55 protein-coding genes, 1 pseudogene, 1 riboswitch and 2 other annotated features (2 of these 59 cut by a window edge) are annotated in these 57671 nt (G+C 29.3%); of the genes and pseudogenes, 41 read left to right on the top strand and 15 right to left on the bottom strand.

Translation table 11 applies throughout. The features are described 5' to 3' along the window. The 6 genes and pseudogenes from B3J31_RS04140 to B3J31_RS04115 form a co-directional block, all read left to right on the top strand. On the top strand, positions 1–3 hold the final stretch of the coding sequence (locus B3J31_RS04140) for a DNA polymerase III subunit delta' (RefSeq protein WP_150846182.1). It extends 933 nt beyond the left edge of the window; 3 of the gene's 936 nt are visible here — the last part of the coding sequence; the start codon falls outside the window, past its left edge; it ends in the stop codon at positions 1–3. Positions 4–91: 88 nt separating this feature from the next. After that, a pseudogene (locus B3J31_RS04135) lies at positions 92–244 on the top strand (MerR family transcriptional regulator); the annotation flags it as partial. A 63-nt stretch (positions 245–307) separates the two neighbouring features. Further along, on the top strand, positions 308–1447 hold the full coding sequence (locus B3J31_RS04130) for an RNA-guided endonuclease InsQ/TnpB family protein (protein WP_035130785.1): 1140 nt from the start codon (positions 308–310) through the stop codon (positions 1445–1447). 163 nt (positions 1448–1610) lie between these two features. Further along, the gene (locus B3J31_RS04125) at positions 1611–2519 is read left to right on the top strand and encodes a regulatory iron-sulfur-containing complex subunit RicT (RefSeq protein WP_150846183.1); all 909 of its coding nucleotides are present in this window, start codon (positions 1611–1613) and stop codon (positions 2517–2519) included. A 10-nt stretch (positions 2520–2529) separates the two neighbouring features. Beyond that, the gene (locus B3J31_RS04120; protein WP_150846184.1) at positions 2530–2733 is read left to right on the top strand and encodes a heavy-metal-associated domain-containing protein; all 204 of its coding nucleotides are present in this window, start codon (positions 2530–2532) and stop codon (positions 2731–2733) included. 138 nt (positions 2734–2871) lie between these two features. Continuing rightward, on the top strand, positions 2872–3534 hold the full coding sequence (locus B3J31_RS04115) for a LysM peptidoglycan-binding domain-containing protein (protein WP_346873675.1): 663 nt from the start codon (positions 2872–2874) through the stop codon (positions 3532–3534). Between the two features lie 67 nt (positions 3535–3601). On the opposite strand, the gene B3J31_RS04110 is transcribed toward B3J31_RS04115, so the two are convergent. Next, the gene (locus B3J31_RS04110; protein WP_035130799.1) at positions 3602–4261 is read right to left on the bottom strand and encodes a type II toxin-antitoxin system VapC family toxin; all 660 of its coding nucleotides are present in this window, start codon (positions 4259–4261) and stop codon (positions 3602–3604) included. A gap of 573 nt (positions 4262–4834) precedes the next feature. Here B3J31_RS04110 and B3J31_RS04105 point away from each other — a divergent pair. The 3 genes from B3J31_RS04105 (at position 4835) to B3J31_RS04095 (ending at position 7763) form a co-directional block, all read left to right on the top strand. Continuing rightward, the gene (locus B3J31_RS04105) at positions 4835–5581 is read left to right on the top strand and encodes a tRNA1(Val) (adenine(37)-N6)-methyltransferase (RefSeq protein ID WP_346873674.1); all 747 of its coding nucleotides are present in this window, start codon (positions 4835–4837) and stop codon (positions 5579–5581) included. Between the two features lie 30 nt (positions 5582–5611). Further along, positions 5612–6454 carry a 16S rRNA (cytidine(1402)-2'-O)-methyltransferase gene (gene rsmI / locus B3J31_RS04100; protein WP_150846187.1) on the top strand — a complete coding sequence of 281 codons (843 nt, stop codon included), beginning with the start codon at positions 5612–5614 and terminating at the stop codon, positions 6452–6454. A 184-nt stretch (positions 6455–6638) separates the two neighbouring features. Then, on the top strand, positions 6639–7763 hold the full coding sequence (locus B3J31_RS04095; RefSeq protein WP_346873673.1) for an NlpC/P60 family protein: 1125 nt from the start codon (positions 6639–6641) through the stop codon (positions 7761–7763). A gap of 126 nt (positions 7764–7889) precedes the next feature. On the opposite strand, the gene B3J31_RS04090 is transcribed toward B3J31_RS04095, so the two are convergent. Continuing rightward, complete coding sequence (locus B3J31_RS04090; protein WP_035130802.1) at positions 7890–8135, bottom strand: AbrB/MazE/SpoVT family DNA-binding domain-containing protein; 246 nt, start codon at positions 8133–8135, stop codon at positions 7890–7892. Between the two features lie 788 nt (positions 8136–8923). Here B3J31_RS04090 and B3J31_RS04085 point away from each other — a divergent pair. From B3J31_RS04085 to B3J31_RS04030, 12 genes are all read left to right on the top strand, one after another. Continuing rightward, positions 8924–9487: a DUF1836 domain-containing protein gene (locus B3J31_RS04085; protein WP_414632058.1), complete on the top strand. Its 564-nt coding sequence runs from the start codon at positions 8924–8926 to the stop codon at positions 9485–9487. Positions 9488–9566: 79 nt separating this feature from the next. Next, a complete protein-coding gene (locus B3J31_RS04080; RefSeq protein WP_346873672.1) occupies positions 9567–10463 on the top strand; it encodes an HD domain-containing protein in 897 nt (298 codons plus the stop codon). 118 nt (positions 10464–10581) lie between these two features. Beyond that, positions 10582–12072 carry a methyl-accepting chemotaxis protein gene (locus tag B3J31_RS04075; RefSeq protein WP_346873671.1) on the top strand — a complete coding sequence of 497 codons (1491 nt, stop codon included), beginning with the start codon at positions 10582–10584 and terminating at the stop codon, positions 12070–12072. 879 nt (positions 12073–12951) lie between these two features. Then, on the top strand, positions 12952–13875 hold the full coding sequence (gene pyrB, locus B3J31_RS04070) for an aspartate carbamoyltransferase (protein ID WP_346873670.1): 924 nt from the start codon (positions 12952–12954) through the stop codon (positions 13873–13875). Between the two features lie 21 nt (positions 13876–13896). Further along, on the top strand, positions 13897–14331 hold the full coding sequence (locus B3J31_RS04065; RefSeq protein ID WP_346871228.1) for an aspartate carbamoyltransferase regulatory subunit: 435 nt from the start codon (positions 13897–13899) through the stop codon (positions 14329–14331). 22 nt (positions 14332–14353) lie between these two features. Beyond that, positions 14354–15541 carry a dihydroorotase gene (locus B3J31_RS04060; protein WP_346873669.1) on the top strand — a complete coding sequence of 396 codons (1188 nt, stop codon included), beginning with the start codon at positions 14354–14356 and terminating at the stop codon, positions 15539–15541. A 19-nt stretch (positions 15542–15560) separates the two neighbouring features. After that, a complete protein-coding gene (gene pyrF / locus B3J31_RS04055; RefSeq protein WP_346873668.1) occupies positions 15561–16436 on the top strand; it encodes an orotidine-5'-phosphate decarboxylase in 876 nt (291 codons plus the stop codon). A 73-nt stretch (positions 16437–16509) separates the two neighbouring features. Beyond that, the gene (locus tag B3J31_RS04050) at positions 16510–17253 is read left to right on the top strand and encodes a dihydroorotate dehydrogenase electron transfer subunit (protein ID WP_346873667.1); all 744 of its coding nucleotides are present in this window, start codon (positions 16510–16512) and stop codon (positions 17251–17253) included. 10 nt (positions 17254–17263) lie between these two features. Continuing rightward, positions 17264–18160: a dihydroorotate dehydrogenase gene (locus B3J31_RS04045; protein WP_346873666.1), complete on the top strand. Its 897-nt coding sequence runs from the start codon at positions 17264–17266 to the stop codon at positions 18158–18160. Between the two features lie 12 nt (positions 18161–18172). Then, entirely contained in the window at positions 18173–18745 is a 573-nt protein-coding gene (gene pyrE, locus B3J31_RS04040; RefSeq protein WP_346873665.1) for an orotate phosphoribosyltransferase, read from the top strand. 186 nt (positions 18746–18931) lie between these two features. Further along, positions 18932–19153, top strand: coding sequence for a hypothetical protein (locus B3J31_RS04035; RefSeq protein ID WP_035130819.1), 222 nt, complete (start codon positions 18932–18934; stop codon positions 19151–19153). 128 nt (positions 19154–19281) lie between these two features. Then, positions 19282–19770: a YhcN/YlaJ family sporulation lipoprotein gene (locus B3J31_RS04030; protein ID WP_346873664.1), complete on the top strand. Its 489-nt coding sequence runs from the start codon at positions 19282–19284 to the stop codon at positions 19768–19770. A 62-nt stretch (positions 19771–19832) separates the two neighbouring features. Here the strand turns inward: B3J31_RS04030 and ispF are convergent, their stop codons facing one another. Then, positions 19833–20306 (bottom strand): 2-C-methyl-D-erythritol 2,4-cyclodiphosphate synthase, encoded by a 474-nt coding sequence (gene ispF / locus B3J31_RS04025; protein ID WP_346873663.1) that lies wholly within the window; start codon positions 20304–20306, stop codon positions 19833–19835. A 577-nt stretch (positions 20307–20883) separates the two neighbouring features. Here ispF and B3J31_RS04020 point away from each other — a divergent pair. Further along, entirely contained in the window at positions 20884–21429 is a 546-nt protein-coding gene (locus tag B3J31_RS04020; protein ID WP_346873662.1) for a hypothetical protein, read from the top strand. A 74-nt stretch (positions 21430–21503) separates the two neighbouring features. On the opposite strand, the gene rluF is transcribed toward B3J31_RS04020, so the two are convergent. Then, a complete protein-coding gene (gene rluF / locus B3J31_RS04015) occupies positions 21504–22229 on the bottom strand; it encodes a 23S rRNA pseudouridine(2604) synthase RluF (RefSeq protein WP_346873661.1) in 726 nt (241 codons plus the stop codon). Between the two features lie 169 nt (positions 22230–22398). On the opposite strand from rluF, the gene B3J31_RS04010 reads away from it, so the two are divergent. After that, positions 22399–23574: an N-acetylglucosaminidase gene (locus tag B3J31_RS04010; protein WP_346873660.1), complete on the top strand. Its 1176-nt coding sequence runs from the start codon at positions 22399–22401 to the stop codon at positions 23572–23574. A gap of 62 nt (positions 23575–23636) precedes the next feature. Here the strand turns inward: B3J31_RS04010 and B3J31_RS04005 are convergent, their stop codons facing one another. Then, positions 23637–24209 (bottom strand): hypothetical protein, encoded by a 573-nt coding sequence (locus B3J31_RS04005; RefSeq protein ID WP_346873659.1) that lies wholly within the window; start codon positions 24207–24209, stop codon positions 23637–23639. Between the two features lie 230 nt (positions 24210–24439). On the opposite strand from B3J31_RS04005, the gene B3J31_RS04000 reads away from it, so the two are divergent. Both B3J31_RS04000 and B3J31_RS03995 read left to right on the top strand, forming a co-directional pair. Further along, on the top strand, positions 24440–25999 hold the full coding sequence (locus tag B3J31_RS04000) for a hypothetical protein (protein WP_346873658.1): 1560 nt from the start codon (positions 24440–24442) through the stop codon (positions 25997–25999). Between the two features lie 156 nt (positions 26000–26155). After that, positions 26156–27682, top strand: a complete 1527-nt coding sequence (locus B3J31_RS03995) for a hypothetical protein (protein ID WP_346873657.1) — start codon at positions 26156–26158, stop codon at positions 27680–27682. A gap of 121 nt (positions 27683–27803) precedes the next feature. Here the strand turns inward: B3J31_RS03995 and cls are convergent, their stop codons facing one another. After that, complete coding sequence (cls, locus tag B3J31_RS03990) at positions 27804–29258, bottom strand: cardiolipin synthase (protein ID WP_346873656.1); 1455 nt, start codon at positions 29256–29258, stop codon at positions 27804–27806. A gap of 200 nt (positions 29259–29458) precedes the next feature. Here cls and B3J31_RS03985 point away from each other — a divergent pair, with 200 nt between their 5' ends. Both B3J31_RS03985 and B3J31_RS03980 read left to right on the top strand, forming a co-directional pair. Then, positions 29459–30334, top strand: a complete 876-nt coding sequence (locus B3J31_RS03985; protein WP_346873655.1) for a YitT family protein — start codon at positions 29459–29461, stop codon at positions 30332–30334. A gap of 86 nt (positions 30335–30420) precedes the next feature. Then, entirely contained in the window at positions 30421–31914 is a 1494-nt protein-coding gene (locus tag B3J31_RS03980) for a leucyl aminopeptidase (protein ID WP_346873654.1), read from the top strand. 236 nt (positions 31915–32150) lie between these two features. On the opposite strand, the gene B3J31_RS03975 is transcribed toward B3J31_RS03980, so the two are convergent. Both B3J31_RS03975 and B3J31_RS03970 read right to left on the bottom strand, forming a co-directional pair. Beyond that, entirely contained in the window at positions 32151–32336 is a 186-nt protein-coding gene (locus B3J31_RS03975; protein WP_346873653.1) for a hypothetical protein, read from the bottom strand. A 78-nt stretch (positions 32337–32414) separates the two neighbouring features. Next, positions 32415–32618, bottom strand: coding sequence for a hypothetical protein (locus B3J31_RS03970; RefSeq protein ID WP_346873652.1), 204 nt, complete (start codon positions 32616–32618; stop codon positions 32415–32417). A 176-nt stretch (positions 32619–32794) separates the two neighbouring features. Here B3J31_RS03970 and B3J31_RS03965 point away from each other — a divergent pair, with 176 nt between their 5' ends. Both B3J31_RS03965 and B3J31_RS03960 read left to right on the top strand, forming a co-directional pair. Next, positions 32795–33370 (top strand): nucleoside recognition domain-containing protein, encoded by a 576-nt coding sequence (locus tag B3J31_RS03965; RefSeq protein WP_346873651.1) that lies wholly within the window; start codon positions 32795–32797, stop codon positions 33368–33370. Between the two features lie 14 nt (positions 33371–33384). Further along, complete coding sequence (locus B3J31_RS03960; protein ID WP_346873650.1) at positions 33385–33918, top strand: spore maturation protein; 534 nt, start codon at positions 33385–33387, stop codon at positions 33916–33918. 69 nt (positions 33919–33987) lie between these two features. On the opposite strand, the gene B3J31_RS03955 is transcribed toward B3J31_RS03960, so the two are convergent. Further along, on the bottom strand, positions 33988–35373 hold the full coding sequence (locus B3J31_RS03955; protein WP_346873649.1) for an MATE family efflux transporter: 1386 nt from the start codon (positions 35371–35373) through the stop codon (positions 33988–33990). 432 nt (positions 35374–35805) lie between these two features. Then, positions 35806–36054: a binding site (T-box leader), on the top strand. A gap of 186 nt (positions 36055–36240) precedes the next feature. On the opposite strand from B3J31_RS03955, the gene metG reads away from it, so the two are divergent. Next, positions 36241–38175: a methionine--tRNA ligase gene (gene metG, locus B3J31_RS03950; RefSeq protein ID WP_346873648.1), complete on the top strand. Its 1935-nt coding sequence runs from the start codon at positions 36241–36243 to the stop codon at positions 38173–38175. Between the two features lie 23 nt (positions 38176–38198). On the opposite strand, the gene B3J31_RS03945 is transcribed toward metG, so the two are convergent. Further along, positions 38199–38966: a histidinol phosphate phosphatase gene (locus B3J31_RS03945; protein WP_346873647.1), complete on the bottom strand. Its 768-nt coding sequence runs from the start codon at positions 38964–38966 to the stop codon at positions 38199–38201. 256 nt (positions 38967–39222) lie between these two features. Here B3J31_RS03945 and B3J31_RS03940 point away from each other — a divergent pair, with 256 nt between their 5' ends. From B3J31_RS03940 to B3J31_RS03910, 7 genes are all read left to right on the top strand, one after another. Further along, positions 39223–39987, top strand: a complete 765-nt coding sequence (locus tag B3J31_RS03940) for a TatD family hydrolase (protein ID WP_346873646.1) — start codon at positions 39223–39225, stop codon at positions 39985–39987. A gap of 320 nt (positions 39988–40307) precedes the next feature. Next, positions 40308–41333, top strand: coding sequence for a 3D domain-containing protein (locus B3J31_RS03935; protein WP_346867032.1), 1026 nt, complete (start codon positions 40308–40310; stop codon positions 41331–41333). 153 nt (positions 41334–41486) lie between these two features. Then, positions 41487–42029, top strand: coding sequence for a ribonuclease M5 (rnmV, locus tag B3J31_RS03930; protein ID WP_346873645.1), 543 nt, complete (start codon positions 41487–41489; stop codon positions 42027–42029). 1 nt (position 42030) lies between these two features. Next, a complete protein-coding gene (rsmA, locus tag B3J31_RS03925; protein ID WP_150846218.1) occupies positions 42031–42873 on the top strand; it encodes a 16S rRNA (adenine(1518)-N(6)/adenine(1519)-N(6))-dimethyltransferase RsmA in 843 nt (280 codons plus the stop codon). Positions 42874–42989: 116 nt separating this feature from the next. After that, positions 42990–44567, top strand: coding sequence for a hypothetical protein (locus B3J31_RS03920; protein ID WP_346873644.1), 1578 nt, complete (start codon positions 42990–42992; stop codon positions 44565–44567). Between the two features lie 94 nt (positions 44568–44661). Next, positions 44662–45246 (top strand): hypothetical protein, encoded by a 585-nt coding sequence (locus tag B3J31_RS03915; RefSeq protein WP_346873643.1) that lies wholly within the window; start codon positions 44662–44664, stop codon positions 45244–45246. Positions 45247–45339: 93 nt separating this feature from the next. Continuing rightward, positions 45340–46146: a hypothetical protein gene (locus B3J31_RS03910; RefSeq protein WP_346873642.1), complete on the top strand. Its 807-nt coding sequence runs from the start codon at positions 45340–45342 to the stop codon at positions 46144–46146. Positions 46147–46225: 79 nt separating this feature from the next. On the opposite strand, the gene thiT is transcribed toward B3J31_RS03910, so the two are convergent. From thiT to B3J31_RS03890, 4 genes are all read right to left on the bottom strand, one after another. Continuing rightward, a complete protein-coding gene (gene thiT / locus B3J31_RS03905; protein WP_346873641.1) occupies positions 46226–46867 on the bottom strand; it encodes an energy-coupled thiamine transporter ThiT in 642 nt (213 codons plus the stop codon). A 111-nt stretch (positions 46868–46978) separates the two neighbouring features. Further along, positions 46979–47074, bottom strand: a riboswitch (TPP riboswitch). A 139-nt stretch (positions 47075–47213) separates the two neighbouring features. Then, positions 47214–47414 carry a cold-shock protein gene (locus tag B3J31_RS03900; RefSeq protein ID WP_035130858.1) on the bottom strand — a complete coding sequence of 67 codons (201 nt, stop codon included), beginning with the start codon at positions 47412–47414 and terminating at the stop codon, positions 47214–47216. Between the two features lie 200 nt (positions 47415–47614). Beyond that, positions 47615–49105 carry an SH3 domain-containing protein gene (locus tag B3J31_RS03895; RefSeq protein ID WP_150846223.1) on the bottom strand — a complete coding sequence of 497 codons (1491 nt, stop codon included), beginning with the start codon at positions 49103–49105 and terminating at the stop codon, positions 47615–47617. A 152-nt stretch (positions 49106–49257) separates the two neighbouring features. Beyond that, the gene (locus B3J31_RS03890; RefSeq protein WP_150846224.1) at positions 49258–49890 is read right to left on the bottom strand and encodes an MBL fold metallo-hydrolase; all 633 of its coding nucleotides are present in this window, start codon (positions 49888–49890) and stop codon (positions 49258–49260) included. A gap of 247 nt (positions 49891–50137) precedes the next feature. After that, positions 50138–50352, top strand: a binding site (T-box leader). Between the two features lie 177 nt (positions 50353–50529). On the opposite strand from B3J31_RS03890, the gene ileS reads away from it, so the two are divergent. Both ileS and B3J31_RS03880 read left to right on the top strand, forming a co-directional pair. After that, positions 50530–53631 carry an isoleucine--tRNA ligase gene (gene ileS / locus B3J31_RS03885; protein ID WP_346873640.1) on the top strand — a complete coding sequence of 1034 codons (3102 nt, stop codon included), beginning with the start codon at positions 50530–50532 and terminating at the stop codon, positions 53629–53631. 156 nt (positions 53632–53787) lie between these two features. Continuing rightward, positions 53788–54783 (top strand): LacI family DNA-binding transcriptional regulator, encoded by a 996-nt coding sequence (locus B3J31_RS03880; protein ID WP_035130868.1) that lies wholly within the window; start codon positions 53788–53790, stop codon positions 54781–54783. A gap of 68 nt (positions 54784–54851) precedes the next feature. Here B3J31_RS03880 and B3J31_RS03875 read toward each other — a convergent pair whose 3' ends face one another. Further along, positions 54852–56342, bottom strand: coding sequence for a 4Fe-4S dicluster domain-containing protein (locus tag B3J31_RS03875; RefSeq protein WP_346873639.1), 1491 nt, complete (start codon positions 56340–56342; stop codon positions 54852–54854). A gap of 378 nt (positions 56343–56720) precedes the next feature. Between B3J31_RS03875 and B3J31_RS03870 the strand changes: the two genes are divergently transcribed. Then, positions 56721–57047: a hypothetical protein gene (locus B3J31_RS03870; protein WP_346873638.1), complete on the top strand. Its 327-nt coding sequence runs from the start codon at positions 56721–56723 to the stop codon at positions 57045–57047. Between the two features lie 294 nt (positions 57048–57341). After that, positions 57342–57671: the start of an MBOAT family O-acyltransferase gene (locus B3J31_RS03865; protein ID WP_346873637.1), read on the top strand. The gene runs 1098 nt beyond the window's last position; the window shows 330 of its 1428 coding nt (coding positions 1–330); it begins with the start codon at positions 57342–57344; its stop codon lies off the right edge, out of view.

Raw genomic sequence — 57671 nt, 5'->3', positions numbered from 1 at the left:
TAGCAACAGTCAATAAAACTCTATAGAAGTTTATATAATATTTTTGATTTTATATAATGATTATGTTGTAATAAATTCAAGAGGTGATTATATGAAATACTATTCTATTGGGGAGTTTTCAAAACTAATAAGTAAAAACTCTCAAACATTAAGAGGGTGAGATAAAAAAGACATATTAAAACCACATCATGTTGCTCCAACAGTGTATAGATACTATTCACAAGAGCAACTTAATCAGTTTTTAGTTGTAGACTTCAAGGCAAGAGAGCCAATAAAGCTAAAAAAATGATTAAGGAGTTGTTAGAGAGTGATACTGGGGAAGAAAGTTAGATTGTATCCAACTAAAGAGCATGAACAGAAATTATGGCAATCAGTTGGTACTGCAAGATTTATTTATAATTGGACTTTAGCAAGACAAGAAGAAAACTATACCCTAAAGGGCACGCGTAAAAATGGTGGTAAATTCATATCTGATAATGATTTAAGAAAAGAATTAACTATCTTAAAGAAAACAGAACTTAATTGGCTTAATGAAGTATCTAACAATGTGGCTAAACAAGCTGTTAAAGATGGTTGTGAAGCTTATAAAAAGTTTTTCAAAGGGTTAGCTGATAAACCACGATTCAAGAGTCGAAGAAAATCTAAACCGTCTTTCTATAACGATACATCAAAGCTCAAAGTTAAAGAAAGTTCAGTATTAATTGAAAAAGTAGGTTGGGTTACTATAAAGAAAAACTCAATACCTATAAATTGTAAATATACTAATCCAAGAATAAGTTTTGACGGAAAGTATTGGTTTATAGCAGTTGGTATAGAAAAAGAAAACCCAATAGTAGCATTAACTACTGAAAGCATAGGAATTGATTTGGGCATAAAAGATTTAGCTATATGCTCCAATGGAATGACTTTTAAAAATATTAATAAAACAAGAGTTGTAAAGCAACTTGAAAAAAGGCTACGTAGATTACAACGTAGAGTATCTCGTAAATACCTAAAAAATAAAGAAGGGAGTAAGTTTGTTAAAACAAGTAATATTATAAAAATCGAAAAGCAGATTAGATTACTTCATAGAAAATTAGCCAATATAAGAAGTAATTATAATCACCAAGCAACGAATAAGATAGTGAAAACCAAGCCATCAAGAGTTGTTATGGAAACACTTAATATTAAAGGCATGATGAAGAATAAGCATTTATCAAAAGCAATTTCAAAACAATGTTTATATGAGTTTAAAAAACAAATGCAATACAAATGTGAGTTCAATGGAATTGAGTTTATTGAAGCTGATAAATGGTATCCATCATCAAAGACTTGTAGTAAGTGTGGTCATGTAAAACCAAAGCTTTCATTATCTGAAAGGACATATATCTGTGAAGAATGTGGCTTAGTTATAGATAGGGATTATAACGCAAGTATCAATCTATCAAGATATGAATTAGTAGGCTAATCACTTAAAAGATACTACTAATATGTACCATGCGTTGTATGGGAATTTAAGCCCTGGGAGTGTTATAGCAAACGAAAGTAGCTTTATAGCAAAATCGGACACATTGAACAGGGAATTAAACAAGCTTTATAGATTTCTATAATGTTTTGGCAACGGTTTAAATATGATAACAGTAATAGGAGTAAGATTTAAAAAGGCAGGTAAAATATATTATTTTAATCCTGGTGATTTGGATATAAAAAAAGGTGACTTTGTAGTTGTTGAAACCGCAAGAGGAATTGAGTTTGGTGAGTGTGTAGTTGGCATGAAAGAACTCAGAGAAGGTGAAATTGTAGCTCCTTTAAAGAATGTAATAAGAAAAGCTTTAGAGGACGATATAAATGCAAATAAAATTAATAAAGAAAAGGAAGAAGAAGCTTTTAAGATATGTCTTGAGAAAATAAAGGCTCATGATTTGACTATGAAGCTTATAGATGTAGAATATACTTTTGACAATAATAAAGTAATATTCTATTTTACAGCAGATGGTAGAGTAGATTTCAGGGAATTAGTTAAGGATCTGGCATCAATTTTTAGAACTAGAATAGAATTAAGACAAATTGGTGTTAGGGATGAAGCTAAGATGACTGGAGGTCTTGGACCTTGTGGAAGAAGTTTATGTTGCTCTACATTTTTAGGTGAATTTGCCCCAGTATCAATAAAAATGGCAAAGGAACAAAACCTATCTTTAAACCCTACTAAAATATCAGGAATATGTGGAAGACTTATGTGTTGTTTAAATTATGAGCAAGAAACATATGAAGGGATAAGAAAAAGATTACCTAAGGTAGGTTCTATAGTAGATACATGCTATGGAAAAGGAGAAGTAGTTTCTAATAGTGTAGTTAAAGAGGCGGTAAAAGTAAAAGTAAACATAAAAGATGGTGAAGATGATATTAAAGTAGTTAGTATAAATGATTTAACATTAATATCTGGTAGCTATGAAGATATAATTAATGAAATTGATTTAAAGGAATTAGAAAATCAAGCTGAAGACCCTACACTAATTAAAGAGCTATTTAAAGAAAATTAGGAGGAAGGATATGAAGACCACACTTAAAGTTTGTGATATGGTTACAAGTAAAGATGTTACAAGAGTTAAGAATGCCATATCCGCCAATGAAGGGGTTATAGCCTGTGGAATACACAAAGCTAAAAAAGAAGTAGAAATTGTTTATGACAATTATTTTATAAACATAGATGATATAATTGAATCCATAGAGAATAGTGGTTACACAGTTATATAATTATTCAGAATCCTTGTAGATATAAAGCTACAAGGATTTTTTTGCATAAAAATAAACAAAATTAATTAAACATGTATATTTTATATAAATTTGTTAATTATTTAAATAGTAGTATTAAAATATAGAGAGGTGTTAATTATGAAATTTAAAAAACAAATAATAATAGCTATAAGCTGTGCAATTGTTTTGGGTGGAATATTTTTTTCTGTAAGCTATATAGGGAATAAAGATCAAAATAAAGAAACTAGTAACAAACCAGCTACAACCACTGACTCAAAGACTAATGAAGCTATAAATGAAAATAAAGAGAATACTGATAGCACAAAGGTCAATGATAAAACTACACTAGAACAAGAAGATAAAAAAGATACAGGTATGGAAGAAGTAAAAGAAGGATACTATACAGTAAAAGCTAATGATACACTTTATAGTATAGCTAGAACTTACATGCCAAGCTCTGACCCAAATGAAGTAGTAGCAGAAATATTAACAAGGAATAATATGAATAAAGATGATATTATTTCATCAGGACAAAAACTTATTATATCTTATGAAACTTCATTGGTAACAGGAGAAAAAAAATCAGACCCAAAATCAGAAGAGGTAGCTTCAGCTAATGCATCAGAACATACTGATCACATTAAGTATGTTGTTAAATCAGGCGATACATTATTTAGTATATCTAAGGAGTATTTATCCAATATGGATATAATGGATGGAATTGAATTAATTAAAGCACATAATAACCTAAATGAGGATACAATAAAAGTTGAAGATACTTTATGTATACCTAATAAGTAATATATGAAAAAATTAACTTTAGATCAAGGAGATATCTGAAATATAGCCATGTAGAAATACTACATGGCTATATTTTTAATATTTTAACAGAATCGCAATTGGCATAAACAAAGTCACTATCTAGAGTTAATAAATAATGTATATTATGACATATACAAGTAGCTATATGTGTAGCATCATTTATAGACAATAGGTTTTTAATCATTATTTCTTTAGTCTTACTCATACAGAGCTTATTTATTTCAACATATTCGTATTTAACGGTATTTTCGAGTTGATTGTGCATGGTTACAGCAGTTTTATAATAAATACTTAGTAGATCTCTTTTAGAACTGTTTTTAGATAGGTTATCAAAATACTTTTTATAGGGAATTTCTCTTAGCTTATCTATTCTTTTATCCTTTATAATTTTTCTGTCATATTTACTAAAAGATGATATAATTTGTTTTATATTTGTTTGAGAATTAAAGGCGCTTTCTTTATCAATTTTGTGACGTATATCTATCATAAATATTTTATACATAATTTGATTTAAAACTTCAGCAGAAATTATATTTGTAACTAAAAGTTTGCACTGGTTATTGAGTAATATTCTGAATACTTCTATACATTCAGTATGTTTTATATCATCATCATAAACTAAACTTAACAAAAATGATGCATCTAACAATATAGAAGTACTTGATTGAAAATCTATTGATGAAAAGGGGTAAAATAATATTTCCATAATGAATGCAAACCTTTCTTAATTGATTATACTGAATGATTATTGTATTATATTAAATTAAACCATTAGTTATTACTGCTACTTAAGTAATAAGTTAAATATAATTGTATATTCCTATTGATATTGGTAATAATATTAACAGAGTTCTTAGCTTCTTTGAAGCTCTAGAAATCGTTATCCAGGGGCGTAGCAGCTCTTTACTCTCACNNTAGCAGCTCTTTACTCCCACTTTGAAAAAGATGGGCGTATTAGAGCTGGTAGTCATCGGATAAATGACAAATTAAATCATAAATATAAACCCTAAATGCAATATGTTTTATTTAGTATATATTATTTATAAAATACTAGAAAAAACATATTGCATCCCCCTATATTATAGTATGTAAAAATAAAAAGGTTTCCCCTTGAGTAGTTAAATATTTATAACTACTCAAGGGGATTTTGTAATTTTAAGAATAAATTTTTGGATAATTAGTAGTTATTTTATAGATATTATGGATAAGATGAAAAACATAGCAACTTATTATATAATAAGATATGTGTAATCTGGGTATTAGAAAGGAATTTTATATTATGAGTTTAATAAACATAGATGAAACGTTAGATGACTTACAATTAAAGGGTATTCATATCATACAAAAAAAAGAGGGATTTAGATTTGGAGTTGATGCAGTACTTTTAGCCAATTTTTCTAAGGTAAAAAAAAATGCAACTGTTATTGACTTATGTAGTGGAACAGGAATAATTCCATTTATAATTAAAGGTAAGAGTCAATGTGGAGTAATAAAGGGTATAGAGATACAAGGAGAGTTTGCTGAAATGGCAAATAGAACTGCTATGTATAATAATTTTAGTGATGAGATTAAGTTCATAGAAGGGGATTTAAAGGATAAGGAACTTTTAAAATCATTAGGTAGAGTAGATATAGTTACTGTAAATCCACCGTATAAGGTATATAGCTCTGGAATACTCAATGACAGTGATAAGAATGCCATTGCTAGACATGAGGTATGCTGCACATTAGAAGATGTTATAGTGGCAGCTAGGACGTTACTAAAGGATAATGGTAAGTTTTTTATGGTACATAGACCAGATAGAATAGTAGACATATTTACTCTTATGAGAAAGTATAAAATAGAACCAAAGAGAATAAGATTTATTCATCCTAAACCAGGAAAGGCACCTAATATATTATTAGTAGAAGGACAAAGGGATGGGGGGACATTCTTAAAAATAGAAGATCCATTATATGTACATATGGAGGATGATTCTTATTCAGAGGAAATTAAAGCAGTGTATAATTCACAATGGTTAGATTAATAAGACAAAAAATAGAAGAGGTGAGTAAAAGTGAGTGGTAAATTATATTTAATACCAACTCCAATAGGAAATCTAAAAGATATAACTCTTAGGGCCCTTGAAACTTTAAAAAGTGTAGATATAATTGCATGTGAAGATACAAGACAGAGTTTAAAGCTTTTAAATCATTTTAACATAAGAAAAACATTGATAAGTTATCATAAACATAATGAGAATGGGAAAAGTGAGGATATAATAAATAGATTAATAGAAGGCAAAAATATAGCTATAATAAGTGATGCAGGCACTCCAGGAATTTCAGATCCAGGTGCTATTATAGTGAAAAGATGTATTGAAGAAAATATAGAATTTGAAGTGTATCCTGGAGCAACAGCAATTACTACTGCGCTAGTTTATTCTGGACTAAATACAGATAAATTTTTATTTATAGGATTCTTATCTAGAGAGAATAAGGATAGAAAAGAGATTATAGAGGGGTTAGCAGATAGGCAAGAAACTTTAATATTCTATGAGGCTCCACATAGATTAGAATCTACTTTAAATTTCTTAAAAGATAACTTAGGTAATAGAAATATTGCAATATGTAAGGAGCTTACAAAGCTTCATGAAACTATATTAAGGGGAACATTAGAAGAGTGTATAGACCATTATAAAGAAAATAAGCCTAAGGGTGAATATGTACTAGTGTTAGAAGGAAAAAGTAAGACTGAGATTATGGAAGAAATGAAGTCTAAGTGGGTAGATATGAGTATTGAGGAGCATATAAAAGATTATATAAATCAAGGATTAAATAAAAAAGAAGCAATAAAAAAAGTTGCAAAGGAAAGAAACCTACACAAATCAGAGGTATATAAGTTTGGAATTGATATATAAACAAAAGCAGTTTGAAAAATTTTTCAAATTAGAAGGAATATGATAATTTATATTGAATATATTTACTGTATATCTATTAAAAAATAGATGGTTATCTCATTTTTTTCCTAAATTACTTGAGATAACAATCATTATAGTGTTATAATGGTAAATGAGATTTATAAATGAGGGGGAGGGAATTTTTTTGAATAAGAAGAGTATATCATTAGTACTTGCTTTAGCATTGTCTATTTCTTGTGTTGGAACTAGTGCGTTTGCAGATCCAAACAGTGATAGATCAACATATGAGCAAAAGTTGGAAGAAAACAAAAACAACTATAAAAGTGCTCAAGAGCAAGTCGATGAGATAGAAGCTTCAATACAGTCAGTAAATTCTCAGATGGAAGATATATCTATAGATATAGAAGAGTTGAATGCTGAAATTCTTGAAGCAGAAGGCAAAATTGAAGAGAGCAACAAGAAGGTACAAGCTACTGAAAGTGATATAAAAGAGCAAAATGAAAAATTTAGTGAGAGAATGAAAGCGATGTACATTAATGGTATGGGTAGTTATGTTGAGGCGCTTTTAAACTCAAATAGTATATCAGATTTTATGTCTAGATTAAATAACATAAATATAATGATAAACTCTGATAAAGAAATTGTTAGTAGTTTAAATGAAAAAATAGAAACTATTGAAAAACAGAAAAAAGTAGTTCAAGATGAAAAAGTAAAGCTAGATGCATTACAAGAAGAAAATAATAAAAAATTAGCTCAATTGGAAGAAAAAAGAGCAGAACATAAAAAGGCTTTAGCTAAAGCGGAGGCTAATAGAGACTTATTTGATGCAGCTGTGAAAGAGAGTGAAGCTCAAATAAGAGAGACAGAGAGACAAATAATGCAGTATGTTAGTAATGGTAATACTAGTACTAATAGACCTAGTAGGGGAGGCAGTGGTGGCTCAAATGTGATAGCACCTCCAAATGCTTCAGGAAGCTCTATAGTTGGTTATGCGTATAAATTTTTAGGAGTTCCATACCAATGGGGTGGAAACGGGCCTAATACTTTTGATTGCTCAGGCTTAACTAGATATGTATATGCTGCCAATGGAATAAGTCTTCCTAGAGTAGCGCAGGATCAAATGAACGCAGGAACACCAGTTTCTAATCCTCAACCTGGGGATTTGGTATTCTTTGGTTCAGGCGGATATGCATACCATGTTGGTATATATGTAGGTAATAATTCTTACCTTCATGCTCCTCAAGATAATGAGGTTGTAAAGATATCGCCTATGAGTAGATACGATTATATAGGGGCAAGAAGATATTAATTTCTTAAGATAAGATCAGTAATTTAATTACTGGTCTTTTATTTTAGGTTGGGTAAATAGATTTATATAGTATATACGATATAAATAATAAAAACGTTACTTAAAAATAAGTAACGTTTTTATTATTTATTGTTGATTCTTTAATTCATTTAGACATTTTTGACAGATGTTTTTAGATTTATAGTTAACCACATCACGAGCATCTCCACAGAAGATACATGCAGGTTCATATTTTTTTAATATAACTTGCTCACCATCTACGTAAATTTCAAGAGCATCCTTAACGTCAATATCTAAAGTCCTTCTCAATTCTACCGGGATAACTATTCTCCCTAACTCGTCTACTTTTCTTACAACACCAGTTGATTTCATAATAAATTCCTCCTATATTTTTGATTATGTAATCAAATAAAATTTAGTTAGCAGATATTATATTTAATACCATATAATAACTATAATACAAGAAAAATCATAAGTCAATAAAAAATGATAAAAAAAATATATTTATTACATTATGTGCCATTAATATATAATCTATTATAGTACTATTAATCACATAATAAGGAAAATATGAATAATTTAACTTACAATTTAATATTTTAACATAAAAATACTTATTTTCAATACTATTTTACTTAGTTTCTGAATTGATTCTACAAAAAATATCAAAATTTGAAGGAGCTAAAGCCATATTATTCAGTAGTCTAGACAGAAAATAAAAAATATTATGCACAAGCTATCTGTGGATAATGTGGATAATTTATAAAGATACCTAAAGTTAGTAGAATTATAGGAATTAACATGTATATATTAATCAACAGCTGATGTTGATATTATTTATAATAATATGTTAGTAAAATGTGATTATTGTTAATAATATTGATATGTGCTTATATTTGAATGAATAATTTATATTAATTTCATAATCCATGAATAAATAATTCGACTTTTATTTTATAAGATATTTGTAAATATACACATTATCTTTTATAATTAATATGAAGTAGTGTACAAAAATTTACATTATGATATATTTAACTAGTATTAAGACGAGAATATGTTAAATTTTAAAAAGGTTATTAAAGTGAGGGATGAAAATGAATGATAGAGAAAGAGATAGTGGGACTATTTTTCAAGAGGTGGTATCTAAATTTTCGGAGATGATAGGTGAGAATACTGAAAAAAGTATAATACAGTATGATGAATTACCACAGTATGACTTATTTTTATCACAAGTTAAAGATTATCTTAACGATAAGTTTAAGCACGATAAATTTACTAATAGCATACTCCAAAATTATATAAAGAGTGAAGTTATTTCTAAACCAGAAGATGGGAAAAAAAGAGGATATACTAAGCTTCATTTAGTTCAATTAGTTTTACTAGGATATATGAGGCCAATTTTGACCACAGATGAAATAAAAAGTGTATTTAGATTAGCTTTTAATGATATAAATAATAGGGAGGATGATATTCTTTCATGGGAAGATACCTTTAAATTATTTAGTGATTTACAGCAAAAAAATATAGAATTATTTTTTAGTGGAGAAGAGAAGGATTTAGAAGAAATTATTAGAAGACACTTGGAAAAGTATGAATTTAATAATGAAGATAAAGAAAGAATATTAATGTTCTTATTAGTTATGATTTTAGTAGCTCATGCAAGTAATATAAAGAAACTAGTTACTACATTAGTTGAAGAATTTGGAGATAAATATAAGTAAAATATTATATGGATCAAAGAATAAAAATGTCTTCTTATGAAAAGATACATAATAGATGACTTTATAAGGAGATGAGGTTATGAAATCAATCTATTTGATTCAAGTAGCTAATAGTACTAATAAGGATTTAGTAGAATTATTACTTATGATTAAAGATAAAAAAGTATATAAAGATGAGATAATATATACTCTAGGAGATGTTACAGGCGAATTAAGGCTTAAAGCTAAAAATAATTGCAATAATGTATTAAATATAGGTGATGTAGTAAATGTTAGTATAAAAGATAATAGTATAGTGAAGCTAGATTTATCAAAATCTAGTTATAATTTAAATGATTTTATGAACTTTGTAAAAAGAGATGTAAAATTTATATTAGATGAATTAGAAGAAATGACAACTCAACAATTTAAATGTGAAGAGGTTATGTCTTTAGATAAATATTTTTTTGGTAATAAGGATTTTATGAATATTTTTTCTCAAGGAATTGGAGGGTTAGAACACCATACATATATAGGTGGGCTTGCAGAACACACTCTTAATGTAACCTATTGGGCAAAAAAACTTGCATATAGGTATAATTGTAGATATAAGGAAATTGCTATATTAGCAGCAAAACTTCATGATATTGGAAAGGTATATGAATATTCGTCAATTGGAAGGTTTAAACCAACCATTAGAGGTGAAATGGAAGGTCATATAGTTATAGGTATAACTATGATAGAAGAAGCATTTAAAAATAATCCTGGATTTTATAGTGAGGACTTTAAAAGTCGAATTAAAGGATGTATTGTTCAACATCATGGAAAACCGGAGTATGGATCTCCTAAAGGGCCAAATACAGAAGAGGCTTTTATAGTACATTATGCAGATTATATTGATGCTACTATGAATAAGGTATCAAAGGTAAAAGATAAAACAATACATGATACATGGTCGGATTATGAAAAAAAGATAGAAACTAAATTATTTATATAAAACCATAAAGCGAATTACTTAGGTGGTTTGTTTTATGGTTTTATTTTGAAAATATATATTAAGATGTATATACAATGGTACGATAATTCAATGGAGTAAAAATATGGGGGGAATTATTATGGGGAAAAATGAACATAAAGAGAACTATAACAATTATATTACTAAAGTAAATAAATTAATGTTAATTGTATTCCTAAGTATTATGTTTGTTACAGTAGCAGGTTCAGTTCTACAAGTTTATAAGGGAGATAGAAGGATTGGATTTGCAATATATAATATATTAGTAGCAGCTATAGCCTATGTTATAGCCATATTCTTATATATGAAAAACTCATCAAATAACATAATGAGATGGGTTTTGGCTACAGGATTTTTATTAGTAGATACATATATATTACTCACATCATCCTGTGCATCTGCTTTTGCAGCTGGATTTCCATTTATACTAAGTTTAGTTTTATACTTGGATTTAAAATTAATAACTACTGTTGGTGGAATAAATTTAATATCTATACTAATATATGCATATATGCAGGTGAAGTTAGGAAATAGCGCTGAGTTAAGTGGGATTTTAGGTACTACTATAATGTTTTTGCCAACACTTGTAATAGTTACACAATTTATTTCTAAAATGAATAAAGATATAAATAAAAATGTAGAAGAATTAAATGAAAATAGTAAGATACAACAAAAGATGTTAATAGATTTATCCAATGTATATACTGTAGTTAAAGAAAAATCTAATGAGCTTAGAGGAATTGTTTCTTTAATAGGTCAAAGTACAGAAATTGTAAATTCATCTATAGATGAAATAGCAATAGGGGCAACTAATACTAGCAAAGAAATTGAGAGTCAGACTAATTTAGTAAATAATATAAAGCATGAAATAACAGAGACTGAAGAAGTAACTACTATTGTTAAACAATCCTCTGAGGAAGCTGATGAGGTAATAGACAATGGAATAAAAATTGTTCATGAATTATCTAAGAAAAGTGAATATATTATGAGCAAAAATAAAAAGGTTAGTGACATTATGAAGGAACTAGCTGAAAAATCATCTAATATTGCGGAAATAACTAATGTTATATCATCTATTTCAGAGCAAACTAATCTTCTAGCATTAAATGCTGCAATTGAAGCAGCTAGGGTTGGTGAAAGTGGAAAAGGATTTGCTGTGGTAGCAGATGAAATAAAGAAATTAGCAGCTGAGAGTAAAAATAACTCACTAGAGATAGGAAATATACTGAAGTCTCTAGAAGAAGATACTAATGTATCAGTTTTAGAGGTAGAAGAATTAGTTCATGCTAATGATGAACAACAACAATTGGTTAAAGATACAAATAAAGCATTTTCAACTATTCAGAAAAATGTATCTACAGTAAAAGAGGAAATGATAGGTGTGGTTACTAAGGTATCTGCAATTTTAGATAGCAGTGAAAAAATTCATGATAACATTACAAATCTATCAGGTATAGCCCAAGAAACCATGGCAAGTTCGGAAGAAACTTCAACCATATCTTATGAAAATCTAAATAATTCTAAGGAATTAGAAAATATAGCAGCAGTGTTAAATAGTTCAATAGAGGAAATAAGTAAGTACTTCAAATAAATAGAGTTTTTAGTCATTGGGATTAACATATTAAAAAAATAATGCACTCTTTATTTTAAAGAGTGCATTATTTTTTAGTATTTTAGCTACAAGAGCTTTCACCTATAGCTTTAGATATTACTCTAAAAGTTTTTCCAAAGAAAGTTTTTTTGTAAGAAACAATACAATCTTCAAAAATATATTCTTCATCTTTATCAACTGCAAAAGTTATTCCATTAACAGTTTCTACAGTATCATTTGATTTTTGTTCATCCAGAACAACGCTTAGGTTAGGGCCGCCTCAACCAAAACCTGCAATAGCTAGTCTAACAACAGATTTGCCTTGTTTGCTTAAATTTTCTAAAAGTGCATCTTTAGTTTCGTTATCAAAAGTTATTTTCATTTTAATATCCTCCTTATAATTTGCTTTTATTTAGTATACCATGTGGTTTTACATTTATGCTGATAAATATTTGATAGCCTTGGTATTTACTTCTTAAGATAAACTAGTATATAATTTATACTGTTTATATAATTTATAATACAATATTTATATAGAAAGATATGTGATTTAATCACATAAATAAGCCAAATTAAAAAATTTAGTATTATAATAAACTGTATTGACATTACAGTTTATTTAAAGTAAAATGAAAATAGTAAAAATTTAATAAAGAATCCTTTTAAAAACGGTACAGAGATGCCGGCAAGGGAAGATAATATTTTGGTATGAATACATTTGTAATATGATAAAATTTACAATAATATATTCATATACAAAGTTGTATTTACAGATATTTATAGCTTTCCTTGTTGAGGAAAGCTTTTTTTTATTGAATTTTATAAGTAAATCTTAATACCTTTAAATTATCCCAGAGAGGCTAAAAAGGAGTGTTTTATATGTTAAAAGGAAGAAATTTAATCGAACCAATGGACCTTACTTTAGAAGAATTAGACGAAATATTTGACCTAGCAGATGAAATAATAAAAGATCCAAGAAAATTTATACATGCTTGTGATGGGTACTTGCTTACTACATTATTTTATGAGCCAAGTACTAGAACCAGATTTAGTTTTGAAGCTGCTATGAATAGATTAGGCGGAAGCGTAATCGGATTTTCAGAACCAAATGCTAGTTCAGTAGCTAAGGGAGAAAGTATTGCAGATACCATAAGAACTGTTGCATGCTATGCAGACATTGCTGTAATGAGACATCCTAAAGAAGGAGCACCACAGGTTGCAGCACAATATAGTGATATTCCCGTAGTAAATGCAGGGGATGGTGGTCACCAACATCCAACTCAAACCTTAACTGATTTACTAACCATAAGAACCCTAAAGGGAAGACTAAATAATTTAACAATAGGTTGTTGTGGAGATTTAAAGTTTGGAAGAACAGTACATTCGTTAATAAAAGCTTTAAGTAGATATGAAAACAACAAGTTCGTACTAATTTCACCTGAAGAATTAGAAATACCAGAGTATATAAAGAAAGAAGTCCTTAAAAAGAGAAACATAGAGTTCAAGCAAGTTAGAACTATGGAAGAAGCTATGAAGGAAATAGACATTTTATATATGACAAGGGTACAAAGAGAAAGATTTTTTAATGAAGAAGACTATATAAAACTTAAAGATACTTATATATTAGATAATGAGAAAATGAATCTTGCGAAAGAAGACATGATAGTACTTCATCCATTACCAAGAGTAAATGAGATAGCATATGAAGTAGATAGTGATAATAGAGCTGTGTACTTTAAGCAAGCTAAGTATGGAATGTATGTGAGAATGGCATTAATACTAAAACTATTAGGAATTTACTAAGGTATATAAGGAGGAAGTAATATGTTAACTATAAATAGTATAAAAAACGGATTAGTAATAGATCATATAAAAGCTGGAGAAGGAATAAAAATATTTAACTTCTTAAACTTAGATAAAGCTGATTTCACTGTAGCCCTTATAATGAATGCTAATAGTGATAAGTGTGGGAAAAAAGATATAATAAAAATAGAAACTAGAATAGATATTGATTTTGAAATATTAGGAGTAATAGATCCAAATATAACTATAGATATAATAGAAAATGAAGAAATTAAGGAAAAAATTAAGCTTACACTTCCTAAAAAGGTTGAAAATGTTATTAAATGTAAGAATCCTAGATGTGTTACATCTATAGAACCTAACATTAAGCATATACATTACTTAGTAGATGAAGAAACGAAGGAATATAGATGTCATTACTGTGATGATTTACAAAAGGTAACTTCATTATATTAATAGATAGGATTGGAGAATACTTATGGAAATTTGCATAAAGAATGGTACAGTCGTTGACTGGAGTGGAACCTTTGTTGGAGATGTCTATATAAAGGACGGAGTAATTTGTGAGATAGGAAGAAATCTCATAAAGGATTGTAAAACTATAGATGTGGCAGGAAAGATAGTAATGCCTGGTTTTGTAGATTTACATGTGCATTTTAGGGATCCGGGACTTACACATAAGGAAGATATACAATCAGGTTCTCATGCTGCAGTTAAAGGTGGATATGTAATGGTAAACCTTATGGCAAATACAAATCCAGTATGTAGCACTATGGAGACAGTTAATTATGTTATAAATAGGGGTAAGGAAGTAGGACTTATAGATATTAATCAAGTTATATCTATAACTAATGAGTTTAGTGGAGATGACATAAGCCATTTAGATAAGCTAAAAAAAGGTGATATTAAAGTAATATCAGAAGATGGAAAAGATGTTATGCACAGCGAAGTTATGTTAAATGCTATGATTAAGGCTAAAGAGAAGGATATAACTGTTATGTGCCATTGTGAGAATCATAATCTATCTGATATAGATATGAGACTGGCAGAAAATACTATGACTTGGAGAAATATAACTTTAGCAAAACATGCAGGGTGTAAAGTTCACTTTTCCCATGTAAGTACCAAAGAATCTATGGAATATATCATTAAAGCAAAGGAAAAAGGTCATAAAGTTACTTGTGAAGTATCTCCTCATCATATAGCTTTAACAAATGATGTAGAGTATAGAGTAAACCCACCTCTTAGAGAAAAGGAAGATATGGAATACTTAATCCATGCTATAAAAGATGGATATGTGGATAGCATTGCTACAGATCATGCACCTCATACTGAAGAAGATAAGAAAAATGGAGCTCCAGGAATATCAGGAATAGAAACAGCCTTTGGAGTTTCTTATACAAAACTTGTAAAGCCAGGTCATATAGACTTAAGTAAGCTAAGTGAAATCATGAGTAAGAGACCTAGTGAAATACTAGGAGTTAATAAGGGCCAAATAGATATAGGTTATGATGGAGATTTAGTAATATTAGATTTAGAAAAAGAATATGAGATACGTAAGGAAGAATTTTTATCAAAAGGTAAAAATACTCCATTTAATGGTATGAAAGTATATGGAGAAGTTATAACTACCATAAAAGGTGGTAAAGTTGTTTATAAAAAATAGAAAAGTGAGGGAGTATCATATGATTATAGATAGACTATTCGATATAATTGCAGAAAAAGGACATGTATGTGTGGGACTAGATACAGATATATCATATATACCAGAAAGTTTTATGAAGAAATTTGAAAACATAGGGGATGCAATTTTCGAATTTAATAAAGCTATAATAGATGAAACTATAGACCATGTAGCTTGCTATAAACCACAAATAGCATATTATGAAGCATATGGATTGGAAGGATTAAGAGCTTATTCCAATACATTAAAGTATATAAAGGAAAAGGGAGCAATATCTATAGGGGATATAAAAAGAGGCGATATAGCTAAAACGGCTGAAATGTATGCTAAAGCGCATTTTGCAGGAGAGTTTGAAGCTGATTTTATAACTCTAAGTCCATATATGGGATTAGATAGTATAGAGCCATACTTACCTTATATTGAAAATAGTGAAAAAGGAGTTTTTGTACTGATAAGAACTTCAAACAAGGGCAGCAAGGATATTCAATATATAGAAACTAAGGGTGGTAGAAAAGTATTTAATGTAGTAGGGGAAACTATAAATAATTTAGGTAAAAATTATATAGGTAAGTGTGGGTATAGTTCTATAGGTGGGGTTATAGGATGTACCCATGTAGATGAAGGTATAGAAATAAGAAATTCCTTAGGCAGTACATTCTTTTTAATACCAGGATATGGTGCTCAAGGTGGGAAAGCAGAAGATGTAGCCCTTTATCTTAAGGATGGAAATGGAGGAGTTGTTAACTCTTCAAGGGGTATAATGCTTGCATATAAAGGAAAACTAGATGGTGAAGAAAACTTTGCTAAGTATGCAAAAGAAGAGGCAATTAGAATGAAAAATGAAATTCTAACAGCTATAGGAAATCTAAAAAAATAAATTATAACTACAGTTCATGCCATACAACTTTATTGTATGGCATTATATTAGAATAAATTATTAGGAGATTAGAATGAAAAAAGATAATTATGAATACAAAGTTTGTAAAGTAATAGAGAACAAAGAAGTTGCTAAAGGAATATTTAAATTATCTATAGAGGGTAAGTTTCAAGGAGAACCGGGACAGTTTTATATGCTAAGATCCTGGGAAAAGGAACCTATATTATGGAGACCTATTAGTATTCATAATATAACATCAAATTCTATAGAATTCCTATATCAGCTAGTTGGAGAAGGAACAAAATTATTAAGTTATCTTATACAAGGACAAGAGGTTAAGGTTATGGGTCCATTAGGAAATGGCTTTGACTTAGAAGAGATAAAAGGCAAGGTTGCGGTAGTATCAGGAGGAATTGGGGTTGCTCCAATGAGATACCTGGTAGATAATATAAAGGATTCAGAAGTTCATATATTTGCTGGCTTTAGAGATGAAGTTTATGGATTAGAAGAAATAAGTGAGTTAGATTTATCAGTAAAGGTGTCTACAGAAGATGGTAGTGTTGGACATAAAGGATATGTAACGGAACTATTTAATCCTAAAGACTATGATTTAGTTTTATGCTGTGGACCAGAGGTTATGATGTATAGAGTAATTGATATGTGCAAGGAAGTGGGTACAAAGATATATGTATCAGAAGAAAAGAAGATGGCTTGTGGAGTAGGAGCTTGTCTTGGTTGTACATGTAAAACAGTTAGTGGAAATAAAAGAACATGTAAAGATGGTCCTGTATTTAATGGATTAGATTTAGAGTTTTAAAGGAGAAATTATGCTTAAGGTAAATATTTGTAATAAGGAATTCAAGAATCCAATAATGACAGCATCAGGTACTTTTGGCTTTGGTGAAGAGTATAGTAAGTTTTATGATATAGCAAAACTTGGAGGAATTTGTAGTAAGGGCTTAACCTTAAATCCAAGACAAGGTAATGATGGAGTAAGAATCAAAGAAACAACAGGTGGAATGCTTAATAGTGTAGGACTTCAAAACCCAGGAGTAGAAAACTTTATAAAAGATGAACTTCCAAAGATGAAAGAATATAACACTAATATAATAGCTAATGTTGGTGGAGCTACAGTAGAAGAATATATAAGTATAATCGAGAAGTTAAACCAGGTTGATGTAGACATCATAGAACTTAACATTTCATGCCCTAATGTAAAACATGGTGGTATGGCTCTAGGAATAAAATCAAAGGTTGCCTATGAGGCAGTAAAAGAAGTGAAGAAGGTATGTAAAAAGCCATTGATGGTGAAGTTATCTCCTAATGCAGAAAATATAGTAGAGATGGCGCTTAGTTGTGAAGAAGCGGGAGCTGATGCACTATCATTAATAAATACTTTTCAAGGAATGTCTATAGACTACAAAAAACGAAAGGCTGTATTTGATAATATCTATGCAGGATTCTCGGGACCAGCAGTAAAGCCTATGGCTTTAAGAATGGTTCATCAAGTGTGTAAGGCATGTAAGGTTCCAGTAGTTGGTCTTGGCGGTATTACAAATTGGGAAGATGCTATAGAGTTTATAATGGCAGGAGCTACAGGGATCCAAATAGGTACAGCTAATTTTATAAATCCTTTTGTACCATTAGAAATTATAAAAGGAATAGAAGACTTTTTAATAAAAGAAAATATTAAAGATATTAGTGAAATTAGAGGAATAGTATAGGAGGAAAATATTATGGAAAATAAAATTGTAGATATATTAGTTCAATGTGAGGCATTATTAGAAGGGCATTTCTTGCTATCATCAGGTAAACATAGTAATAGATACTGTCAATGTGCAAAATTACTACAGCATCCAGATAAGGCAGCGCAAGTATTGGAAGTAGTTGCAAACAAAGTTAAAGATTTAGATGTTGATATGTTAGTAGGTCCTGCTATGGGAGGAATAATAGTTGCTTATGAGCTAGCAAGACAACTAGGAAAGCCAGGGATATTTACTGAAAGAAAAGACGGTGTAATGACATTAACAAGAGGCTTTGAAATTAAGCAAGGACAAAGAGTTTTAATTACAGAAGACGTAGTTACAACAGGAAAATCTACTATGGAAGTTGTAGAAGTACTAAGAGGTTTAGGTGCAGAAGTTGTAGGTGTATGTTGTATAGTCGATAGGAGAGTTGAAAATTGTGCTTTAACTCTTCCGGTTTATAGTGCATGTAAACTGGAAATAGAAAGCTTTGATAAGGAAGAATGCCCACTATGTAAAAAGGATATACCTTATATAAAACCAGGTAGCAGAAACATTAAATAATTGAATAATTAACCAAGTTGTAATAAAGTTCACCTTACTTATAGATTTTATATAGGGAGGTGAATTTTTTTATAAGAGATGGTGCAAATAAATTTTATATTATAACTAATGATTATAGTCATAAATTATATAATAGGATAATATTATATATCATTAATTAACAACTGGTGTAAGGAGAATGTAAATATGATTAATGATGTTCCTAGTATTATATATGATAAAAATAAAAATCCTCTGAGAGTTATAAAATCATCAAGAGTATTCTTTAAGAAACATGGAAGAGTTGGATATGTATTTCATGTTGAGAGGGAGGAAAGAATAACAAGTATAAGTGAGTTTGACTTAGTTGAAGACAATGGGAATTTTGTTGTTACGAAAGATATATTTGAGAATTCAGATACGATGTAAAAGGTGGAGATATAATTTAGAATAGGAATATACTTATGCTTATAAGCCAAACTATATATAGTTATTTATTATTAATTCTATAGATTATAGAAACTAAATTAATATAATTATATATAGGAGGATATAAAATGAAAGGAAAAATAAATGATATATTATTATTTATTGTAGTTTTATTAATTATTGTAACGGTGGTATTAATGGGATGTAATAGTAATAGTAAAAAAAGTGATACTGTGGGAGCCGGTCCTACTGTTGAAGATATGAGTGATGAACCTATAGATAAAGAAGTAGAAATTAGAAATGCAATATCTACCTGTGAGAGAATTATGGCAGACATTGAAGAAATTCCAGAAATACAATCTTCGGTAACCTATATAAACCATGAATCTATATTAGTTGCATTAAAGTTAAAGGATAACTACAATAATATATCTCCGGAACTACGAATGGAAGTTGAAAAAAAAGTTAAGGACATCTATTCTAATGCTAAAACCATAGCTATAAGTGATGACGAATATGTATATGAGTCAATAGCCAAATTGTTGAAGTCTTTTAAGGAAAATAAGCCATTTGAAGAATTTAAGAAAGACTTAGAAGAGATAATAGAGAATATGTAATAAACACTTTAAAAAGTCCAAGGTTGAATTTTAATGACCTTGGACTTGTATTTTTATATATCTCATATTTTACTTATTAAACATATAGATTGAGAGGAAATTCCTTCTTCAATACCAGTAAAGCCAAGACCTTCTTCAGTAGTAGCCTTTACATTAATTTGATCTATAGAAATCCTTAATGCTTCACTAATATTTTCTCTCATGGATGTAATATAAGGAGACATTTTAGGACGCTGGGCAATTATTGTTGCATCTATGTTTTCTATTTTATAATTATTTTTACTTAATAACTCTCTAACTTCATTAAGAAGTTTAATACTAGAAATACCTTTAAATTCAGCATCTGTATCAGGAAAGTGCTTTCCTATATCACCAAGTGCTGCAGCACCTAGTAAACTATCCATAATTGCATGAATAAGAACATCAGCATCTGAATGACCTAAAAGCCCAAGTGTATGTGGTATTTTAACTCCACCAATAATTAAAGCTCTATTAGGAACTAACTTATGTACATCATATCCTAAACCAATTCGCATATATAAACCTCCAATAAATAATAAATAATGTGTCAACTTAAGTTTAACACAGTTTAATCATTAGTATCTATTAGAAAGATAAAAAAAGTTTAAGTGTGTAATAGCTAATTTCTCTAGTAAAGATGTATAAATAAAAAGTTATCAACATGTTATTCACATTAGTGTGGATAATGTTGATAAAATTTCACGTGTTTATAAGGTGTATATGGAGTCTAGAAGAGAAATTATAGAATTATAAGATGAAAATCTATGTATTAACATTGAATTCACTAAGTTATAAACAGGATACCTGTGGATAATGTTAATAATATGGACAAGTTGATAATTTAACAGTATATAAAATTATATTATGAAGCATCGACAAAATTTTATTAACAATGTATGTTAATAAAATAATATGTAGAAATTTAGTATTGAAAATATTACAAAATATGATATAATTTTATATGGATTTACAAAGAGTAGAAATACTCTTAATATTTTGTATCAGCTATGTAAATGTATACAAAAGGTTATATACTATTTGGTATTTCATTTACTAAGTATTAAATTTATTTGGAAATATGGAGGATTTAAAATGAAAAGAATAATTGCATTAGTATTAACAGCAACAATAGGTTTAGCATTAGTAGGATGTGGAACAAAAACTAATACTTCAGAGGATTCATCAGCTAAAACTACTGAGCAAGCTTCTACTGAAGAGAGTAAAGAAAAAGAAAGCACAGAGGTACCAGAGGTTACTTATGAAAGCTTTGAATCACTATTAAATAGTTTTGCTAACAAAGAATATTATTATAATGAAGCAAACACTTTAAAATTACTTACTGATGAAGATGAAGCTGCATATGTAAAAAAGGCAGAAACTGCTCTTGATAAAGTATTAACTGATGAAAAAATAGACAAATCAAAGGCAAAAATATATCAATATTACAGAAATGTAAACGGCAAAAAAGATCAAGTTGCATATGTAATTACTTATGGAGACAATAATACTGCAGAGAAAGTATATGAAGTTTATTCAGATGTATCTGATGATTTTGAAATAACTTTTAAAGAAGTAAAAGAAAATAGTGACATAATTGCGCATAAACAGTTTGCAGAATTATTTAAAGGTGAATTTTAATTAAAGTAAAAAATAAAAAAGAAGGAGATAGAATTAAATATCTTCTTCTTTTTTACTTATATTTGAGTTTCACTTTAAATAGTACCTATTGAATCTTTAGTAAGATTAATGATTGTGGACATTTCTTCAGAGCTTAGATAACGCCATTTTCCCGTAGGAAGATTACTTAAGGACACATTCATAATTCTAATACGTTTAAGGCTAGTTACTTTGAATCCTAAGTATTCGCACATTCTTCTAATTTGTCTATTTAGACCTTGGGTTAAAATTATATTAAAAGTACATTTGCCAATTTTTCTAACTTTGCATTGCTTTGTCACAGTACCAAGTATAGGAATTCCATTTTCCATTGAATTAATAAATTCTTTTGTAATAGGTTTATCAACGGAAACTACATATTCTTTTTCATGATTATTTCCTGCACGTAATATTTTATTTACCATATCTCCATCATTAGTTAAAAATATTAATCCCTCAGAGGGTTTATCGAGACGTCCTATAGGGAATATTCTCTCGTGATAGTTAACAAAGTCAATTATATTTCCCTTAACATGAGTTTCTGTTGTGCAAGTAATCCCTACAGGTTTATTTAGGGCTATATATACTTTATTTGACTTAGGTTTAATAGTTTTTCCATCAACTACTACAGTATCAGTAGGACTAACTCTTGTTCCAAGGGTAGCTAAGATACCATTTACATATACTTTACCAGATTCAATAAACTTATCTGCTTCTCTTCTGGAACAAATTCCACTTTCGCTTATGTACTTATTAAGTCTAAGTAAGTTTTTATTATCCATATAGTTATATCACCACCTAGCATAAGACTTAATGAATGTTAGTTATTATATAATTACTTACATTCACTTTAAATTTATTGTATAATTATAGCATAATATCAATGTTATTAGTATTATACAATATAACAGATATTATATAAATAAAATTTTAGAGGATATGGGGGCAACTATGAATAATAAAGTAGTAAAGAAGATTTCTAGTATTTTAATAGTAATTATAATGTGTATGACACCATTAGCATTAACTGGTAGTGCCTTTGCAGCAGTAAATATACAGGATTTAAACCATCAAATAAATATACCTACAAATAAAACTTGGACAATAAAGCTTAGTAATAAACTACATCCAAACTTAATAAATAATCTTAGTACTTATGTAAAAGTTTTTTCACCTAATGGTGGTGAATTAAAGGTAGGTTTAAGTTACAATGAAGCTAACAAGGCTATAAAAATAGCACCGCCTTCTGGAGGATATAGTACAAGCACTACCTATAGTATAATTGTAAAATCTGGCTTATATGATAGTGAAGGAAAGTATATTGAATTACCTGCAGTAAAGGAATTTTCTACAGTGCCATCAAAACATAATGTATCCACATTAGGTACAATGTCTACTTATTCAGTAGGGACTACAGTGGATAATTTTGCAAATATCCAACATAATAAGAAACCACCAATATTTAGGGCTTTATATTCTGGAGATGCAAGAAAAACAGATATAGCGCAGTATTTAGATCCAAGCAGATATAAAAATGATAAATATGGTATATATATGTTTATGAAACTAAACTTCATACAGGATATAAGTGTAAGTACGTTAAATAGTGTATTAGTGGGGAAAGGTACATTATCTAATATGGGACAAGCGTTTTATGACGGTTGTAAAACCAATAATGTAAATCAGGCCTATGCAGTGGCACATGCAATATTAGAGACTGGAAATGGTACATCTACTTTGGCAAAAGGAGTAGACTATAAGAAAGAAGATGGAACTACAGTTAAGGTTTATAATTTTTTTGGAATTTGTGCCTTTGATAATTCACCAGTAAGCTCTGGAGCAGAAGCGGCCTATAAAAATGGGTGGACTTCACCAGAAGCAGCTATTAAAGGCGGTATTAAATGGATTGCTGAAAATTATATCCATTCAGATAAAAATGCAAAGAACCCTAGACCAGCTCAAGATACTATATATGAAATGAGATGGAATGTTCATAATTACAATAGTCCATGGCATCAATACGCTACAGATATTGTATGGGCATATAAACAAGTAACTAATATTAAATTAATAATGGACAAGCATCCTAATGTTAAACCACAATTTGAAATACCGGTGTATAAATAATAAGTATAGTATAAAACCCTAGTCATAAATTGGCTAGGGTTTTCAAATTACAAATTAATATACTAATCAATATTAAGCTCATTATCATTTCTATTAATTATAACTTTATAATTATATTTTTCAGCATATTTTTTAAAATTATCAAAATTAAGAGGCTCTCTTTTGTTATCCTTAGTTATATATATATATATACTGCCAGGTGAATATTCATCACACTTCGGGATTAATTCCTCTTTTAATGCTGAGTCAAATAAAAGATTTAAGCCTAAATTTAATTCGTTTCCTTTTAGTGAACTTAAACTTTCCAATCCTAAAGTAGACCCACTAGGATCTGTAATTCTAACTATCTTGTTTCTATTTATACCTATTTTGATATTGGAATCTAAAGAAAGTATTATATTAGCTCTAGGTGAAAAGAAGATAAAATAAATACAACTTAATACTAATATACAAATAGATATTAGTATTATAAATACTTTTATAAGATTTGACCTATCTACATATACAGTACCATCATAGATATTACCTTTAATAGGAGCTTTATCATTTCGTTCTAATGTAACAAATTCTTTATTATTTGTTACTATATAAACTTTATCATCATCAAAATTAATTACTTTACCAGATTTTCGCATATAAATACCTTTCACTAATTAAATTTATTTACAACATAAGTATATTTTACAATACAATTTTAAAATATAAAAGTAAAAGTAATCATCATCATAAAAAAATATTTTATTACAAAAAAATATTATATTAGCTAATATTTGCAAAAAGTGTTTGAATATTCAGTATACCGAGAGTATAATTTATAATAATAGATAAAAAAGGGGAATTATTAAGACCTTGGGGGAGAGTTAATATGAATAAAAAAAGGATATTATTATTAAGTATAATAATGGGATTTTTAATAATTGTAATTGGTAATTATTTAAACAACTACAATTTATTGAAACAGCCACCGTCAGAAAAATGGAGTAAAGAAGTAAAAATAGGAAGTGGGTTAGGAAAGAATACACCGGTAATTATAAAAGAAGAAAATCGTTTGTTAGTAGCATATGAGGACACTAAAAAGATTAAAGTATGTGAAACAGATTTAAATGGAAAAGAAATTAAAACTAAAGAGTATGCTATAGAAGAAGAATTACTTAAGAATTTAATATTTACCAAAACTGATAAAGGATATACTTTGATTTATAATTCTAATAAATTAAGCATAGATTATATAGAAAAGTTAGTTTTAGATGAAGAGTTAAATTTGGTAAAAAGAGAAATAGAAGAAGGAATTACATTTACTGAACAAATTGATAGTAAAAATATAGTTTTAGCCTATAAAGATAAAATTAAGATAGTAAACACAGTATCAAATGAAAATATAGAAGTGCCAGTAGAAAACTTAAGTATGCTTACTGCCAATAAAAGTAAAGATGGACTTTTGGTATGTTACTTAGAAAAAGAGAAATTATTTAAAGGATTTACAGTTAAAGATGGAAAGGCATCAAAGCCATTTCTTATCAAAGAGATGATTAAAACTGACAAAATTACTTATGGTGCAATGTCATTGTCTTCAGATGCAGAAAATGGATATTTGCTTGTTGAGAAATATGATAGAAATGAATACTTTGCTACAGAAGTAATGGAGTTTCCTATAAGTGGAGGAGAGGGCCAGGTTAGTAAGCTTGCGGTTGATAAATCCAGTTACGTTATAAATACTAAAGGAGGCTATTCAGAAAATGGTGCAAGATTTTATGCCACCATGGGAGTGCCTTTTGGTAAAAAGGAATTTCAAAAAGCTATAGTTTCTTTTCAAATAAAAAATGGTGAAGTTTCAAGTTCAGAGAAGATAACTAGACTAAGAGAATTATGTATTCATCCATATAATGATGAAGAATATATAGCATTTCTTAGTTTTGAGAAGGATGGATTATATAGTGTTAATATAGCATCTAGTAATGAGAGGTTTAAGGATGCGAATAATGGACCTCGTAGAGCTGAAAGATTGAGATCTCTTGGGTATTTAGTAGAAGGTTTTATGTATAGTGTATCTTATATTATAATAATAGGATTTAGATGGATAGTTCCTGGTTTAGTTATAGCAGGAGCAGTATCTTTTATGGATTACAAATTTGATGATAAAAAGAAAAGGTATATGTATATCATACTAGCTGCTATTGTTGTAATAATGAAAATATGTACTATAAATAAAGCTTTTTATGTGCAATATTCACATATGTTACCTACTATTTTAGCTCCATCATTTGTAGGAATATTGATAAACTCCTTAATTGGACTAGTTGTATATGGATATGGATATATGGTCTATACAGATGATTTTGAGAGCATATTTTTAGGTAAGTTTAGTATATTCATGTTAATTGATGCATTGTTTACATTAATGATATTTGTACCTCTTATAATATAATAATAAAGTTTAATTAGAATTTAAAAAGAGATTATTTCTTATAATTAATTGAAATAATCTCTTAAAGTTATATAAAACATATGCATAATAATAATAAATAGTTTAAGGAGATATATAAATGAAAAAAAAAAAATACTTTTAATTTTTCTTATTATTGTGACGTATATATTAATACTTATTGGAAACTATAAGAATAACTATAATTTAGAAATACAACCACCATCTAAAACATGGAGTAAGGAAGTAAGTATAGCAACTGCAACAACAAAAAATGCTCCAGTAATCTTGAAAGAAGAGAATAGAATACTTGTAGCATATGATAATAATAAAAATCTTAATATTGTTGAAACCAATGCTGTAGGAGAAGTTCTGAATAATAAACAATATGAAGTTAATGAAGAATTAATAAACAATGTATTACTCACTAAAAGTGTAGATGGGTATATACTAATGCTTAACTCTATAGAAGATAGTGAGGGATACTTATTAAAAGTATATATAGATAAAGATTTAAATGAGGTTAGTAGAGAGAATATTAAAGGAATAAATAGTATTTATCAATTAGATAATAAAAATATAGTAGTTGCTTACGAAGATAAACTTGAAATAATAAATACAGTAGAAGATAAAATGGTATCTATTCCAGCAAAAAATACAGACATGCTTTCAGCCACTAAGAATAAAGATGGTTTTCTAATATGTTATATGGAAGACAACTCATATATTAAAGCAATTACATTTAATGAAGCTATGGTTTCAGAACCTATATTAGTGGAAGAAATAGCTAATAATAATAGAGTTACTTATAAGAATATGTCATGTTCTTCAGACGGAGAAAATGGATATACAATGTTCGAGCAATATGTAAAAGGTGAACTTCACTCTTGTAGGTTATTTGAGTTTCCTATAGCTGGAGGTGAGGTTAAGGAAAGTAAACCAAGAATTAATGAATCAAATGAACTAATAAATGCTATAGGAACTTACTCTGATGAAGAAGGTGGGAAATTTTATTCTACAATAGATAACTCTTATGGGAAGAAAGAGGAAAGAAGAGGAATAGCATCCTTTGTTGTAAAGGATGGTAAGATAAATAAAGTTGAGCCAGTTACAAGAACAAGAGGAGTATGCATTAATCCTTATGTAAACGAGGATTATATTAGTTACTTAAGTTTTAGAGATGAAGATTTATATGATGTTGTCATAGCATCAACAGATGAAGGATTTAAGGCTGTAAATAATTTACCAAGAGAGTCAGAGAAGAAAAGTGCACTTACTTATACTATTGAGGGACTGATGAATAGCTTTGTATCTATAATAATTGTTGGATTCCCATGGATAGCAATAGGTTTAGTTTTAAGTGGAGCAGTTACATTCCTAGACTATAAGCTATCTAATAAGCAAAAGAAGATTGCATATATAATAGTAGCTATAATAACAACTTGTGCAAAGACCTTTTTTATAATAAAAATGTTCTATGTTAAATATGTATATATGTTACCACCGGCTATAGCCCCTATTTATGTTGGTATTGTCTTATGTATATTAATAGCAGTTATAACATATAGTTATGGATATTGTACTTATACAAGTGAATTTGAGGGAATATTTATATCAAAGTTTGTTTTAAGTTTATTAATTGATGCATTATTAACTTTGATGATATATGCTCCATTAATAATATAAAAACTTAAACCGTCATATCTATTTTAAACTTCTAATAGTTATAGATATGACGGTTTATTTAATAATCATAGTACTTTTGTTATACTCAATAAAATGATCTATAGAATAGCTAAAATCCTATTTATAGAATAGGAGATAGTAGTCTAGATATAGCTTCCTTGAATTTAATTATTAGAGATCTATTAGAATAATGTTCAGGAGTAAGTAAAGTACTTTGTAATATATCTGATTCAAAGGCTTTATCAACCTCTGAAGTAGTTCTTGTATCATATATTATGGCATTAACTTCAAAATTTAGATTAAAACTACGTATATCCATATTAGCAGTTCCTATAGTACACATTTTCCCATCTATCGATACCATTTTACTATGAATGAATCCATTGTCATAGGTATAGCATTTGGCACCACATTCTACAAGTTCCCAAATATAGGACTTAGATGCCCAATAAATAAATGGATGATCTGGTTTGCAAGGTATTATAATTTTAACATCTACCCCAGATAGACATGCTATTTTAAGAGCTGTTAAGATACTTTCATCTGGAATAAAATATGGAGTTTCAATATAAATAGAATTTTCAGCTTTGTTTATTAGTTTAAGGTAAGTATTTCTTATACTACACCACTCAGAATCTGGACCACTAGAAATTATTTGAACAGCTGTATTATCTATATATTGTTTTCTAGGAAAATATTTTTCTTCCATAGAAAAGTCTTTTTTGCTTGCAAAACGCCAGTCCATTAAAAATCTTACTTCTAAATAATTTACAGAGTCACCTTGAAGGTGAAGATGAGTATCTCTCCAAAAACCAAATTTCTTAGATAATCCTAAATATTCATCTCCTACGTTTAAACCTCCAACAAAACCGTGTTCTCCATCTACAACACATATTTTTCTATGATTTCTGTAGTTTATTCTCACATTTATATAGGGTATAAAAGGTGGAAAGAAGCAATACACTTCTCCACCAGCCTTTACTAATGGATCCCAAAAGTGCTTTTTATTATGAATACAACCCATACCATCATAAAGTAGCTTAACTCCAACGCCTTCCTTTGCTTTTTCAACTAAGAGATTTAGTATTTCAGTTCCTAGGTTATCATCATTAAATTTGTAGTACTGAATATGAATAAAATTTTTGGCATTCTTTATACAATCTATCATGATAGGAAATTTTTCATTACCATTATTAAGAATATCTACTTTATTGTTATTAGTAACAATAAAATTATCGCTATATAGATTTAAATTTATTACATCATGATATTCTTTTAATAGAGAGTTATTATTAACTATAGTTTTGTCGCTGAGAAGGCGCTTCTGTTCTTCAGAGAATTGCATAAGAACAGACTCCTCTTCCTTTTTTAAAACAAAGAATTTTTTGCGACGAAGATTTTGGCCAAAGAATAAATACATTATGAAGCCAATAAAGGGTATAAACAACATTATCATAAGCCATGTCCAAGTATTACTAGTATTTCTCTTTTCAAATATAATTACAATTATGGCAAAAGCAATATTTACAACAAATATAAGGTTTATAATATTTAAAAAAACAGTATAATTATCCATAAAAACTCCTTATTATAATATAATAATTAAATTTTAGCATAACATATAAAAAATACATATAAAAAACTCTAAAAACTATATAATTATTATAATAATAAAAGTATAATTGAAATTAGTGTTTGCAACATGTATGATTCTATGCTATAAAACTAGTGTAACATAAATAAATTAGTATAACATATAATAAATGGGAGGTCAAAATGAAGGAGTTTTTTAACAAAAGTGAACTTAAAAATTATCTAATGATAATGGTTGGTATAACAATACTGGCTATAGGAATAAACGTATATTATTCACCACAACATTTAGTTACCGGAGGAGTATCAGGGTTAGCTATTATATTAGAATATGTATTTAGCATTCCACTATGGTTAACTAATATAATTGTAAACATACCACTATTTATAGTTGGAATAAAAATAAAAGGTATGGATTTTGCAAAAAAATCTATATTTGGAGCAGGTTATGTATCTGTTGCCCTTTGGTATACTAGTTTTATACCGCCAGTTCAATCTGACTTATTAATATCAAGCGTATTTGGAGGTCTTTTTGTAGGAGCTGGAGTTGGATTAGTATTAAGATCATCTGCATCAACTGGAGGAACAGATTTACTTGCAATAATTATAAAGCATTACTTGAAGAAAATACCTATAAATCAAATAATGATGTGCATAGATGGAATGATAATAGTAGCAGGTTTATTTGTTTTCGGAGTAGAAAAAGCAATGTATGCATTAATATCTATATTTATAGTTTCTAAAGTAGTAAACACCTTAGTAGAAGGAGTAAATTACTCTAAAGAAGTACATATAATCTCAGAAAAATCAGGTGAAATAGCACAAGAATTAATGCAACATTTAAATAGAGGAATAACCAGCATAAATGGTAAGGGTGTATATACTGGAAAAAGTAAAGATATATTGTATATTGTATGCTCTACAGAAGAATTAATTGAGCTTCAAAGAATTGTAAAAGAAGTAGATAATGAAGCTTTTATAATAATTAATGATGTAAGAGAAGTAGTAGGTAGAGGATTTACACAGCCACAGTATGATGAATACAAAGAAGAAAAATAGGATATTATAGAAGGATTTAGGGAATAGGTATAGAAACTATTTAAGTATAGAATGTATATTTAGCGTTGAAAGGGTAGGGGATTAATATGAATATAAAAGTGGAGAACTTAACAAATGTTCAATCACATAACAATTCCAAAGGTATATTTTTATTTGAAAATTATATGGAACTACAACAAGGGTTTCCATGTGATAAATTAAATAATATCCTTAGTTGCTTAAGTGAAAACAAAGAGTTTATTGGCAAAAAAGGAGATACATATACATTAACTAGTGTAGAAGATGGGGCTATACAAAAAACTATACTTGTAGGTCTTGGTGAAAAAGCTAAGTGTAATGTAGATAATGTTAGAAATAATACTTCTAAGTTAATCAAGGATGCAATTAAACAAAAAATAAAATCTCTAGATTTACATGTGAAGTCTATGGATTGTTGTTGTAACTATGAAAAAGTTAAAGCTATATCTGAAGCTATTATAATGACTACTTATAATTTTGATAAATACAAAAGTGATAAAAAAGAAGTACTATTAGAAGAAGTAAGAATTATATTTCATGAAGACCAAGATTTAGCTAAGTTAAAGGAAGCTGTAGAAGAAGGAAGACTACTTGCAGAAGGAAATTTAATTTCAAGAGAGCTTGTAAATGAACCTGCTAATATTTTAACTCCAGATGCATTATCTAAAAAAGTTCAGCAGTTAGGTCTTGATCATGGATTCCAAGTTGAAGTATATAATAAAGAAGAAATTAAGAACTTTGGTATGGAGTCATTTTTATCCGTTGGCAAGGGTTCTTCAAATGAACCTAAGTTAATTGTTATGAGATATATGGGTGATACTGCTAATAAAGAAAATATATTAGGTCTTGTAGGTAAAGGATTAACCTTTGATGCAGGTGGATATTGCCTAAAAACTGCAGGAAGTATGTGGACTATGAAGAGTGATATGGGGGGAGCAGGTGCTGTTATTGGTGCCATGTCTACCATAGCAAGAAAGGGATTAAAGAAAAATATTGTAGCTGTAGTAGCTGCTTGTGAGAATTTAATTTCAGGAGATGCATATAGACCAGGAGATATAATTAATACCATGAATGGTAAAACTATAGAAATTATAAACACAGATGCTGAAGGTAGATTAACTTTAGTAGATGCAGTTACTTATATAATAAGAAAAGAAAATGTGACTAAGGTAGTTGATATTGCTACTCTTACTGGTGCTGTAGGTGGTGCTATAGGAAGTGCCGCTACAGGAGTTGTAACTAATGATGATGAATTCTACTCACTTTTAGAGGAAGCATCATTACAGTGTGATGAAAGAGTTTGGAGATTCCCAACCTTTGATGAATATAAAGAAAAAATAAAAACTGGTAATGCGGACTTAGTTAATTCAACTGGCCCTGTAGGTGCAGGAGCAATTACAGCAGGATTATTTATTGGTGAATTTGTAGAAGATAAGCCATGGTTACATCTTGATATTGCATCCACAGCCTTTACATCACAAACACCAAATAGAGAATATTTCTCAAAAGGTGCAACAGGAGTAGGGTCAAGATTATTATATGAAATTGCTAAAAGATATTAATAAATAAAAAAACCTGTGGAAACACAGGTTTTTATTATCCGATGACTACCAGCTCTAATACTCCTATCTTTTTCAAAGTGGGAGTAAAGAGCTGCTATGTCCCTGGATAACGATTTCCCCTAAAGGACAACGAATTCTAAGTATCAAATAAATTGATACTAAGAATTCTGTTAGTAACCTTCAGTGGGAGAAAAACTCCCTCTGAAGCAAAGAAATCTGTTTATGTAAATATTTAATTATAAGATACCTTCATTTTTAAGAACAGATTCAATTTCTTGGACTTTCTTAGCAAGAGAAATAAAGTTTTCTTTTATCATGTCCTCAGATGCAGAATTAAATTTAATATTTTCTTCTAGTTTTTCAATAGTAGAAAGTGCTTCATCAATCTCTTTTTGTGCTTGCTTTAAATTAGTTTCATTCATAAAAAATCTCCTTTAGCTATTTTATTTAATCTATACATTAAATGTTATCATTGAGAAGATTTAAATTCAACTATAAATTTATTGAAATGAATTATAGGAGTTAGTATAAGATTTATCAATTTTACTACTATGAAGGGAATATACTTCTCCATTAACTAAATCAACAACTTCCACAAGACCAGTATTATCATAAACTTTTCTAATGAATAACTCTCTGTTGTTATAATAACCAGTAGCTCCAGGGTTCTGATTTTTCATTTCTATTATTTCATTTAAATCCATAATGTACCTCCTGATATAATTTTTAATAGTTTTTCCTAAATTGATAATTTTTATGCATTATAAAATAGTGGGTAGACTTTTCCATACAATAAAAAAGCTAAATATTATTTAAAGCAAGAACATATACATTACATATAAAGTAAAGATATATTTATTAAAGGTATGGGAGAGTTTATATGATAAATGTAATATGGTTCGGGATTTTATTTATAGGTATAGCTTTTGGTGTACTTACAGGAGATGGAGAGCTCTTATCTAAAACTATAGTATCAACTACATCAGATACAGTTAAGCTTATCATAGAGCTATTAGGAATGATGTGTCTTTGGTGTGGGGTGATGAAAATTGCAGAGAGAAGTGGACTTACAGACAAATTAGCTAGATTATTAAAACCTATACTTAGAAGAATATTTAAAGAAGCAGGAAAAGATGATAAGGCGTTAGGAGCTATAGTTATGAATCTTACAGCTAATATGTTTGGATTATCTAATGCAGCAACCCCTTTTGGTATAAGAGCTATGGAGGAAATGGATAGAATAAATGGGCATAAAGATGTGGCAAGCAACGATATGGTACTATTTCTAGTGTTAAATGCAGCCTGTATTCAGTTTGTACCAACTACCGTTGTTTCTATTAGAGCTGCATTTAATTCTGGAAATCCAGGTTCAATAATTTTACCAGCACTATGTACTACAACCTTTGCATCTATACTTGGAATTATTTTATGTAAGTCTTTACAAAGATACTTTTAAAGGAGGTATATTCCATGACAAATATATTTGATTATTTATTAAAGGGAATAATTCCAATAATTATAGGTGCTGTAGTACTATATGGCATTATTGCTAAGGTAAAGGTATACGAATGCTTTGTAGAAGGAGCTAAGGAAGGAATAAATGTGTGTGTAAGGATTTTTCCTTATCTTTTAGCTATGCTTATAGCAGTAAATTGCTTTAGGGCTTCAGGGGCCATGGATTATGTTATAAACTTGATAAAGCCTGCTGTTAACGTGGTAGGTATTCCTCCAGAAATTGTTCCATTAATATTTATAAAGCCATTGTCAGGTAGTGGAGCAATTGGAGTTTTCACAGATATAGTAAAAAGCTATGGACCAGATTCTTTTTTAGGGTTTTTATCATCCATAATAATGGGTGGGACAGAAACCATATTTTATACTATTACTGTGTATTTTGGAGCTGTTGGTATAAAGAAGGTAAGACACAGCTTATGGGTAGCTCTATTAGTTGATTTTTGTGCCGTACTTTTAGCTGTTAATTTAGCTACAATGTTAATGAGATAAATGAAACTGCCTAATAAAGAACATTAGCGTACTTTATTAGGCAGTTTTTAATATATAGCTATCAATATTTTAGTCTAGCTTTGTTATATGACTATTTATAGGTTTTAGCTTTTTAACATAGAATATATAAAGCAGAAGTCCGTCTACAGACCATTGAATTAGACATATAATCCAGAACACAGTTATTGATGTGCCTAGTAAATAAATGAATATAAATACTAGTGGAAGTCTTATAAACCAAGAGGTTATGAAGGCTATAATAAATGGAGTTTTAGTGTCACCATAACCTTTAAAAATTCCTCCGACAACCATTGACAGTGCCATGGCAGGTTGTTCTGCAGCAGCTATCATTAAACAAGCTGCACCAAGAGAGATAACTTCAGTATTACTACTATCTATAAACATTTTAATAAGCTGTACTGGAAATAGTAAAAACAATAATGTAAATATACACATTACACCTATCCCTAAAATCATAGCGGTACGACCATATTCCCTGGCCTTTTTATAATCACCTTCACCAACTTTATTTCCAACTAGAGTTGTAGCAGCAACGGCAAATCCCCATCCAGGCATAAAAGAAATAGATTCTAAGGTTAAAGTGATTTGGTTAGCAGCAAAGGCGATGGTGCCAAGATGCATAATCATCATACTTGTAAAAAGTCTAGCTAAGCTATAGGCAGCTTCTTGCATTCCAGCGGGGATAGATAAAGCAGTAATATTTTTTATTCTAGCACCGCTGAATTTCATTAAGTATTTAAATTCAATTTTTATTAAGGATTTTTTATAGGTATATATAGCTGAATAAATAAATCCTGATATATTGGCTATAGTTGTAGCAATAGCAGCACCCTTAACTCCAAGTTCAGGGAAACCAAATAAACCGAATATTAGTATAGCATCTAATGAAAGGTTAACTACAAGCATAACAATAGAAACAATCATTGGAGTTTTAGTATTTCCATAAGATCTATTAACAGCATTTAACATACTAGATAACATATTAAACGGTAGGCCGATACATACAATGTTTATATAAGTTGTACCTAATCCTATTATGCTTGATTCAGCACCAGCTAAAACTAATAATTTTTTACTAAATAAGAATATAAATAGTGTAGTAGCCATACTTACTATGAATCCTAAAGAAAATCCTAAGGTCGCATATTCGTTAGCCTTATCTAATTCCTTAGCACCATATCTTCTTGCTACAATTGAAGTAATTCCAACAGATAAGCTTTGAGCAACTAAAATATTAGTAAAGGTATAAATAACTTCACTGGACATTCCTACAGTACTAACTGCAATATCACCTCCATATTGACCGATAAGCATAGTATCAACAGTCCATATCATTGTATATAATAACATTTCTATTACAGCTGGTAAGGATAGTTTTAGTACATCCTTTACTGTAGATTTATTTAAATAAAGGTTCTTTTTTAATAATTCCATATTATTGCCTCCTTTAAAAAAAATTCCCTTTTTATTATCTTAAAATAATATTAAGAAAATTATGGCACATATATAATGATAATTCATATTTGCAAAAAAAAATAGATGTAATACAAATAAAAATAAATAAAGTATAAAAATTCACAAAAGTGAATAAACAGCTATAAAAATATATATCTATATAAATTGTTATATAGAGAACTATAAGTCTAGTTAACTAGTTAACTATTTAACTAGTTGTTCTGTTCATGCGGGTTTCAGAGCTATTCTACCCTTTGACGCTGTAATTGAATATACGTCTAAAGGTAAATTATGAATAATTATATTCCTAGTAATTAATAATATATTAATAAACATAACTAATTAATATATTATTAATTATACCGTTGACATAAAATAATTATAGTATTATCATATTAATTAATATTAATATTTAATGCGAAGAAAAGAAGAGTACTAAATGAAATTTTCTAAAGAGAGCTAGAATAGGTGAAAGCTAGCGAAAAGGAAGTTTGGGAACATGGTCTTGGAGCAGATTTTCTGAAGTGTAGTCACCAAGGAAAATAGGGAAGTCTCCCTTATAAGACAAAGTAATAAAAGCTAAGGCTGAGTTACTTATTGAGGTGTCTACTGTGAAGTAGATATAAATTAGAGTGGTAACACGTATATAACGTCTCTATGTAGAAATATTTCTGCATAGAGATTTTTTTATTATATTTAAGCTAGTAATAGCTAATTATACATGTTATAGCTAAGAGTTTGACCATCATAAGAGTGGGTATAATGAAGATGTATAAAGAAAATTAGTACTTAAAGTACATTAAATTATAATCAACAAGAAATATAAATATTTTAGGAGGAAGAAAGATGACAAAGAAACCATTTTATATTACTACACCAATATACTATCCATCAGCAAATCTTCATATAGGAAATACTTATACAACTGTGGCAGCTGATGCTATAGCGAGATTTAAAAGATTTACAGGTCATGAAGTAATGTTTTTAACAGGAACAGATGAACATGGTCAAAAGCTTCAAAGAATAGCTGAAGACAAGGGCGTTAAACCAATAGAATACATAGATGAAATAGTATCTGGAATTAAAGATCTTTGGAAGCTTATGGACATTAGTTATGATAAATTTATTAGAACTACTGATGATTATCATAAAAGCTCTGTACAAAAAATATTCAATCAGCTATATGAACAAGGAGATATATATAAAGGCTCTTATGAAGGTTGGTATTGTACACCTTGTGAAGCTTTCTGGACAGAGACTCAAGCAGTAGATGGAAAATGCCCAGATTGTGGTAGACCAGTAGAAAAGGCAAAAGAAGAAGCATATTTCTTCAAAATGTCTAAATATGCAGATAGACTTTTAGAGTATATAGAATCTCATCCAGACTTTATACAACCAGAATCAAGAAAAAATGAAATGGTAAATAACTTCTTAAAGCCAGGATTACAAGATTTATGTGTATCAAGAACATCTTTTGATTGGGGAATACCAGTTGAGTTTGACAATGGTCATGTAATTTATGTTTGGATAGATGCTCTTTCAAACTATATAACTGCATTAGGGTATAACCAAGAAAACACGGAGCTTTATAAGAAGTTCTGGCCAGCAGATGTACACTTAATAGGAAAAGATATATTAAGATTCCATACTATATATTGGCCAATTATGTTAATGGCATTAGGATTAGAGTTACCAAAACAAATATTTGGTCATGGATGGCTTTTAGTTGATGGTGGTAAAATGTCTAAATCTAAAGGAAATGTAGTAGATCCAGTGATACTTGTAGATCACTTTGGAGTAGATGCTGTAAGATATTACTTACTACATGAAATACCTTTTGGTTCTGACGGACTTTTCAATAATGAAATATTCATAAAGAAAACTAATTCAGATTTAGCTAATGACCTTGGAAATTTAGTTTCAAGAACTGTAACTATGGTAGAGAAATACTTTGGAGGAGTAATTCCAGCTCCAGATGTTAAGGAGGCTATCGATGAAGAGTTAATTTCCGTTGCATTAGAAGTACCTAAGAAGGTTGAAGCTGAAATAGAGCATTTAAGAGTTTCTGATGCACTAGATCATATATGGACATTAATTAGAAGAACCAATAAATACATCGATGAGACAACGCCTTGGATATTAGGTAAGGATGAAAACTTAAAAGGAAGACTTGCTACAGTTCTTTATAACTTATGTGAAAGTTTAAGAATAATATCTTCTTTAACTTCAGCATTTTTACCAACAACAAGTGCCAAAATAAATGAGCAATTAAATATTTCTAATTTTACATGGGAAAGTTTGACTTCTTTTGATGGTACTGTTGCAGGAACTAATGTTAATAAGGGAGCTGTAATATTCCCAAGAATAGATGTGGAAGCTAAAATAAAAGAACTTGAAGAAATCGCTGAAGCAGCTAAAAAAGCTGCACAAAAAAGAGAAATAACTCCAATAAAAGAAGAAATAACTATAGATGATTTTGAAAAAATTGACCTTAGAGTAGTTAAAGTTTTAGAATGTGAGCCAGTTAAGAAAGCTAAAAAACTTTTGAAATTTAAGGTAGATATGGGTGGAGAGATTCGTCAAGTTATATCAGGTATTGCAATGCACTGCAAGCCAGAAGATTTAATTGGAAAGAACGTAGTCTTAGTTGCTAACCTTAAACCTGTAACTTTAAGAGGTGAAATATCTCAAGGTATGATTCTTTCTGCAGCTACAGATGATGATTCAAAATTATGTGTAGTAGATCCAGGTGACATTGAATCAGGCTCAATAGTACGTTAATAAAAAATAAAAAGTCTGAACTCTTAGAAGAGTTCAGGCTTTCTGTTTTTAAAATATATTGGCTTAACGTTACATAGATGGCATAATAAAAGAGCTTCTTTAAAATTGTTATTAATAGCAGAAGGGTTGTGGGAATCAGAACCAATAGTTACATATTTCCCTCCTAATTCTTTATATCTACTATAGATTTTTTTTAGATTATCAAAGGTTACATTGCTTTTTATTCTACGAGTATTTATTTCCATAACAGTATTAGTATCAATACAAGTTTTTATAACACTATCTATTAAATCATTATATTTATCATAGTAAATCTCACTATCACTTACAGGTGCGTATCTGGATATATAATCTATATGACCTAAAGTATCTATGTAAGGATGAGTTTTTATACAGTCACAAATTTCTTGAAAGTACTTAATTAGAACTTCTCTATAGGATAAGCCTTCATAAATATCCGAGTATCCAATATCAATATTGCTTATTGTATGCTGAGAACCTATAACCTGATCAAAGTCATAGGAATTTATAAGCTTTTCATTATCTTCTTTATAATCTAGAGACATTCCAACTTCTATACCTAATAATAGATTATCACTTCTGTATTCTCCGTACTCCTTAAAGTAATTATCTACATTAAAACGAAATCCAGCTTCCTTAGGATAATTTAAATCCATATGGTCTGTAATAACTAAACCTATGTTGTGTTTACCAGCTGTATTAATAGCATCAGCAAGCTTCATGTTAGAATCAGTAGAAAAACAAGTATGCACATGGCTATCAAAAATCATAAGATTACCCCCTTAAATATTAAAAGATAAATTTTTAACCACTTAAATATTACTATATAATTATAACATAGTATGAAACTTACTCCTTTGCTATCATGAATAAATTTACACATATTGGATAAAATCTAAATACCTTACTAGCTTTTATGTTTATTAGTGAATTTTAGCTATAGACAAAGATTATTTTACCATATATGATAAATTAAATGATAAATATAGAATTGATAAAAATTTAACTTATGAAAGTGGGGATAATATGATATTTGATTCACATGCTCATTATGATGATGAACAATTTGATGATGACAGAGATGTTATTTTAAAAGAGATAAAAGATAAAGAGGTTATAGGCGTAATAAATTGTGGTTCTAGCTTGAAGGGTCTTGAAATGTCTGTAAAGTTAGCTGAAGACTATGATTTCATTTATGCCGCTGCAGGAATTCACCCAGAGAATGCTGATGAGTTTAGGGATGAAGTTAAAGAGAGAATACGTAGCCTGGCTAAGGACAAGAAGATAGTTGCAATAGGAGAAATAGGATTAGACTACTATTGGGAAGAAAACCCTTCAAGAGAAGTACAAAAGAAAGTTTTTAGAGAGCAAATGGCTATAGCTAAAGAATTTAATTTGCCTGTTATAATTCATGATAGAGATGCCCATGGAGATACCCTAGAAATATTAAAGGAATTTCCTGATGTAATAGGTGTAGTTCACTGCTTTTCAGGGAGTGTAGAATTCTGTAAAGAATGTTTAAAATTAGGATATTATATAGGAGTTACTGGAGTAGTTACTTTTAAAAATTCTAAGGTTATAAAAGAAGTGGTAAAGGAATTGCCCCTAGATAGATTGCTGGTAGAAACTGATTGTCCATATATGGCACCAACACCAAATAGAGGAAAGAGAAATCAATCAAACTATATAAAATTTATCATAGAAGAAATAGCTAACATTAAAGGCACAAGCAGAGAGCAAATTGAAGAAATTACAATATTTAACACAAAAAGCTTGTTTAATTTAAATTAGTGAGGTATAATTTGAAATATAAATTTGAAAGTGTAGTTTTAGATATATTAAATTATAGATATAAATTTCATTAGTTTTTAAGTCAAATGTATATAAAGAATAAATGAACTTATTTTTGCATATGTATAGTATAAACCTGTACTTATCACCCCGGAAAGACTGAAACTAAAACACAAAAAAGCTATTATTTTAATTATTATTTTATTATGCATAGTATGCATTAAGTTCAGTCAATTCAATGATTAGAGTGCTAAATTTGACATAACTACGGTATCTAATATATAATAGCAAAGTACTCTTGTCTGAGGGAGGTAATCTTTATGATGATTAAATTCAAAGATAAATTGAAAAGCAATTTTTCAATTTGGCCAAAGACGGTGTTCGTTGTTGTATTAATTCTATTAAGTGCCGCAGTTACTATTTGGGGGTTAAGGAATACCGTTGAAGTAGTAGTTGATGGTCAAAAAGTAGAAATAACTACATTATCAAAAAACTTAAATACTATACTAGAGAACAACGGCATAACAGTTGCTCAGAAGGATAAAATTTCTGTGGAACTAGACAGCGAAGTTAATGATGGTGACATAATTTATATTAATAAGGCAGTAGATGTAGAAGTAGTGGTAGATGGAAAAAACTTATCAATAGCATCAGCAGAGAAAACAGTAGAAGATATGTTAGAAGCTGAGAATATTAAAATAAGTCAAGAGGACAAGATAGTTCCGTCTATGGATGAAAATCTACAAGAAGGTATGACTGTTGAAGTTACAAGAGTAAAGAAGAAACTTTTAAAAGAAGTTCAACCAATAGCTTTTGAAACTGAAACAAGAAAAAACTCTGAACTTAACCAAGGAGTAGAAAAAGTAGTTCAAAAAGGTTCTAAGGGTAAGAGAACTATCACAACAGAGGTTGTGTATGAAAATGGTAAAGAGGTTAATAGAAGAGTTGTAAAAGAGGTTGTTAGTAAAAATCCTATAAACAAGATAATAGATATAGGAACCTTAGCTGTTGTAAGACCATCACGTGGTGGCAATGTAAAAGACTTTGCATATTCAAGTATGATATCTTGTGTATCAACTGCCTATACTTCCGATAGGGGAGATTCAGGTACTATAACAGCAACAGGTACAACTGTTAGACGTAATCCAAATGGATACAGCACTGTAGCTGTAGATCCAAGAGTAATTCCATTAGGAACAAAACTTTATATCGAAGGATATGGACTTGCCATTGCAGAAGATACAGGGGGAGCCATAGTAGGTAATAAGGTTGATGTGTATGTTAATAGCTATGATGAAGCTGTTAACTGGGGAAGAAGACAGGTTAACGTTTATATTTTAAAATAGGAGCATAGGCTCCTATTTTTTTATTTCAGATGCCTAAATTAAATATGCTATGATATAATTACATTGAGAAATTTTAAAATACAAAGAAATAGCTAATTTTTATATAAAAGTTACATAATATTTTATATAGCATAATGCAGGACGGAGGCTTTTATGATTAAGGAAGTAATAGTAGTAGAGGGACGAGATGATGTGACAGCTGTAAAAAGAGCTGTTGATGCTGAAGTAATATCAGTTAGTGGATTTGGTATAAATAGTAAAGTTATTGAAAAAATAAAAGAGGCTAATAAGAGACAAGGGGTAATAGTTTTAACAGACCCTGATTTTGCTGGAGAAAAAATAAGAAGAATTATAGCTAAAAGAGTTCCTAATATTAAGCACGCTTATATAACTCAAAGCGAAGGAAGAAAAGGTGATAATATAGGAGTTGAAAATGCTTCACCAGAAACTATTATCAAGGCTTTAAATGGAGCAAAGTGTGAATTAAAAGAGCCTAGACATGAGTTTACTATACAAGATATGCACTATTTTAGATTAACAGCAGATAAAGATGCTAAAAAAAGAAGAGACGCTATTGGAAGAGAATTAGGAATAGGGTATAGTAATACAAATCAGCTATTAACTAGATTAAATAATTATGGTATATCTAAGGATGAGTTTGTAGAAGCTATGAAGAAGGTAGATAAGGAGATTTAGTATGGATAAATTAAATACAAAAGAACTAGTTGAAAAATATAATTTTAAGTTTACTAAAAGTTTAGGACAAAATTTTTTAACTGATTATACAGTGCTTGAGGATATTGTAGAGGGTGCAAATATAACTGAGAATGACTACGTAATAGAGATAGGTCCAGGTGTTGGAACTTTAACTAAGGAGTTACTTAAAAGGGCTAAAAGAGTTACTAGTATAGAGTTAGATTCTAGATTAATACCTATTTTGGAATCAGAGTTATCTAGTTATGAGAATTTTAGTTTAATAAATAAAGATGCTTTAAAGGTAAATTATAGAGAACTAATAGGTGAAGAAAAAAGTGTAAAGGTAGTAGCTAATTTACCATATTATGTAACTACACCTATAATAGCAAATCTTTTAAATGATAAATTAGATATAAAATCTATAACTATTATGATTCAAAAGGAAGTTGCAGAGCGAATTAATGGAGAACCAAGTACTAAAGAATATGGAGCATTTACTCTACTTGCAAAGTATTATTGTGATACAAAAATTATAAGGAATGTACCTCCAAGTTGCTTTATCCCATCTCCTAAAGTAGATTCTATAGTTATTAGACTAGATAAATTAGATAAACCTAGAGTTGAAGTGAAGGATGAAAAACTTTTCTTTAATATAATAAGGCAGTCTTTTAATATGAGAAGAAAAACTCTATGGAATAGTATGAAGGCTATAGGATTATCTAAGGAGCTGCAAGAAAAGGCTTTTGAAGATGCAGGTATTAATCCAACTAGAAGAGGTGAAACTTTAACAATAGAAGAGTTTGCTACTTTAGCAAATAAGATATACGAGATTCGTCTTAAATAGACGAATCTTTTTTCTTATAAAAATAGGTCTTATAAAAATAAATAAAGAATATCCTTCATTATTTATACATAATAGTCATATATTATAATGTATAAATAAAAATGGAGGTAAAGAGTATGCCGTCTAGAAAAAGCTATAATAGATTTTTTATAATATTACAAGAAGATCAAAAAGGATATGGACTAGATTCCAATAAAACACCTTCAGGCTACGCTAAGTTAGAGGTAAGAAATGATAAAGCAAAAGCCTCATTTTATGCTCAAAATCTTAAAAAGCAAAAGGGCCCATACTTTATGATTTTAATAGTTCAAGGAAACAATGGTAATGAACTAATAAATCTTGGTCGAATCAATATAGATGATGGCGGAAAAGCTGATGTTAGCAATGAGTTTGATGCTAATAATTTAGTAAATACAAACATAGGTATGGACAAGGTGCAAGGAGCAGCTATTGGTAAGATAAGTGCAGATAAAGTTATGCCTGTAATGGTAGGGTTTATTGGAGGGGAAGAGCTTAAAAACTGGCAGAACTATCCTCTAGCTAAGAGTGATAGTAATACTGTAAAAGAAAATAATAGTACAACTACACCAGTAAAAGAAACTCCAAAATCAGATAATGGAAATATGAATAAAGTAGTGCCTCAAATTCAAAATACAAATTTAGGGCAGCAAGAAAGTAATGCTGGAATTATACAAAACAACACCAATAATATACAGCAACAAACAGGAGCACCACAAAATACAGGAACTGATAATACACAGAAACAAACAGGAATGCCGCAAAATGTAGGAACTGATGATACAAACATCACTAATCCTCCATATGGTGGAATTATTCCTAATATACCTGGAAGTACTTCTATTCCTACCCCTAATACTAATATACCTGGAATCTCTCCTACTCCTATACCTAATATCAATATACCTGGAATCACCCCTACTCCAATGTCTAATACAAGAAGCGATGAAAATTATATAAGTGATGAAGTAGATATTATTGATGTTGAAGAAATTGAACCTTTGGTAAAGAATGATCTAATAAATGAACAATTAGAAAGTAATGATGAAGACTATATTGATGATGAGAACAGAATATTTGAAGAATATGAAAAAGAAATAGAAAGGTTAAAAGATTATAGAAAAAAACACTCTAAAAAGAAAAATAAATATGAGGATTGTAAGGTAAAAAATCCATATGATCATGGCGATATAAATAAAAAATATGAAGATTGCAAACCTGAGAAACATAAAAAAAATGAATGGAATGATAAGGATTATCCAATGGGAACTATGGGTAAATTTTTTAAAGAAGTAATTTATGGTTTAGAAAAGATTGGTAGTAATGAGAATATTAAGAACTGTTTTTGGTATAAAGCTCATGTGAAAAAATTAGAGGATATGTATTGTGTTTATGATTACAATAAATATTCTGTGGTGTTCTATCCTATGATTTGCTATTATCCTTATATATCACGACATGGAAATTTCATGGTTGGATATAAATGTGATGACGAAGGTAATTTAAAATATATTATATATGCAATACCAGGAACAAGAGATTTGTCAGACCAACCATATGAAGGAAAGACTGGTTTTGTAACTTTCATGCCAGATGAAGATAATGATAAAACAGGTCATTGGTTAATGTATTATGATATAAAAGGCAATACTGTGGTTGTACCAGTTAAGAGGTAAGATAATATGTGAATTTAAAACTCCGAATTTTATTCGGAGTTTATTCTATTTTTTGAAAGAGGTACATAGTATATTAATAAAGGGAGGGTAACATATGAAATTAGTAGATGATAATATGAGAAAATTAGGATTAGCAATAATACTAGCAGGGCTTATGATAGTTATATTAGGAGTTGGAAAATACTTTGAAGAAAGTTTAAGAACAGCTACATTAACTCAGAATAGTATGGTTGAATTTAAGCAATATGATATTCTAGATGGTAAAATAAAATATAAGTTACCTAGTAGCTGGTTAACTACAATAAAAGAGAATAAAGATGATAAAATTGTATACTTAAATGAATTTGTTTCAGATGATGCTAATACTTATGGTTCTATAGAGCTTATAAGTAGCAGTGAAGGTGTTGAAGCAACAATAGATAAATGCATAGAAGATGTAGAGGGCATGGGAATAAAAGACTATAAAAAAGAAAAAGTGAAGATAGATAATATAGAATTAGATTATATTAAATATGATTTAAAAAGTAGTAAAGAAAATGTAAAAAGAACCTATGAATATTATGTTCCATACGATGATTATGTGGCTAGAATAACATTTATAATTAGTGATAAAAAAGCTAGAGAGAATACACAAGTGGTATTTGAAAATATAGTTAAAACTTTTTCCTTTGAAAAGTAAAAGAGTTATTTGATTTAATGTATAACAACTATTATAATAAAACATATGATAAAGAATGAAAAATTCTAAGAATTTTTCAAGTGGAGGGCAAAGGTGAGAAGAGTAAAAAGTAATTTCATAGTTATATTATTAATAATATCATCATTACTAATTTCCGCTTGTGGTATAAGGGGAAATAGTGATTTTAACTATATGCAAGAAAGGAACATTATGAAGGTTACAATTCAGAGTACTAGAGATAAAAGTTATAAGTTTACTGTTACTGACAAAGATGTAATAAATGATATATATAGTATACTTTCTAGCGCAAGTGTTGTTGAAGAAAAGTCAACCTTAGATCCAGACTATACTCTAGAGATATATGAGAGCCCAACAGAATTTAAGACCTTTAATTATGTAGCTGGACTTGACAAAAAGGATGGGGCAAATCTGTATAATGATGATAATAAGTATATTGTTTCCAAGAGGCTTGATAATGATATTATAAAAAACTTTGCAAATATAAGAAAACCTATCGACTTTGAGTATGTATATTATACTTCTATTTTAAGTTGTATAGATAAGTACGTATCCTTTAATAAAGATGCAGGTAATGTTGGAGTTAATATATCTAATGATAATATGGCTGCACGTTTTCAAATATCCACAGAGATTGAGGAATTTAAGAAGAAAGTAAATAAACTTAAATCAGTAACATTCATGGATACCTCTGTTACTAGAGATGATTTTAATGTAGTTATGAATATAAAAACAGAAGGATATACATCTAAGAAATATAAAGGTATTGTTACCTTTGAAAAGACTGAAAATGCTTCCTCCACTAGCTATTATATAAGTAACGTTTATGATCACGGAGAATGGAAGTTTAACATAAGTGATGAAAAACCGGAAGATTTCTAAAAGTAAAATAAATATAGTAATTAAAAGGATATAGCATGATGATTGAATAATCGTCATGCTATATCCTTTTTAAATTATTTTATATAGAATTATTAGTATAAGGAGCTAATCTTTTTGTAAGACTATTTAAATTTATAACTGAGCATACAGCTATGCAAATTATACAATCTATAAGAATATAAGTACCATTATATACTAGTGAATATACTGCTGGAGTTAAGTTATATTTAGCAGCATAACTTCCCCAGAAAATTATTCCCGCTATGTAGTGGAATACAAATCTTGCAAAGAAAGCCACTATTATAGCTAAATACTTATTTTTCTTAAAAAATCCTGAAAGTCCAATTGCCATAAAAGGTAGAGTATAGTCAAAAAGAACTTGAATAGGATGCAGAATATATGCAGGTCCTATAACAAAGTTTAATATTCCATACACAAAGCCAGTGAACATTCCTATAGTAGGTCCATAAATTAAAGATATTAAAATTATAGGTAGCATACTAGCAAGGGTTGCACTTCCACCTAAAGGGAATTTGAAAAATGTGAAAAATTGAAGAATTACCGACATGGCAACTGCTAAAGCTATATGAGTTGTTAACCTAGAAGTAAACTTAATATGTTTAACTTTTATAAACACACATAATAGAATTAGGGCACCAAATAAGGTGGCAATAGTTGTCCAACTAGCTAGAATATTTTTCATATTTTCTAAGATATTCATAAAGAATCCTCCTTAAATTAAGTAGTGCTAAGGACTAATGTTGAAGCCGAAGTTATACTCTGAAAAAAAGCCATGTTCGTAAGAACACGGCTAAATAACTAAGCATTAACTTAAGCTTATTAATCGCTTCCCTACGCTAGCATTATCTAGGTCAGGTAAAGGGTAATGAAAAATCATTTCTCAGCCGAAGCACCCCTAGCACAATATATTATTTTATATTTTCATAATAGCATACATAGTTTTATAGTTCAATAGAGCCCTATATAAACTGAATAAAAATAGAGACTACGAATTTTAATCGTGTCTCTATAATGATGAATAATACATATTTCTTTAAAATATATATCTATATTTTTGTAACATTTGCTGCTTGAGGGCCTCTATCCCCACTAACTATTTCAAATTGAACCTTTTGTCCTTCATCAAGAACCTTATAGCCATCTCCCGTTACAGCAGAGAAATGTACAAATACATCTTCATGACCTTCCATAGATATAAATCCAAACCCTTTTTCACTATTAAACCATTTTACTGTTCCTACTTCCATATAATCTCCGTTAAGCAACTTAAATAGTTGCACCCTTTTCAACATACTCAGTTTTGCGGTGCTACTCCTGTTGGTCGTGTACTCTAGGGCATCAAATCTTAATATTATTAAGATAAGCACGGAATCTCCTTTCAAAATATTTGACCATATCTAATTTCTTAGATATTAATTATAGTGTTCTCAATTTAAAATTTTTTATACTATTTTATTATACGTTTAGCAATATAATATCTATTACTGTAATAAGCAGAATTTAAGTTAGAAACTCTTACACAGTCACCAGGTTTAGGAGCTTGTATAAATAAATCATTACCCTTATAGATTCCTACATGAGATATATCATTAGGATCATCATCATTAGTAGTAAAGAAGATTAAATCTCCAGGTTTTAAATCCTTACGATGAACAATGACACCTTGATGTACTTGATAGTATGTGGATCTTTCTAAGGATATTCCTAGTTGCTTGTACACATATTGAGCAAGTCCAGAACAGTCAAAACCTACAGGGGTAAATCCGCCCCAAAGGTATGGTACTCCAAGGTATTCTTCAGCTTTTAAAGCTACGTCTTCACCAGTATAGTTACTTTGTATAAGAGGAGTTTCCTTTACTATTGGATTTGATGATTGATTTTCATCAGATATGGTTACATAGTCACCGCTAATATATCCATTAGTAGTACCTACCTTAACATTATACCAACCATTAGTATAAGAAATAATAGGTAATTTACTACCATATCTTACTGTAGTTATGATAGCATGGTTAGTGCCAGCCCCAGAACGGACATTTAAAGCATCTGCATTAACAATTGCAACCTTACCGTTTACAGTGTGAGAAGGTGGAATTACTTCAGGTGGTATAACTTCACCTCTACTAGGATTCTTGTTAGTAGAATTACTATTCTTTGATATAAATTCTGAACTTACAAAGGCTGTACCACCTTTGAATTTTATTTTGTGCCAACCGTTGCTGGTTGATAATATTTCAACCTTAGAATTTTTATATAGAGTTCCAACTATTTTAGAACTAGTATTTCCACTAGAACGAACATTTAGAGCATCTGCATTAACAATACCTGTAGATTTAACGGTACTATCAGTAGAAGAGTTACTATTGTTATTATTAGTACCATTACCTGAGTTTGAATTAGTTGAAGAAGTATTAATGTATTCACCACTAACAAAACCCGTAGTATTATTATATTTAATTTTGTGCCAACCATTACTAGTAGATATTATTTGGACTTTAGCATTTTTAGAAAGAGAACCAATAATTCTACTGTTAGTATTACCTGCAGAACGCACATTTAATGCAGTAGCAGTAACGATTCCATTCTTAGATGCTTGTACTTTATTAGGTGCATGTACCGTATTAGAATTACTAGTTGGTTTAACATATTCTCCAGAAATCCAACCAGTAGTGTTATTATATTTAATTTTATACCATCCATTTGATATATCTAGAATTGATACTTTAGTATTATAATTTATTTTACCAATAATACTACTGCTAGTATTATGATTTGATCTTATATTTAATACATCTGCAGTTATAGTTCCTGTAACTGTAGAGTTGTATGAAGAATTTGAAGTTTGAGCTGGATCAGCTATAGCTATAACTTGCATAGAAGTAGCAATGGCTGTTCCCGTTGCAAGTGTACATAAAACTTTCAATGCTTTATCATTCATCAATTAACAGTCCTTTCTCAACAATATTTTCCCATAGAATATATTTCATATTATTACTTAAATTATAAGGTAAAAAATGATATATAACAACAAATAACAGCAAATACATGTATATTTTTTTAATTGAATAGAACTCTAATCGTAAAACTAGATTAGAGTTCAAAAATTTTAACTAAATTTACACCTTCTAAAGGTGGTTTTATAGTTAATGTATGAGATTTTAGGTTTACAGCATTTTTCATAAAAGATATGAAATTTTCTATTCCATGAACAGGAAAGTCTATATGTGGAACTTTATAATGCATTGGAATTACTAATTTACTTTGGATTTTATTGCAAAGAGTGGCAGCAATTTCAGGAGCAATGGTAAAATTACTCCCTACTGGTATGAAGAGTATATCTACAGTACCTAATAAATCTAATTCTTCAGCAGCTAGCATATGTCCAAGATCTCCTAAATGACATAGTCTTAAGTTATCCGTTTCTATTAAGTAAATTATATTATCACCACGCTTAGCTCCCTTTATATTGTCATGATAAGATGGAAAGCCTTGAATTTTAATAGAAGAGCTTTCATATGAGCAAGGTGTGTTTATAATAATTGCACCAGGGTTTATTAAATCCGTATAGTTATGATCAAAATGGTCATGACTGATGGTAACTATATCTACAGAACCTTTATAGGGCGTTCCACCTAAACACTTATTAAAAGGATCCATAAGGATCTTTTCTCCATGAGAATTTTCAAGTAGAAAGCAAGAATGTCCAAACCAAGTAATTACCATAGTTAGTACCTCCTAATTAAGTAAAGTTAACTATTTAGTCTATTTTAATTATTAACAGCTTTGCTTAATTTATGCTTTGGTATGTGAAAAGAACATTTTAATTTAATAATATGACTATAATAATAAGATTAGACAAAATTGTAGTCATATTAAATAATATTTTAGTATGTTATTAGAGATAAAGCCCTTTACATTAAAATTTTTATATAATATAATAGATGTAAAATTAATTTATAATATAGTATAGATAATAGCTAAGAACAGGACAGTACTCTAAAAGGTAGCTTAAAGAGAGTGGGAGTAGGTGAAAACCCATAGTGAATAATTAGAGGAAGATCACCTAGGAGCTGAGAACTGAAATTCAGTAAGTTTTTCCGTATTTCTGCGTTAAGGAATAGGATATGTTAGTATCCGAAATTATTAACACTGTAGGTGGTATAGCGAAGTAACTTCGTCCTTAGTAGGGCGGAGTTTTAATTTTTATCCATGATATATGAGATTAATTAATGGATGCTATGGATAAAATTAAGAGTACATACTATTAAATTAATTTAGGCCTATAATACTTTACAATATTTAAAAGATTCCATGAGATTAACCAGAAATGGTACAGATAAACTATGTAAGGAGGAAAAATATATGTATAAGAAAATTGATAACTCAAAGTCTTTTATGGACATTGAGAAAGATATGTTAAAGCTTTGGGAAGAAAAAGACGTAATACAAAAGAACTTCGACTTAAATGATGAAGGTGAATATTTTACGTTCTATGATGGTCCACCAACAGCTAATGGTAAACCACACATAGGTCACGTTATAACTAGAGTTATGAAAGATATAATCCCAAGATACAAAGTTATGAAAGGATATAAGGTTTTAAGAAAAGCTGGATGGGATACTCATGGTCTTCCAGTAGAACTTGAAATTGAAAAGAAACTTGGAATTTCAGGAAAACCTGAGATTGAAAAGTATGGAGTAGAAGAATTTGTTACTCAATGTAAAGATAGTGTATTCTCTTACGTTGAAATGTGGAGAGAAATGTCTGAAAGGCTTGGTTACTGGGTTGACATGGAAAATCCATATGTAACTTATCATAATGATTATATAGAATCAGTATGGTGGGCTTTAAAGCAAATGTGGAATAAGGATTTATTATATAAAGGACACAAAGTAATGCCTTATTGTCCAAGATGTGGAACTACCTTATCATCTCACGAAGTAGCACAGGGATATAAAGATGTAAAGGATAGCTCAGCTTATGTAAAATTCAAATTAAAAGGCGAAGATAAATATGTATTAGTATGGACAACAACTCCTTGGACATTACCGAGTAACGTTGCTCTTGCTGTTAATAAATCTTATGATTATGTGGAAGTTTTACATGAAGGCGAATATCTAATTCTTTCAAGAACTCTTTTAAACAAACTTCAAGGTGAGTATGAAGTAGTAGCTGAATTTAAAGGAGAAACATTGCTTGGAAAAGAATATGAGCAAATGTTTAACTTCGAAGTGCCTGAAGAAAAAGCATTTTATATAGTTCATGGAGACTTTGTAACATTAACAGATGGTACTGGAATAGTTCATATAGCACCTGCTTATGGAGATGACGATAATCAATTAGGAAAGAAATATGGTCTTCCTATGATTAATCTAGTAGATGGAGAAGGTAACTTTGTTCCAGCAGTAACTCCTTGGGCTGGAATATTTGTAAAAAAAGCAGATGAGAAGATTTTAGCTTATTTAAAAGAAAATAATATTCTTTATAAGAGTGAGAAGTTTACACACTCATATCCACATTGCTGGAGATGCGATACACCACTTCTTTATTATCCAAGAGAAAGTTGGTTTGTAAGAATGTCTTCAGTAAGGGACCAACTTATTGAAAATAATAATAAAATAAATTGGATGCCTGACAATGTAAAAACAGGTAGAATGGGTAAATTCCTTGAGAATGTAATTGACTGGGGAATTTCTAGAAATAGATATTGGGGTACTCCACTTCCAATTTGGGAATGTGAATGTGGCCACAGAGAGTTAATAGGAAGTATTGAAGAACTTAAGGAAAAAGGTGTAAATGTACCAGATGGTATAGAGCTGCATAAGCCATATATTGATAGGGTTAAGGTTACTTGTCCACACTGTCAAAAAGAAATGACAAGGGTTGAAGAAGTTATAGACTGTTGGTTTGACTCAGGTTCAATGCCATTTGCTCAATATCACTATCCTTTTGAAAATAAAGAACTATTTGAAGCAAACTTCCCAGCACAGTTTATTTCTGAAGCTGTAGACCAAACAAGAGGATGGTTCTATACACTTCTTGCTATTTCTACAACTGTGTTTGAGAATAATCCTTTTGAAAACTGTATAGTACTAGGACACGTTTTAGATAAAGATGGACTTAAGATGTCTAAACATAAAGGAAATGTACTTAGTCCATTTACAGTACTTGAAAATGAAGGAGCAGATGCTTTAAGATGGTATTTCTATACTGGTAGTGCACCATGGCTTCCATCAAGATTCTATGAAGAAGCTGTTATAGAGGCTCAAAGAAAATTCATAGGAACACTATGGAATGTGTATTCCTTCTATGTTCTATATGCAGAATTAGACAATTTTAATCCAATGGATTATAAAGATTTTAAATCAGAAAATATAATGGATAAATGGATGATGTCTAAACTGAATACATTAGTTAAAAACATAGATGAGCATTTAGAAAACTACAGAATAACTCAAGGAGCTAAAGAACTAGAAGATTTTGTAGATGAATTATCTAACTGGTATGTTAGAAGAAACAGAGCAAGATTCTGGGGTGAAGAGCTTACAGAGGATAAGATAGGTGCTTACATGACTTTATATAGAGTACTTGTATCATTCTCTAAAATAGCTGCACCATTTATACCATTTATAACAGAAGAGTTATATCAAAATCTTGTTGTTGCTTTTGATAAGGATGCAGAAGAGAGTGTTCACCTATGTAAATGGCCAGAATACGTTAAAGCTGATGTAGATGCGTTATTAGAAGATGAAATGGATAAGGCATATAAGATAGTTAAGCTTGGAAGAAGTGCAAGAAATGGGGCTAATATTAAGAATAGACAGCCACTTGGAAAAATGCTTGTATCTGTAGACTCACTTCCAGAATATTATGGAGACATAGTTAAGGATGAGCTTAATATTAAACAAGTAGAACTAGGAGCAGACCTTTCTAAATATGTTAATTTTGAAATAAAACCTAATCTTCCAGTACTAGGAAAGGCTTACGGAAAAATGATTCCAGGAATCAGAAAAGGTATAGCATCAATGAATCAAATGGATCTTGCACAAAGAGTAAATAATGGTGAAGTGGTTACAATAAATGTAGATGGAACTGAAATAGAGTTAAATAAAGAAAATCTACTTGTAACAATGCAGGGCTTAGAAGGATTTGCTTTTGCTGGAGAAGGTGAAATAGGTGTAGTATTAGATACAAATATTTCAGAAGAACTTAGAGAAGAAGGTCACATAAGAGAAGTTCTAAGCAAAATACAAAATATGAGAAAAGAAACAGGATTTGAAGTTTCAGACAAGATAAACTTATACTTTGCTGGAAATGAAGCCTTAGAGAATGTAATAAGAAAATTTGAAAATCAAATAAAGAAAGATACATTAGCATTAACTGTAGCCTATGATAGTGATAAGGCTATAAATGAAGTTAAAATTAATGGTGAAAAGTTATTATTACATGTAGAAAGAGTTTAGTAATAATATGTTAAATTAAAATATTAAGTAGTTTAGATGGAGTTAATATGATAATAGATTGCTCCATCTAAACTTTATAATTATACTTTACTTTATAGTATAGATAAGGTATATATGTATTAAAAATATGCAGAATAATAAGAGAGGTGATATATAGTGGCAGCGTCAATTAAAGATGTAGCAAAAGAAGCAAATGTTTCTATTGCCACGGTTTCAAGAGTACTAAATGATATAGATGTAGTTAATCAAGAGACAAAGCAAAGAGTTCTAGATGCAATAGACAAGTTAGATTATAGACCAAATATTTTAGCAAGAAGCTTAAAGACTCAAAGGTCAAGCACAATTGGTATAATAATACCAGATATATCAAATTCCCTTTACCCTGAGATTGTAAGAGGGGCAGAGGACTTAGCAAGTATTTATAATTATAATATAATGTTATGTAATACTGATCTAGACAAGAGTAGAGAAAAAGAAAGTTTTAATATATTAAGAGAGAAGATGGTAGACGGTATAATATATATGGGAGACCGTCTAGATAAAGAGATAAAGGCAGCTATAAAATCTGTTGGCACTCCTGTAGTATCAATAGGTGCTATGGATGATGAAGGAGATGTTCCTAGTGTAGGTATAGATAGTTATACTGCTGCCTATGATGCTGTAAATTATCTATTCTCAAAAAATAATAAAAACATAGCATATATAGGATACATTAAAGAAAATGCTACTGAATACAAAAAGATGTATCATGGCTATAAAGACGCCATGGATGAAGAGAATTGTTTCAATGAAAAACTAGTTTATCTTGGAAGTTTAAAATATGAGGACGGCTTTGAAGGAATTACTCATATTATAAAAGATAATAAGGTTGATGCAGTTTTATGTGGAAGCGATCAATCAGCTCTTGGAGTTATAAATGCTTTAAGAGAAAAAGGAATTAGGGTACCAGAAGATATAAATGTTATAGGCTTTGATAATATAGCATTATCAGGAGTATTTTATCCTAAGCTTACTACAGTTTCTCGTCCCCTATACGATATGGGCTCTGTGGGAATGAGACTTCTTATAAAGCTTGTAAATAAAATTCCAGTTGAAGAGACTTATTACAGATTACCATATAACATAGTTGAAAGAGATTCTTGTAAGAAATAAATAAAATTAAATATAAAATAATTTAAACAATAAAAAAAGTGGATTTTAGAATCCACTTTTTTTATTGTTTATCTATCTAAGGATACTTTTCCCATAAGTTTATTAGCCTTATTATCAGATACATTTTTTATAGATGAACTTTTACCTTCTTTAATAAAGGTTCCCTTAGTGGTCATAGGATCTGAAAAGACTCCAGCACCATTTATACATCCACCATTACACATCATTCCTTCAATAAAATTACCTTGTAGTTTATTTATTTTTGCCATGTTTAAAGCTTTTTTTATTTCTGTAGAACCTGAAACTTTTACTGGTTTAAATTCTATATTAATATTTTCTGTGCTAACATAATTTTCTATAGCAGCAGTAAGTCCACCAGCCATACCAAAGCCCCTACCTAAAGTTGAGCCATCTTCAAGGGTCTCTTCACTGCAGTTTTCAGGATTTATATTGAAAGCATCTAATATTGCACAAAGCTCTTCAAAGGTTAGCACGTAGTCAATAACTCCAGCTACATCCGGTCTTTTAGCTTCAGCTTTCTTAGCTGTACATGGACCGATAAATACTATTTTAGCATCAGGAGTTTCATTTTTTATGGCACGTCCCATTGCAATCATTGGAGATACCGTATTGGAGATGTGAGAAACCTCAGTAGGAAATTTTTTCTCAATGTAGCTAAAGAAGCCTGGACAACAAGAATTAGTCATATAATTTTGTCCACTTTCCATTCTCTCTACAAATTCCTTAGCTTCGTGCATTGTTACCATATCTGCACCACAAGATGCTTCAAACACATCAGAAAATCCAATTGCTTTTAATGAAGATTTAATTTGACCTATTGAAACATTATTACCCATTTGACCTGAAATTGATGGGGCAACAAGTGCAATCATGTTGTGCTTTTTCTGATATAATTTTTTAGACACAGGAGCTACAAGACTTTTATCAGATATAGCACCAAAAGGACAAGCTGTCATACAAGCTCCACATTGAATACACTCCTCTTCATTAATAACAGCACGTCTAGTGATCTCATCTACTTTGAGAGCTCCAGTTGGGCAGGAGGTTTTACAAGGACGACGAACTTCAGATATAGCATTGTAAGGGCAAATCTTCTTACAAAGTCCACATTCTTTACATAACTCTTGATTTATATATGATTTACCACCTACAGTCATCATGGCATTAGCAGGACATACTTCCTTACATTTATGAGTAATACAACCTCTACAAGCCTCTGTAACGGTATATTTATCTATAGGGCATCTATCACAAGCAGCCTCTATGACGTACATAATTTGCTCATTATTTTTAATATCAATAAGCTCACTATATTCATCACCTATAGGCATATATCCAGCGGCCAGTTTAGCTCTTTGATTTACTATGGCACGCTCTTTGAAAATACAACATCTATATGCGGGGGTATCTTTATCAACTATAAATTTATGAATATTGAATATTTCTTTGGTATTTAGATTATCATTAATAGATAAAAGGACAATTTGTTTTAGAACCTCATGCTTAATCTTTTTTAACGATGTATCAAAAGTAAACATTAAAATCCCTCCTAATTTAATAACATTGTTAATTTTTTAACCAACACTAATTATAGCATCATTTTAATTTTATGCAATAGGTCAAGCATTGAAAGATAAAATTTGGTAAGAATATATTAGTGATGGTAGTCATGGGATAAATATATTTGAAATTAGTGTCACATAGTTATATACTAATAAAGGTTTAATTATTGGTTAAAAAAATAAGTATTTATACTTGCGAAATTTATTTTATTTAAAATAGAAATAAATTTCATAATAAAAACATAGAATTAATAAAGAAGATAATTTAATATATATTAAAAGGTTTATAATAAAATTTTATGATAAAGAAAAATATTTTAACTATAAGAAGACTGAGAGAAGGAGGAAATTATAATGAGTAATAAAATTAATCTTATATGGAAAAGTGAAGAGAACAATAGTTTTGTAATAGGGGAAATTTTAAATAGTGACTATAGATACTACTATAGATATAATCTAGAAGAGGTGAAAAGGGCTATGGAAGAAGGCTTTAATCTATTAGAAGGATTCCCTAGAGTAAATTCAAAATATTTTAGTGAAGAACCATTTAAATTATTTACTAATTGGATTGAAGAAAATCAGAAAGTAAATGATTTAACTTTTGATATGTTTAAAGGTTTTACTTATGGTCAGTTCAGGTTTGAAGAGAATAACAAAGATAGTAATGAAGAAACAGCATAAAAGAAAGAGCAAAATATATTTATTATGTTTTGCTCTTTCTTTTTATTTCAATTGTTTTAGAGGATTTAATACTAGTAATATAAGTGGTTTAGGTAATGAGGAACATAAGAACATAAAAACACAAAAACATAAAAAGCTTGGAATGTTGGAGTTATTGTAGATTTATTAAAATTTACATGCTCATAGTTTATTATAGTATATTTTGTTGAAATGTAATATAATTGCTTTATGAATAAATAAAGTTTTAAGTTTAATATAAGTGTTTATATAATATAAAAATGTGGAGGAAGATTAATGGTTTTTACATCAGTTATATTTATTTTTATATTTTTACCTGGAATAATTACGGCATACTTTCTATTTCCAGAAAAATATAGAAATATGTTATTATTACTAGCAAGTCTATTTTTTTATGCATGGGGTGAACCTAAGTATATCTTAGTTATGATAAGTTCTATCTTAATAAATTTCTATTTTGGTTATAAGGTGCATGAAAATTTTGAACATAAAAAAAAGAAAAAGTTATTTTTAGTTTTAGGAATTTTATGCAATCTATCTATGTTAGGATTTTTTAAGTATGGGAATTTCTTTATAAATAATATAAACTACATATTTACTACATTA

The sequence above is a fragment of the Clostridium sp. UBA5988 genome (assembly GCF_002435615.1).
Classification (GTDB): Bacteria; Bacillota; Clostridia; order Clostridiales; family Clostridiaceae; genus Clostridium_J; species Clostridium_J sulfidigenes.
The sequence above is the reverse complement of the archived record's forward strand: the minus strand, read 5'-3'. Positions and strand labels throughout refer to the sequence as shown.

Coding starts and splice junctions, on each gene's coding strand:
- B3J31_RS04125 (WP_150846183.1), top strand. CDS start 1,611: ATGATAACAGTAATAGGAGTAAGATTTAAAAAGGCAGGTAAAATATAT.
- B3J31_RS04120 (WP_150846184.1), top strand. CDS start 2,530: ATGAAGACCACACTTAAAGTTTGTGATATGGTTACAAGTAAAGATGTT.
- B3J31_RS04115 (WP_346873675.1), top strand. CDS start 2,872: ATGAAATTTAAAAAACAAATAATAATAGCTATAAGCTGTGCAATTGTT.
- B3J31_RS04110 (WP_035130799.1), bottom strand. CDS start 4,261: ATGGAAATATTATTTTACCCCTTTTCATCAATAGATTTTCAATCAAGT.
- B3J31_RS04105 (WP_346873674.1), top strand. CDS start 4,835: ATGAGTTTAATAAACATAGATGAAACGTTAGATGACTTACAATTAAAG.
- B3J31_RS04090 (WP_035130802.1), bottom strand. CDS start 8,135: ATGAAATCAACTGGTGTTGTAAGAAAAGTAGACGAGTTAGGGAGAATA.
- B3J31_RS04085 (WP_414632058.1), top strand. CDS start 8,924: ATGATAGGTGAGAATACTGAAAAAAGTATAATACAGTATGATGAATTA.
- B3J31_RS04080 (WP_346873672.1), top strand. CDS start 9,567: ATGAAATCAATCTATTTGATTCAAGTAGCTAATAGTACTAATAAGGAT.
- B3J31_RS04075 (WP_346873671.1), top strand. CDS start 10,582: ATGGGGAAAAATGAACATAAAGAGAACTATAACAATTATATTACTAAA.
- pyrB (WP_346873670.1), top strand. CDS start 12,952: ATGTTAAAAGGAAGAAATTTAATCGAACCAATGGACCTTACTTTAGAA.
- B3J31_RS04065 (WP_346871228.1), top strand. CDS start 13,897: ATGTTAACTATAAATAGTATAAAAAACGGATTAGTAATAGATCATATA.
- B3J31_RS04060 (WP_346873669.1), top strand. CDS start 14,354: ATGGAAATTTGCATAAAGAATGGTACAGTCGTTGACTGGAGTGGAACC.
- pyrF (WP_346873668.1), top strand. CDS start 15,561: ATGATTATAGATAGACTATTCGATATAATTGCAGAAAAAGGACATGTA.
- B3J31_RS04050 (WP_346873667.1), top strand. CDS start 16,510: ATGAAAAAAGATAATTATGAATACAAAGTTTGTAAAGTAATAGAGAAC.
- B3J31_RS04045 (WP_346873666.1), top strand. CDS start 17,264: ATGCTTAAGGTAAATATTTGTAATAAGGAATTCAAGAATCCAATAATG.
- pyrE (WP_346873665.1), top strand. CDS start 18,173: ATGGAAAATAAAATTGTAGATATATTAGTTCAATGTGAGGCATTATTA.
- B3J31_RS04035 (WP_035130819.1), top strand. CDS start 18,932: ATGATTAATGATGTTCCTAGTATTATATATGATAAAAATAAAAATCCT.
- B3J31_RS04030 (WP_346873664.1), top strand. CDS start 19,282: ATGAAAGGAAAAATAAATGATATATTATTATTTATTGTAGTTTTATTA.
- ispF (WP_346873663.1), bottom strand. CDS start 20,306: ATGCGAATTGGTTTAGGATATGATGTACATAAGTTAGTTCCTAATAGA.
- B3J31_RS04020 (WP_346873662.1), top strand. CDS start 20,884: ATGAAAAGAATAATTGCATTAGTATTAACAGCAACAATAGGTTTAGCA.
- rluF (WP_346873661.1), bottom strand. CDS start 22,229: ATGGATAATAAAAACTTACTTAGACTTAATAAGTACATAAGCGAAAGT.
- B3J31_RS04010 (WP_346873660.1), top strand. CDS start 22,399: ATGAATAATAAAGTAGTAAAGAAGATTTCTAGTATTTTAATAGTAATT.
- B3J31_RS04005 (WP_346873659.1), bottom strand. CDS start 24,209: ATGCGAAAATCTGGTAAAGTAATTAATTTTGATGATGATAAAGTTTAT.
- B3J31_RS04000 (WP_346873658.1), top strand. CDS start 24,440: ATGAATAAAAAAAGGATATTATTATTAAGTATAATAATGGGATTTTTA.
- cls (WP_346873656.1), bottom strand. CDS start 29,258: ATGGATAATTATACTGTTTTTTTAAATATTATAAACCTTATATTTGTT.
- B3J31_RS03985 (WP_346873655.1), top strand. CDS start 29,459: ATGAAGGAGTTTTTTAACAAAAGTGAACTTAAAAATTATCTAATGATA.
- B3J31_RS03980 (WP_346873654.1), top strand. CDS start 30,421: ATGAATATAAAAGTGGAGAACTTAACAAATGTTCAATCACATAACAAT.
- B3J31_RS03975 (WP_346873653.1), bottom strand. CDS start 32,336: ATGAATGAAACTAATTTAAAGCAAGCACAAAAAGAGATTGATGAAGCA.
- B3J31_RS03970 (WP_346873652.1), bottom strand. CDS start 32,618: ATGGATTTAAATGAAATAATAGAAATGAAAAATCAGAACCCTGGAGCT.
- B3J31_RS03965 (WP_346873651.1), top strand. CDS start 32,795: ATGATAAATGTAATATGGTTCGGGATTTTATTTATAGGTATAGCTTTT.
- B3J31_RS03960 (WP_346873650.1), top strand. CDS start 33,385: ATGACAAATATATTTGATTATTTATTAAAGGGAATAATTCCAATAATT.
- B3J31_RS03955 (WP_346873649.1), bottom strand. CDS start 35,373: ATGGAATTATTAAAAAAGAACCTTTATTTAAATAAATCTACAGTAAAG.
- metG (WP_346873648.1), top strand. CDS start 36,241: ATGACAAAGAAACCATTTTATATTACTACACCAATATACTATCCATCA.
- B3J31_RS03945 (WP_346873647.1), bottom strand. CDS start 38,966: ATGATTTTTGATAGCCATGTGCATACTTGTTTTTCTACTGATTCTAAC.
- B3J31_RS03940 (WP_346873646.1), top strand. CDS start 39,223: ATGATATTTGATTCACATGCTCATTATGATGATGAACAATTTGATGAT.
- B3J31_RS03935 (WP_346867032.1), top strand. CDS start 40,308: ATGATGATTAAATTCAAAGATAAATTGAAAAGCAATTTTTCAATTTGG.
- rnmV (WP_346873645.1), top strand. CDS start 41,487: ATGATTAAGGAAGTAATAGTAGTAGAGGGACGAGATGATGTGACAGCT.
- rsmA (WP_150846218.1), top strand. CDS start 42,031: ATGGATAAATTAAATACAAAAGAACTAGTTGAAAAATATAATTTTAAG.
- B3J31_RS03920 (WP_346873644.1), top strand. CDS start 42,990: ATGCCGTCTAGAAAAAGCTATAATAGATTTTTTATAATATTACAAGAA.
- B3J31_RS03915 (WP_346873643.1), top strand. CDS start 44,662: ATGAAATTAGTAGATGATAATATGAGAAAATTAGGATTAGCAATAATA.
- thiT (WP_346873641.1), bottom strand. CDS start 46,867: ATGAATATCTTAGAAAATATGAAAAATATTCTAGCTAGTTGGACAACT.
- B3J31_RS03900 (WP_035130858.1), bottom strand. CDS start 47,414: ATGGAAGTAGGAACAGTAAAATGGTTTAATAGTGAAAAAGGGTTTGGA.
- B3J31_RS03895 (WP_150846223.1), bottom strand. CDS start 49,105: ATGAATGATAAAGCATTGAAAGTTTTATGTACACTTGCAACGGGAACA.
- B3J31_RS03890 (WP_150846224.1), bottom strand. CDS start 49,890: ATGGTAATTACTTGGTTTGGACATTCTTGCTTTCTACTTGAAAATTCT.
- ileS (WP_346873640.1), top strand. CDS start 50,530: ATGTATAAGAAAATTGATAACTCAAAGTCTTTTATGGACATTGAGAAA.
- B3J31_RS03875 (WP_346873639.1), bottom strand. CDS start 56,342: ATGTTTACTTTTGATACATCGTTAAAAAAGATTAAGCATGAGGTTCTA.
- B3J31_RS03870 (WP_346873638.1), top strand. CDS start 56,721: ATGAGTAATAAAATTAATCTTATATGGAAAAGTGAAGAGAACAATAGT.